This is a genomic window from Microbulbifer sp. ABM4_008, assembly GCF_056311705.1.
Genome location: NZ_CM149970.1, coordinates 1,098,129 through 1,155,799, shown reverse-complemented (window position 1 = coordinate 1,155,799; position 57,671 = coordinate 1,098,129). Strand labels below are relative to the sequence as shown.

At 47.6% G+C, this 57,671-nt stretch carries 56 protein-coding genes (2 of these 56 cut by a window edge); 16 read left to right on the top strand and 40 right to left on the bottom strand.

All coding sequences use genetic code 11. The annotated features are described in order from the left end of the window. From ACYX4J_RS05040 to ACYX4J_RS04945, 20 genes are all read right to left on the bottom strand, one after another. Positions 1 to 491 carry the 5' portion of an IS3 family transposase gene (locus ACYX4J_RS05040; protein ID WP_282933833.1) on the bottom strand. The gene continues 355 nt to the left of window position 1, outside the view, so the window shows 491 of its 846 coding nt (coding positions 1–491); the start codon lies at positions 489 to 491; the stop codon falls past the left edge of the window. An 8-nt stretch (positions 492 to 499) separates the two neighbouring features. Beyond that, on the bottom strand, positions 500 to 808 hold the full coding sequence (locus ACYX4J_RS05035; protein WP_282933834.1) for a transposase: 309 nt from the start codon (positions 806 to 808) through the stop codon (positions 500 to 502). A gap of 534 nt (positions 809 to 1,342) precedes the next feature. Continuing rightward, on the bottom strand, positions 1,343 to 2,707 hold the full coding sequence (locus ACYX4J_RS05030; RefSeq protein ID WP_476178008.1) for an IS4 family transposase: 1,365 nt from the start codon (positions 2,705 to 2,707) through the stop codon (positions 1,343 to 1,345). A 171-nt stretch (positions 2,708 to 2,878) separates the two neighbouring features. Beyond that, a complete protein-coding gene (locus ACYX4J_RS05025; RefSeq protein WP_476178007.1) occupies positions 2,879 to 3,403 on the bottom strand; it encodes a hypothetical protein in 525 nt (174 codons plus the stop codon). Between the two features lie 94 nt (positions 3,404 to 3,497). Next, positions 3,498 to 3,905 carry a hypothetical protein gene (locus tag ACYX4J_RS05020; RefSeq protein WP_444931495.1) on the bottom strand — a complete coding sequence of 136 codons (408 nt, stop codon included), beginning with the start codon at positions 3,903 to 3,905 and terminating at the stop codon, positions 3,498 to 3,500. A 117-nt stretch (positions 3,906 to 4,022) separates the two neighbouring features. Beyond that, entirely contained in the window at positions 4,023 to 4,496 is a 474-nt protein-coding gene (locus ACYX4J_RS05015; RefSeq protein ID WP_476178006.1) for a hypothetical protein, read from the bottom strand. Between the two features lie 94 nt (positions 4,497 to 4,590). Continuing rightward, the gene (locus tag ACYX4J_RS05010) at positions 4,591 to 4,866 is read right to left on the bottom strand and encodes a hypothetical protein (RefSeq protein ID WP_444895879.1); all 276 of its coding nucleotides are present in this window, start codon (positions 4,864 to 4,866) and stop codon (positions 4,591 to 4,593) included. A 158-nt stretch (positions 4,867 to 5,024) separates the two neighbouring features. Then, positions 5,025 to 6,581, bottom strand: coding sequence for an IS1182 family transposase (locus tag ACYX4J_RS05005; protein WP_476176705.1), 1,557 nt, complete (start codon positions 6,579 to 6,581; stop codon positions 5,025 to 5,027). A 172-nt stretch (positions 6,582 to 6,753) separates the two neighbouring features. Beyond that, positions 6,754 to 7,041 carry a hypothetical protein gene (locus tag ACYX4J_RS05000; protein WP_444941024.1) on the bottom strand — a complete coding sequence of 96 codons (288 nt, stop codon included), beginning with the start codon at positions 7,039 to 7,041 and terminating at the stop codon, positions 6,754 to 6,756. Between the two features lie 114 nt (positions 7,042 to 7,155). Further along, positions 7,156 to 7,662, bottom strand: a complete 507-nt coding sequence (locus ACYX4J_RS04995) for a hypothetical protein (protein WP_476178005.1) — start codon at positions 7,660 to 7,662, stop codon at positions 7,156 to 7,158. A 117-nt stretch (positions 7,663 to 7,779) separates the two neighbouring features. Then, positions 7,780 to 8,175, bottom strand: coding sequence for a hypothetical protein (locus tag ACYX4J_RS04990; RefSeq protein WP_445356217.1), 396 nt, complete (start codon positions 8,173 to 8,175; stop codon positions 7,780 to 7,782). 491 nt (positions 8,176 to 8,666) lie between these two features. Then, positions 8,667 to 9,173: a hypothetical protein gene (locus ACYX4J_RS04985; RefSeq protein ID WP_476178004.1), complete on the bottom strand. Its 507-nt coding sequence runs from the start codon at positions 9,171 to 9,173 to the stop codon at positions 8,667 to 8,669. A gap of 74 nt (positions 9,174 to 9,247) precedes the next feature. Further along, complete coding sequence (locus ACYX4J_RS04980) at positions 9,248 to 10,081, bottom strand: alpha/beta hydrolase family protein (protein ID WP_476178003.1); 834 nt, start codon at positions 10,079 to 10,081, stop codon at positions 9,248 to 9,250. A gap of 136 nt (positions 10,082 to 10,217) precedes the next feature. Further along, the gene (locus ACYX4J_RS04975; protein WP_413662297.1) at positions 10,218 to 10,700 is read right to left on the bottom strand and encodes a hypothetical protein; all 483 of its coding nucleotides are present in this window, start codon (positions 10,698 to 10,700) and stop codon (positions 10,218 to 10,220) included. Positions 10,701 to 10,762: 62 nt separating this feature from the next. Beyond that, positions 10,763 to 10,888, bottom strand: a complete 126-nt coding sequence (locus ACYX4J_RS04970) for a hypothetical protein (RefSeq protein WP_476176979.1) — start codon at positions 10,886 to 10,888, stop codon at positions 10,763 to 10,765. Positions 10,889 to 11,161: 273 nt separating this feature from the next. Next, entirely contained in the window at positions 11,162 to 11,569 is a 408-nt protein-coding gene (locus ACYX4J_RS04965; protein ID WP_476178002.1) for a hypothetical protein, read from the bottom strand. Positions 11,570 to 11,721: 152 nt separating this feature from the next. After that, positions 11,722 to 12,162, bottom strand: a complete 441-nt coding sequence (locus tag ACYX4J_RS04960) for a hypothetical protein (RefSeq protein WP_476178001.1) — start codon at positions 12,160 to 12,162, stop codon at positions 11,722 to 11,724. A 508-nt stretch (positions 12,163 to 12,670) separates the two neighbouring features. Then, positions 12,671 to 12,964 (bottom strand): hypothetical protein, encoded by a 294-nt coding sequence (locus ACYX4J_RS04955; RefSeq protein WP_476178000.1) that lies wholly within the window; start codon positions 12,962 to 12,964, stop codon positions 12,671 to 12,673. A gap of 51 nt (positions 12,965 to 13,015) precedes the next feature. Continuing rightward, positions 13,016 to 14,380 carry an IS4 family transposase gene (locus ACYX4J_RS04950; RefSeq protein WP_475708210.1) on the bottom strand — a complete coding sequence of 455 codons (1,365 nt, stop codon included), beginning with the start codon at positions 14,378 to 14,380 and terminating at the stop codon, positions 13,016 to 13,018. A 226-nt stretch (positions 14,381 to 14,606) separates the two neighbouring features. Next, the gene (locus ACYX4J_RS04945) at positions 14,607 to 14,987 is read right to left on the bottom strand and encodes a DUF2314 domain-containing protein (RefSeq protein WP_445363642.1); all 381 of its coding nucleotides are present in this window, start codon (positions 14,985 to 14,987) and stop codon (positions 14,607 to 14,609) included. A 1,504-nt stretch (positions 14,988 to 16,491) separates the two neighbouring features. Here ACYX4J_RS04945 and ACYX4J_RS04940 point away from each other — a divergent pair. Further along, positions 16,492 to 17,571, top strand: a complete 1,080-nt coding sequence (locus ACYX4J_RS04940) for an integron integrase (RefSeq protein WP_476177999.1) — start codon at positions 16,492 to 16,494, stop codon at positions 17,569 to 17,571. Between the two features lie 58 nt (positions 17,572 to 17,629). Here the strand turns inward: ACYX4J_RS04940 and aroC are convergent, their stop codons facing one another. Both aroC and prmB read right to left on the bottom strand, forming a co-directional pair. Then, entirely contained in the window at positions 17,630 to 18,706 is a 1,077-nt protein-coding gene (gene aroC / locus ACYX4J_RS04935) for a chorismate synthase (RefSeq protein WP_476177998.1), read from the bottom strand. A 173-nt stretch (positions 18,707 to 18,879) separates the two neighbouring features. Beyond that, positions 18,880 to 19,803: a 50S ribosomal protein L3 N(5)-glutamine methyltransferase gene (prmB, locus tag ACYX4J_RS04930; RefSeq protein ID WP_476177997.1), complete on the bottom strand. Its 924-nt coding sequence runs from the start codon at positions 19,801 to 19,803 to the stop codon at positions 18,880 to 18,882. A 341-nt stretch (positions 19,804 to 20,144) separates the two neighbouring features. Between prmB and folE the strand changes: the two genes are divergently transcribed. Next, the gene (gene folE, locus ACYX4J_RS04925) at positions 20,145 to 20,687 is read left to right on the top strand and encodes a GTP cyclohydrolase I FolE (RefSeq protein WP_282933775.1); all 543 of its coding nucleotides are present in this window, start codon (positions 20,145 to 20,147) and stop codon (positions 20,685 to 20,687) included. 54 nt (positions 20,688 to 20,741) lie between these two features. Further along, positions 20,742 to 21,086, top strand: coding sequence for a 5-carboxymethyl-2-hydroxymuconate Delta-isomerase (locus ACYX4J_RS04920; RefSeq protein WP_282933776.1), 345 nt, complete (start codon positions 20,742 to 20,744; stop codon positions 21,084 to 21,086). Here the strand turns inward: ACYX4J_RS04920 and ACYX4J_RS04915 are convergent. The 7 genes from ACYX4J_RS04915 to ACYX4J_RS04885 form a co-directional block, all read right to left on the bottom strand. Next, positions 21,083 to 22,015 carry an alpha/beta fold hydrolase gene (locus ACYX4J_RS04915; RefSeq protein ID WP_476177996.1) on the bottom strand — a complete coding sequence of 311 codons (933 nt, stop codon included), beginning with the start codon at positions 22,013 to 22,015 and terminating at the stop codon, positions 21,083 to 21,085. The two genes, ACYX4J_RS04920 and ACYX4J_RS04915, sit on opposite strands and share 4 nt — an antisense overlap. Before the next feature lie 68 nt (positions 22,016 to 22,083). Then, the gene (gene sixA / locus ACYX4J_RS04910; protein WP_444896453.1) at positions 22,084 to 22,536 is read right to left on the bottom strand and encodes a phosphohistidine phosphatase SixA; all 453 of its coding nucleotides are present in this window, start codon (positions 22,534 to 22,536) and stop codon (positions 22,084 to 22,086) included. Positions 22,537 to 22,661: 125 nt separating this feature from the next. Then, on the bottom strand, positions 22,662 to 23,144 hold the full coding sequence (locus ACYX4J_RS04905; RefSeq protein ID WP_282933779.1) for a DUF4389 domain-containing protein: 483 nt from the start codon (positions 23,142 to 23,144) through the stop codon (positions 22,662 to 22,664). 13 nt (positions 23,145 to 23,157) lie between these two features. Next, complete coding sequence (locus ACYX4J_RS04900) at positions 23,158 to 24,189, bottom strand: NAD(P)H-dependent glycerol-3-phosphate dehydrogenase (RefSeq protein WP_413662953.1); 1,032 nt, start codon at positions 24,187 to 24,189, stop codon at positions 23,158 to 23,160. A gap of 246 nt (positions 24,190 to 24,435) precedes the next feature. After that, entirely contained in the window at positions 24,436 to 26,355 is a 1,920-nt protein-coding gene (gene htpG, locus ACYX4J_RS04895) for a molecular chaperone HtpG (protein WP_444914444.1), read from the bottom strand. Positions 26,356 to 26,455: 100 nt separating this feature from the next. Next, on the bottom strand, positions 26,456 to 27,658 hold the full coding sequence (locus ACYX4J_RS04890) for a serine hydrolase domain-containing protein (protein WP_413662955.1): 1,203 nt from the start codon (positions 27,656 to 27,658) through the stop codon (positions 26,456 to 26,458). A gap of 241 nt (positions 27,659 to 27,899) precedes the next feature. Further along, complete coding sequence (locus ACYX4J_RS04885; RefSeq protein ID WP_143730920.1) at positions 27,900 to 28,502, bottom strand: peroxiredoxin; 603 nt, start codon at positions 28,500 to 28,502, stop codon at positions 27,900 to 27,902. A 314-nt stretch (positions 28,503 to 28,816) separates the two neighbouring features. On the opposite strand from ACYX4J_RS04885, the gene ACYX4J_RS04880 reads away from it, so the two are divergent. The 3 genes from ACYX4J_RS04880 (at position 28,817) to bfr (ending at position 31,734) form a co-directional block, all read left to right on the top strand. Then, entirely contained in the window at positions 28,817 to 29,047 is a 231-nt protein-coding gene (locus ACYX4J_RS04880) for a bacterioferritin-associated ferredoxin (RefSeq protein ID WP_413662956.1), read from the top strand. A gap of 570 nt (positions 29,048 to 29,617) precedes the next feature. Beyond that, complete coding sequence (locus tag ACYX4J_RS04875) at positions 29,618 to 30,937, top strand: DUF2254 domain-containing protein (RefSeq protein WP_476177995.1); 1,320 nt, start codon at positions 29,618 to 29,620, stop codon at positions 30,935 to 30,937. 305 nt (positions 30,938 to 31,242) lie between these two features. Continuing rightward, complete coding sequence (bfr, locus tag ACYX4J_RS04870) at positions 31,243 to 31,734, top strand: bacterioferritin (protein ID WP_020412720.1); 492 nt, start codon at positions 31,243 to 31,245, stop codon at positions 31,732 to 31,734. A 117-nt stretch (positions 31,735 to 31,851) separates the two neighbouring features. On the opposite strand, the gene grxD is transcribed toward bfr, so the two are convergent. After that, positions 31,852 to 32,184 carry a Grx4 family monothiol glutaredoxin gene (gene grxD, locus ACYX4J_RS04865; RefSeq protein ID WP_282933784.1) on the bottom strand — a complete coding sequence of 111 codons (333 nt, stop codon included), beginning with the start codon at positions 32,182 to 32,184 and terminating at the stop codon, positions 31,852 to 31,854. Between the two features lie 316 nt (positions 32,185 to 32,500). Between grxD and ACYX4J_RS04860 the strand changes: the two genes are divergently transcribed. The 5 genes from ACYX4J_RS04860 (at position 32,501) to ACYX4J_RS04840 (ending at position 40,723) form a co-directional block, all read left to right on the top strand. Beyond that, the gene (locus ACYX4J_RS04860; protein ID WP_444896447.1) at positions 32,501 to 33,685 is read left to right on the top strand and encodes an acetylornithine transaminase; all 1,185 of its coding nucleotides are present in this window, start codon (positions 32,501 to 32,503) and stop codon (positions 33,683 to 33,685) included. A gap of 22 nt (positions 33,686 to 33,707) precedes the next feature. Next, the gene (gene argF / locus ACYX4J_RS04855) at positions 33,708 to 34,622 is read left to right on the top strand and encodes an ornithine carbamoyltransferase (protein WP_476177994.1); all 915 of its coding nucleotides are present in this window, start codon (positions 33,708 to 33,710) and stop codon (positions 34,620 to 34,622) included. An 807-nt stretch (positions 34,623 to 35,429) separates the two neighbouring features. Then, positions 35,430 to 38,369, top strand: coding sequence for a ribonucleoside-diphosphate reductase subunit alpha (locus tag ACYX4J_RS04850; RefSeq protein ID WP_444914448.1), 2,940 nt, complete (start codon positions 35,430 to 35,432; stop codon positions 38,367 to 38,369). A 410-nt stretch (positions 38,370 to 38,779) separates the two neighbouring features. Then, the gene (locus ACYX4J_RS04845; protein ID WP_108734126.1) at positions 38,780 to 40,024 is read left to right on the top strand and encodes a ribonucleotide-diphosphate reductase subunit beta; all 1,245 of its coding nucleotides are present in this window, start codon (positions 38,780 to 38,782) and stop codon (positions 40,022 to 40,024) included. Between the two features lie 312 nt (positions 40,025 to 40,336). Beyond that, entirely contained in the window at positions 40,337 to 40,723 is a 387-nt protein-coding gene (locus ACYX4J_RS04840; protein WP_444914449.1) for a DUF2750 domain-containing protein, read from the top strand. 152 nt (positions 40,724 to 40,875) lie between these two features. Here ACYX4J_RS04840 and ACYX4J_RS04835 read toward each other — a convergent pair whose 3' ends face one another. Together ACYX4J_RS04835 and ACYX4J_RS04830 are read right to left on the bottom strand one after the other, a co-directional pair. Next, complete coding sequence (locus ACYX4J_RS04835) at positions 40,876 to 41,319, bottom strand: hypothetical protein (RefSeq protein WP_476177993.1); 444 nt, start codon at positions 41,317 to 41,319, stop codon at positions 40,876 to 40,878. 93 nt (positions 41,320 to 41,412) lie between these two features. Beyond that, entirely contained in the window at positions 41,413 to 41,943 is a 531-nt protein-coding gene (locus ACYX4J_RS04830; protein WP_444907546.1) for a redoxin domain-containing protein, read from the bottom strand. A 72-nt stretch (positions 41,944 to 42,015) separates the two neighbouring features. Here ACYX4J_RS04830 and ACYX4J_RS04825 point away from each other — a divergent pair, with 72 nt between their 5' ends. Then, positions 42,016 to 42,930 carry an alpha/beta hydrolase gene (locus tag ACYX4J_RS04825; protein ID WP_445355882.1) on the top strand — a complete coding sequence of 305 codons (915 nt, stop codon included), beginning with the start codon at positions 42,016 to 42,018 and terminating at the stop codon, positions 42,928 to 42,930. An 86-nt stretch (positions 42,931 to 43,016) separates the two neighbouring features. Here ACYX4J_RS04825 and ACYX4J_RS04820 read toward each other — a convergent pair whose 3' ends face one another. Continuing rightward, positions 43,017 to 44,234 (bottom strand): hypothetical protein, encoded by a 1,218-nt coding sequence (locus tag ACYX4J_RS04820; RefSeq protein ID WP_476177992.1) that lies wholly within the window; start codon positions 44,232 to 44,234, stop codon positions 43,017 to 43,019. 638 nt (positions 44,235 to 44,872) lie between these two features. On the opposite strand from ACYX4J_RS04820, the gene ACYX4J_RS04815 reads away from it, so the two are divergent. Beyond that, a complete protein-coding gene (locus tag ACYX4J_RS04815) occupies positions 44,873 to 45,481 on the top strand; it encodes a class I SAM-dependent methyltransferase (RefSeq protein WP_475709589.1) in 609 nt (202 codons plus the stop codon). A 136-nt stretch (positions 45,482 to 45,617) separates the two neighbouring features. On the opposite strand, the gene ACYX4J_RS04810 is transcribed toward ACYX4J_RS04815, so the two are convergent. Beyond that, complete coding sequence (locus tag ACYX4J_RS04810; protein WP_476177991.1) at positions 45,618 to 47,828, bottom strand: hypothetical protein; 2,211 nt, start codon at positions 47,826 to 47,828, stop codon at positions 45,618 to 45,620. 373 nt (positions 47,829 to 48,201) lie between these two features. On the opposite strand from ACYX4J_RS04810, the gene ACYX4J_RS04805 reads away from it, so the two are divergent. Next, positions 48,202 to 48,990 (top strand): SIMPL domain-containing protein, encoded by a 789-nt coding sequence (locus ACYX4J_RS04805; RefSeq protein ID WP_444907541.1) that lies wholly within the window; start codon positions 48,202 to 48,204, stop codon positions 48,988 to 48,990. Between the two features lie 68 nt (positions 48,991 to 49,058). Here ACYX4J_RS04805 and ACYX4J_RS04800 read toward each other — a convergent pair whose 3' ends face one another. The 3 genes from ACYX4J_RS04800 to ACYX4J_RS04790 form a co-directional block, all read right to left on the bottom strand. Beyond that, positions 49,059 to 49,727, bottom strand: a complete 669-nt coding sequence (locus ACYX4J_RS04800; RefSeq protein WP_444907540.1) for a DNA-3-methyladenine glycosylase I — start codon at positions 49,725 to 49,727, stop codon at positions 49,059 to 49,061. Between the two features lie 305 nt (positions 49,728 to 50,032). Next, complete coding sequence (locus tag ACYX4J_RS04795) at positions 50,033 to 52,216, bottom strand: S9 family peptidase (RefSeq protein WP_445355878.1); 2,184 nt, start codon at positions 52,214 to 52,216, stop codon at positions 50,033 to 50,035. 84 nt (positions 52,217 to 52,300) lie between these two features. Then, complete coding sequence (locus ACYX4J_RS04790) at positions 52,301 to 53,680, bottom strand: SLC13 family permease (protein WP_413662969.1); 1,380 nt, start codon at positions 53,678 to 53,680, stop codon at positions 52,301 to 52,303. A gap of 397 nt (positions 53,681 to 54,077) precedes the next feature. Between ACYX4J_RS04790 and ACYX4J_RS04785 the strand changes: the two genes are divergently transcribed. Together ACYX4J_RS04785 and ACYX4J_RS04780 are read left to right on the top strand one after the other, a co-directional pair. Further along, the gene (locus ACYX4J_RS04785; protein ID WP_444907538.1) at positions 54,078 to 54,674 is read left to right on the top strand and encodes an SLATT domain-containing protein; all 597 of its coding nucleotides are present in this window, start codon (positions 54,078 to 54,080) and stop codon (positions 54,672 to 54,674) included. 74 nt (positions 54,675 to 54,748) lie between these two features. Continuing rightward, the gene (locus tag ACYX4J_RS04780; RefSeq protein ID WP_444907537.1) at positions 54,749 to 55,249 is read left to right on the top strand and encodes a TrmH family RNA methyltransferase; all 501 of its coding nucleotides are present in this window, start codon (positions 54,749 to 54,751) and stop codon (positions 55,247 to 55,249) included. Here the strand turns inward: ACYX4J_RS04780 and ACYX4J_RS04775 are convergent. The 3 genes from ACYX4J_RS04775 to purL form a co-directional block, all read right to left on the bottom strand. Then, on the bottom strand, positions 55,246 to 56,130 hold the full coding sequence (locus tag ACYX4J_RS04775; protein WP_444907536.1) for an aldo/keto reductase: 885 nt from the start codon (positions 56,128 to 56,130) through the stop codon (positions 55,246 to 55,248). The genes ACYX4J_RS04780 and ACYX4J_RS04775 overlap by 4 nt on opposite strands. Before the next feature lie 203 nt (positions 56,131 to 56,333). Further along, positions 56,334 to 56,657 carry a TfoX/Sxy family protein gene (locus ACYX4J_RS04770; RefSeq protein ID WP_282933807.1) on the bottom strand — a complete coding sequence of 108 codons (324 nt, stop codon included), beginning with the start codon at positions 56,655 to 56,657 and terminating at the stop codon, positions 56,334 to 56,336. A 394-nt stretch (positions 56,658 to 57,051) separates the two neighbouring features. Then, positions 57,052 to 57,671 carry the 3' portion of a phosphoribosylformylglycinamidine synthase gene (gene purL, locus ACYX4J_RS04765; RefSeq protein ID WP_476177990.1) on the bottom strand. 3,247 nt of this gene lie beyond the right edge of the window, so the window shows 620 of its 3,867 coding nt (coding positions 3,248–3,867); its start codon lies off the right edge, out of view; it ends in the stop codon at positions 57,052 to 57,054.

Sequence of the window (57,671 nt, the reverse complement as noted above, 5' to 3'; positions counted from 1 at the left end):
TCGGTCATCTGCGAGTCGAATGCCCAACCTACAATACGTCGAGAGTACAGATCCATAACTACCGCGAGGTATAGCCACCTATCCAGAACCCAGATATACGTAATGTCACTGGTCCAGCGGCAATTTGGTCGATCCACATCAAAGCAACGCTTAAGTAAGTTGGCGGAGACGTTAATGCTCCCCTCTACGGGCTGACTATATCGAAAGCCTTTGCCGTTTCTCGCTTTAATATGTTCCTGTTGCATAAGCTTAGCGACGTAGTTCCGCGAGCATGGCTCACCTAACTCTTGAAGCTCGCAAGCAATTCTAGGCGCGCCATAACGACCTTTAAACTCAACAAACGTCTCTCGGATTTTCTCGATTGTTCGTATCTCTCTAATCGTGCGAGCAGATGGCAATCGCCCCCGCCATCGATAATAACCCGATCTTGAGACTTCTAAACACCGACACATCAAACTAACCGGGAATGACCCTACATGCTCTTGTATCAATGCGTACTTTACTCTTGGTGGTTCGCAAAGTACGCAGCTGCCTTTTTTAGAAACTCAACCTCCTGACGAGCTTCATGCAGCTCCTTCTTGAGTTTGCGAACTTCAGCGCTTTCCTGTTTGGAATAGTCGACACCGTCTAAACTATTGAACTGCTTATCAGACAGTCGATTAAATTGACGACGCCAGTTGTAGATCTGCTGTGCGCTGACGCCTAGCTCTCGCGCCACAGAAGCCGTTGTTGCTCCAGCCTTTTCCGCTCTCTTAACTGCTTCTCTGCGGAACTCCTCCGTATACGCCTGAGTTCTTTTCTTACCCATGATACACCTCCGTGTTAGGCCTAAACCTAACTATACAGGGTGTCTACTAAACGTGGGTAAGTCTTAGCTCTAACGCCCAGCGCAGACGCAGCCAGTGCGGAGCACGTTTTGTGTTAATGTTTGAGCGCCAGCGAGTAACACAAAAGGTGAGTAGCGTTGGCTGTCGCTCTGCCGCTGCTTGTTAGGTGTGGTCATTGGCACGATGTCACCGACCAGCTTGGGTGACTTTGCATTTGAATTGCACCAATAGGATAACTGAAAAATGATGCCCGCTTACCCGTCTTAAGCACAAAGTAACCATTTTGATCCGTTGTGGCCGTACCTAAATTTTCAGGTAAGTAAAATGGAATGTATACATTTTTCCAGGCTCCGACTTCAGCGCTCGCGATTGGATTCCCACTACAATTCAGAACACGTCCTTGATACAACTGCGGGGAGCTACAGCCCGCTAATATAAAGAACACTAAGGCTATAATTGGGAACTTAATTCCACTATTCATGATCACCTAACGCCGGCCCTGTGTTTTATACACATTATTTAAGTCCATTTAGAGCTTCTGCTGCCTCTATATAATGAAGTAGCTTGGTGTATCCCTGCCAAACGGTTTTAACCCCTGGCTCGCCATCCCCTTTACGCCCCAAAAAACCTCCTAAACCTGCCAACATACGGGTTATCTCCCTCATGCTTGGGGGTTCATTTGGTGGAGTAGTTTTATCTCGCATCATCCATATCATACGCCATTCTTTTTCAGAGTAGGCACTTGTACACGGTGCGTCAGGAACTCTTCGTGCATGCGTAGTTATCGAATGTAGCCGCCATCCAATAATCATATAGATCGCAATGCAGTTCAACATGCGCTGCTCTGTTCTAAAACGGTTACTTTCTATCTGGCATCCGCCTTTCACCACCCGAAAATAGGTTTCAATTTCCCACCGGCTTCGATACCACTCAATGATGACCCTTGCCTGCTTAAAGTCTTCAACTGGAAGATCAGTTAACAGCATCCACTCAATGCCTTTTTCACTCTCTGGTGGGTTTAATTCTTTAGCCAATACAGCATAGAGAGAAAGTGGTCGTTTAGATTTTCCTTTCCCAAGTAGCCGTATCTCAGTAGTGGATACGTTGACCTTGGCTTTTCTTCCAGGCTCTCCATTCCGTTTGGGAATATCTACCGTGTATAGACCGACAGATTTCTGCTCATTCATATGATCCCAAAGCAAAACCGTTTCTTCTCCATCGAGCTCTAAAGTGCGATTGGCCTTAGCTCGAACGATATAGCTCGCCCGCCGCTGTTCACTTTGATCTTCAGCCAGTTGAAACCACTCATGAATATCACCCTCTCTATCAGCAATACTCACAATTGTACTTTCAGGGCAGCGCTCCTGTATCTGACAAGCCGTTTCGTAATGGTCTAGCCAGCGTCGACTCTCCTTATCCTTTATCGACTTGGTATAACGGGAATTAGAGCTTGATTCCTTGTCTCTCTGCCACATACTACCCTCAACAACACCCAAGTTAATTCTTGATGGCGTTATAGCGATGGAGGTGTGCAAGAGTTGCTGATTGGTCTCTTTCCGCCTAAGTGTTCCCATCTCTTTACTTTCTAAGTCAGTGGCAAAATTTAGAAAGGTGGTATCTTGAGGGATAAGAACAACGGGCTGCGCCTTGATTCTCTCAAGAGTTGCCGATTTATGGCCGCTCATAATAGAGTCAAAATTGACTTTATCATTTTCGATAAAGCGATAAGCTGCAAACGTTTCTGCCCAAGTTTTGTTTGCACAGGGAATGCTATTCTTTGGATCTGAACTTAAACTACTAAGAATATTGGACAAGCGCTTATTCAAGCGTGTATCACCCATAACCTGATTTTTTACTTCGTCCATGACCCAGTCCTGCATAATAATCCAATCAAATCTGTAATTCATGCCAGGTCAAACTGTAACTTATTGATTTACATAATAAAACCGGAAAAACTTGTGTATAAAACTTAGCGCCGGCCACACAGGCGAGCGCTTTTAGCGAGTCCAGCCAAATGCGCTTTTTGCATTTGGCGGTTGTGCTGGCCCTTGTTAAGTGGCGACTGGCTGTTCATTAAAAAAGTACACCAAATTCTCGACCACATTAGCTTTACCATAATATGGGTTATTTTCTGCATGGTCTAACGTTCTTCCTGTACGTTGTGCGATTTCTTCTACTATGTCCAATTCGAAGTCTTCATCATCTATCAGAAGATCTTTGAATATATTATCAGTGGGCTTAATTGGAAAAGCGATGCTGTCTGAGCTGATATAGTTTTGGAGCTGCTCATAGACAGCACGTATTACCCACGTATCAATCGATTTACAGTCAAAATAACGAGAAAATGTACAAATTGAATCTTTATTACGTTTCTCTCGTAGTTTTGAAAAGTGAGACTTTCTATCTTTGGAGTTTTTAATTTCGACTGCAACTAATACTGGCACAATCGCGAGAATTACTGAGGCTTTGTAGATAAACCAGCCTAGCATCAAAAAAAATGCGGAAGCAATCAGCCAACCTGAAATACCAGTTGATTTCTCGACATACTTTGGCATAAATCTCGAAGGTTTGCGCATACTCTCTAAAGCCACTTAACGCCCGGCTTATCGGCGAGCCGAAGGCGAGTCCGGTGGAGGCGCTGAAAGTGCCGGAACGTAATACAGCCGCTTGTTAGGTTTCATTTAGACACCTTACCAGACAGGTTACCATTGTTTGATTGGACTTTTTTCCGTAAGCATCAATTTCTCGAATTACCTTAAGCCAATCTACTACTAGGGATTTGTCCTTCTTTACCTTTTCTTTGTCAGAATTCCACAGCGCTTGATATTGACGCTCTTTATCTAAGAGTTTATCTAGTTTTTCCTGGCACTTTGAACACCTAGAAGGAATCCACCATACAAACCTTTTCTGTATTTCATATGCTTCTTTTTGATCCTGGGCTGAGAAAACACATGAACAAGAGCATGTACGGCAGCTGTAAGAGATATTTTCGTAGTGAGTCGCTCTACTATCATAATGACCACCAGAAGACTTCTGGCTTGAATCTGACCACTTAGATTTGTCGATTTCAAATTCCATTTTATAACTAGAGCCCGATGCTTGTGGGAAACCTAACGTCTCAATAACCCGCAGCTGGAACGCAGCGAAGCGAAGTGTAAGCTGTCGGGCGCCGAAGGCGCGTAGTTCATTGACTTGTTATGCATTTGTTGGACTAAGTGCTGAGATTGCCTTTGATATAGCGTGACCATGCTCTTCGGATAGATACTCCAGGGTACTTTCTAGGCATTGGCGCTGAACAGCAGACAACCACGAATACCGTGACCTTGCTTGCTTCTCTCCTTCAGCGGCAAGCTCAAGATCGTAGATTATTGTATCCGTAATCGTATCAAAACGATTGGTGCAAATTACGGCCTTTCTTAGCAAGTTGGGCAAAAGCCAATTCATACCACGAGCAGACAGATTTGGTAATTCGGAGTGGAGATATCGAATACCATCCATAGGAATTTCAGCTTCAGAGTAGCGCTCCATATACTCAACAATATACCTACAGATACAATCTTCTGCTCCTTGATTCGTTAGTCTATTGCCCTCGGGTTTACTCTGGAATGGAAACGAATCTTTCACCATTTCATAAACTTCTTCCCGAGATTTGTATCCTTGGTATGTCATGTCTTCCTATGCATAACGTTGCCAACAGGGGCGGCCGAAGCAAAGCGTAGGCCGTCCAGCCCAGCTGTCAGCTGGGCAATCCTGCTTGGCCTGGTTAAGAGGCATTTTTATTGCGATGCCACAACAAAAATAACAATATTAGAATTAGTGTATAAGATAACCCCATAACAACTACACTTCCCTCCAACTTACTTTGTGAACGACCTAAATAATCATACAAAGTGAATGGCACTGCAATGGGGCTAAAAAATAAGGCCATACTTTCAAAGTGGCTTTCTGAATGCTGGAAAAGACTAATAGCAACACCAGATAAATACCAACCAAATGCTCCAATTAAGTACCAGGTTGCACTATATTTAATCAGTCTCAAATTTGCCTCTTAACGAGGCTGTAGAAAAACAGTTTTAGAAAAAGCTGTCATTCTTCAGGTTCCTCCAAACAAAAATTTCGGTCTACATTTAGCGATACCACTAAATTTCTTTCATTGTATTAAATTTAGGGGCCTTGATGCCCTTAACTTATACTCAATCAGTGGATACTGCCATATCTCATCAACTTTTCTATATTATGTACCAAGCAGAACATCTGCCATTGTCCCTGAACCTTAATTTTTCCTCGTAGCGAGAAGCGATTCAATCGCTTGTTGGTACCAATGTTCCCGAACACTGGCTCGACAACAGACATTCGATGTCCATAAATGGTCTTGCCTTCGATACTATCAACCCGCTTTTTCATCCAGTCAGTGGCTGTCCGTCCGTTTGTCCAAGTTAGGGATACTTGCCTTCCGTGTCCTTTTCGAGAGTTGGCAGAATCCGGGTTTCGCATACACTGATTTTTAAGGCTGCATCCCCTGCAGTCAGTGAGGCGCCCTTCGAACAATAGCTTTTTCTTACCTTCACTAACATGCTCTTCCTTTAATAAAAGCATAGATTTTCCTGCCGGACAGATACAGGTTTTCTTTTTCTTATTGAATGTAAATTCACTAGCAGGGAAAGTCTGCTGGACATTAGCCCTACCTTTTTGTTTACGCTTGCCATACTTGGCTTTTTGCTTAGCAAAAGCTTTATCACGTGAACGGAATTTATTGTCAGGTATGTAGGCATTGATGCCGCTCTCTCGCAGGTAGCTGTAGTTAGCGTCGTTGGAGAACCCAGTATCAGCAGTAATGATGACCTGTTTGGCCAAGATGTCTTCATCTATTCCTATATGCTGATAATGGCAACTGATGCCATCGAGAATAGGCTTCAATGTATGATGTTCTTGCCCCTCACCAAAGGCCTGTGCTTCAACAACTATCTGATGCTTCCTATCAACTGCGGCAACGCCGTTATAGCCCTGGATGGTTCCCTTGCTGGTAGTCATCTTGGCTGACTCATTGTCTGTGATATTACTTTTTACTTCTTTAGGGTTTTTACCTTGTCCCATCCTGGGGGAGTGATTCTTTAAGAACTGATCAATTTTATCAAAGTGTTTCTGAAGAGTATCAGCCGCTTTAGCTACCGCTTGTTTTCGCTCTTTTTCTTTAGGCTTCCTGCCATCAAGCCTCTTGTGCTCTTTGAGGCAATATTTGATCTTCTTGCGAATTTTTTCCTGCTTCTGTTCTAGTTCTTTAAAAGTTCCCGAATGTTCTTTGCTGGCATTGGATGGCATCTTGCATCCATCTATTGCAAAAAGTTCGTTGCCAAGCAGCCCCTGCTGATCGCAGACCAATAACACTTGCTCAAACACCGACTCAATCGCATCAGGATAACTGCTTACGAAACTCGCAATACTAGTAAAATGTGGAACGGTATCGCATGACAGTGCTTTGAAGAGGATATTGTTCTCACATTGCCATTGAATTTCACGGCTTGAGGTAATACCTTTTGAGTAAGCAAACAATATGATTTTCAGGAGGATGGCTGGATCATAAGCGGTTCGCCCGCCGCTATCATTTTGATATTTTTTATGGAAGACAGAGAGGTCGATATGGTCATCAATCAAATGATGAAGTGTAAACTCAAAGGTTTCAGGTTGTAGTTGTTCTTCGAAATTGATGATTACCATTGCATCTTGGTTGTAATCGTAACGTTTGAAATTGGGCATATGGATAATCTCGACATCAAGACCTCCATTTTAACAAAAAAGCTACCTTTTAAGAGTTTTTCTACAGCCTGAACGTTGCCAACAGGGGCAGCCGGAGCGTTTGCGTGCGAAGCGCGCCGCGTAGGCTGTCCAGCCTAGCCCCACAGGGGCTGGGCGAGCCTGCTTGGCCTAGTTATGGGGCCCCATTGTATAATAAGTAACCCTGAATTATCCCATAAAATAGCACGCCCACAACAACACTACTTGGGACATAGTAACGAGCATTATTTACCGGTAAAGCCGCAGTCAATAATGCTGAACAAACCGCTGAAACCACAGCAACACCAAACCAACTTCCCTTTAACCCTGGTAAAACAGCCCAAAGTACATATGCCATGGGAATCAAGCTTGAAGCAAAAAGACAAACCATGAATTTCCACAGATATACACTTAATTTTTGGTCTTTGTGAATTTGGCTCAATTTCTAGCCCTATAACGACTGCATCACCAGCCGGAGGTAATTGGAGGCTTTTTTGCAGCTCTACCGCAAAAAAGGTGCAAATTGCCGGAGGTCGGGTGCATGCCCTGGTTATGTTTATTTCTCATTCCACGCTAACCCCAATTGGGTTACCACTACAAAATCACTAAATTCTACAAAGAATAAAATGTACTCATCACCGTCATCATCAAGAAATCTTAAAGTCGTATGTTCTTGACTAATAAATCTATTCCAAGGGCCATCTTCTTGGTCTGATGTTGAGATAAGACCATAATACTCAATTAGATTCCAATCTAAATTATCCAAAGCCCTAGTTTTGGTATCCGATATTTTCTTATAAATATGATCGATGAATAATTGATAAGTAGTTTTGTAATCAGATTGTCTTTGTTCTATGAGTTTTCCAAACTCACCAATACTTTTTATTGTGCCTTCGACAATAGAGTTTAAACCAGCATCCTTTTCGACAAGTGTTGCACTAAACATCCTTTTCGGACAGTCGATCACACACCTTAATGCATTGAGGAAGCCATTCAACTCAATTACTGCAGGCTCTGCTCTATGAACTTCAAGATTATTTGTTTTAATGGAATGACCTCTCAAAAAACATAACGCCCAGCGCAGGCGCAGACAGCGCGGAGCAGCTTTTGTGTTAATGTTTGAGCGCCAGCGAGTAACACAAAAGGTGCGTAGCGTTGGCTGTCGCTCTGTCGCTGTTTGTTAGGCACTACGACGCACGAAGGTGATTTCGAAGTTATCACCGTCCCAATTTGTTAGTGTGCCGAACCAATCTTCACGAACGAAGAATTCATTTTTGAGTGTGCTAGCATCTATACCGGCTTCTACCGCATTTACATCGCTCGTTCTTGCAATAACAGGACGAATAACTTGTTCATTTGCATGTGCCTCTTGTAACTTAGCTTTTAACTCGTTACTTCCTGGCCCTTTCCATCTTGTGACAAAGTCAATGTACTTGATGGTATTGCCTTCTGGCTTTGTAAATCTATGCTTCCAAAGGCTAATAACTAGCTCGCCGTCCGAGTTCTCTGCGGACACGGACCAATTCACATTTTTCAACTTTGCTTTGTATCTAGCAAATGCTTCTGTATACAACATGTAATTACACTCGATTTTTCTTGTATGCCTAACGAAAATAGATATGCGGAACCGTTAAGAAAGTTGGCAGTGCCTTTGTGCAAGCAAAGGGAATGACAACTTTTAGGTTTCCGCATAATCGGGTTGTTATTTGTTGCTCGTGGACTGTGTACAAATCCACTACAAATATCTTTCTTTTATTGTCTACCACTATTCGGAGAGAGAAACTAGCAGCACTAGGTTCGTGGCCTTGCTTCGAAGCGGCTGCGCCGTCCGCATTAACTTCGTTATGCGAGCGTCGCTGAAGCTTCGAAGCTTACATGAAGGTCGAACCGTTGGCTATGGGCTTTCCCGCCAACACTGTTTTTTTATACAGCAACCTAATAATTACCTGCTATTCTTTATTGAACCCCCGCAAAACTGGAGCGAGCGACCAATAACGCCCGCAGTTGCGGACGACTTGTAGCGACGAAGGAGCGGAAAGGCGTTCCGACAACCTGCGCTTGTTATGTTTAATCGATGGTATATACAAGACCGCACCCTTTTGATTTTGCGTAATCTCTCGCTGACGTTAACAATTGTAAAAAATCGCTCGCACCAGATATTTTTAAGTCACTTAATTCAGAATTTGATAAATACCCTATTTTTGTCGATTTATTTCCCGCATCAAAATCAGCACCATAACCAGCAAATATGCGCCTGCCTGTTATGGAAAAAATATGCTCTACCTCTGATTCAGTGCACCACACATTTCCCAAACTTTCTGGGAACTCATGATGCTCACCATAAAAGTCAAATACATACTCAATAAACTTATCGATATATCTAGCTTGCGTTACATCCATAGGTTCTAATTCTGAACCAAAGTTTAAAGAGTCTACATAGTTCAACACTTCTTCAGACAGGCCATACCATAAGCTATCCCTGTAAAATTGGAGTAACTTACTGAGATTACCTTGTATCAGGCATTTCAAACCATCTGGAGAGCCAAGGTATATTTCAAGATATCTATTGACCATTCACTACCCAAGTAACATAACGCCTAAATCAGGTGCGCCGTAGGCGTCACCTGGATTTACTTGTTAGCACTACACTACAATGTGCTCACAAAGTGATTAATTATAGATTTTTTAATTTCTGGAGCTGTTTCTTTACTGAAACCATGACCGGTTTTATAAGAATTATGTACTACTTTGTATTTAAAATTTTTATTCTGTAAATACAACTCTATGTCTTTGGACATTTGATAGGAAGGCCAAACTTGATCATTTTCTGCTGAAACCATTAATATAGGAGCGTTTATATTCTCAAATTTAAATAATGACTTCTTCACATTATTTAAATTTTCTAAAGCAACGTTAAACCTGTCTATTAATTTTGCATTTGAATCTAATCCTAAGCCTAAAGCTGGAATATCTTTATCTTTAAACGTCCAAGCAGATTTTGGTATTGTTAGTCCATACCATGCAACTTTGCTTGGTGTAGTAACAGCTATTGACTTAATTCTAGAGTCCATTGTAGCAAGTAAAAAAGCAGCTTCAGAGCCACGAGAACCACCGACTATACCGATCCTAGAAGAATCTATTGACGGATGTGATTCTAAATAATCAATTGCATCAACAAAATACTCCATTGGAATTTGGTCTAATGTTTTAGGAAGCCCTTTTTCTTTAAAGTATGCTAGCGCAAGAACGGCAACACCGTGAGGGGCGATCATTTCACCATTAGCATTACCTGTGCTCAATCCACCTTCAGAGCCACCAAAAGCAATTACTACGGGTAACTTATGTTCAATTTTAGGTAAATATAGATTAGCAACTAAATTTTTATGTTTTACCTTACTTGTTTCGTATTGATAATTTTCAGCTTTTAATGAAAAAGAAAATAATGAAAAGGTTAAAAGAAAGAACGGTATAAATTTTTGCACGCCATCTCCTTGTAGTGCTAACGCCCAGGGCAGGCGCAGCCAGCGCGGAGCGCATTTTGTGTTAATGTTTGAGCGCCAGCGAGTAACACAAAAGGTGCGTAGCGTTGGCTGTCGCTCTGCCGCTGCTTGTTATGAGCTACCACCGGTTTTGCCACTTACTTTCTACCAAATTGAATTCATGGTTACTGTCGTGCGGTGCAATATTAGCCTTCAAATTAAAGCCCTGACCGCCCACAGCTTGCCAACATTTTGAGAACCACTCAATTAGCTCATTTGTAGCGATATCCCATGGGTCAAGCGACTCATCTTTGCTTGCATACTCTTCTTCTAGCTCATACGGGTATACGTGTTCGATTTTCAACAAACCTGGATCTACGGGTGAGGGGTATTCTGCTTTTCCATCTACGTAGATAAAGTGCTCTGAATTATCTTTATCCATAAAGAATGCCCGAACTGGGAATCCTGACGAGAACCCATCAACGAAAATCTCAAATGCGAGCGTATCAACCTCTTTGGGATAATCGAACTCTATTAATTTTTTGAGAATAGGCCTCAAATCCTCACTCAGGTTTTCTAAGTGCTCTGCGACCTTACCTTTAAATTCTTGCTCGATGTTCATTTCTCTCGCTACTCATAACGTTGCCAGCAAGGGCAGCCGAAGCGGAGCGTAGGCTGTCCAGCCTAGCCACCGGCTGGGCGATCTTGCCTGGCCTGGTTATAGCTGGCGCGCACTGAACGACCTACTTGCTCTCTGCCAGCCAACTTTGGCTGGCCACTGCCCGATAAATTTACAGGGGAAAATACCATACTTTCCCCACCGGATAACTATCTAATTGGCACTCCACGATGGCCTAGCTGGCTTGCAGGGCTTGCTGACTGAAAACGAAGGCACTGGAACGGAACTGCGGTACCAGCTTGCAGGAAAACTCTCAGAAAAAATGTGCTCAGATAGAGATTGATGCTTGCAGCAGCTACAAAACATCTAAAAATTGACCGCCACAATAACGCCCGGCTTATCGGCGAGCCGAAGGCGAGTCCGGTGGAGGCGCTGAAAGTGCCGGAACGTAATACAGCCGCTTGTTAGGTTTCATTTAGACACCTTACCAGACAGGTTACCATTGTTTGATTGGACTTTTTTCCGTAAGCATCAATTTCTCGAATTACCTTAATCCAATCTACTACTAGGGATTTGTCCTTCTTTACCTTTTCTTTGTCAGAATTCCACAGCGCTTGATATTGACGCTCTTTATCTAAGAGTTTATCTAGTTTTTCCTGGCACTTTGAACACCTAGAAGGAATCCACCATACAAACCTTTTCTGTATTTCATATGCTTCTTTTTGATCCTGGGCTGAGAAAACACATGAACAAGAGCATGTACGGCAGCTGTAAGAGATATTTTCGTAGTGAGTCGCTCTACTATCATAATGACCACCAGAAGACTTCTGGCTTGAATCTGACCACTTAGATTTGTCGATTTCAAATTCCATTTTATAACTAGAGCCCGATGCTTGTGGGAAACCTAACGCCCAGCGCAGGCGCAGCCAGCGCGGAGCACGTTTTGTGTTAATGTTTGAGCGCCAGCGAGTAACATAAAAGGTGCGTAGCGTTGGCTGTCGCTCTGCCGCTGCTTGTTAGGGCATTACCCTTTTGGTACGCACTGAATTTCATTATTACACTGCCCTAACCATGACCTAAACTTGATTATATTTGCGTAAGGATATTCCCCATTTGAGCTTGGTAGTTCTTTCACTGACCATATAGTGGACCCACACCATTGCTCATTGCGCCAGTAGCTTACAACAGCGTAGTCGCTAGAAATAAGCTCCTTAATGAATGAAACTGCATCGTCATCTTCCGGATCGATGAAGTCATAGAAATGTGCATGGTATGCATCAAAAGCTACCGTCACCTCGCCTCGAAACGTGTCAACACTCAACGGACACTCCTCACCGCCTGAAGGACTTGGAACTTTGACTGATAGTACCTCTTCCCCTTCATCCATTGCAGTGAAGCAAAATTTTTCCCAGTCGGGAAATTCCTGGATAAATTGAGCTTTAACTTTTCTTGAGAATTCATCCATAGCTTTGACGTGCCGTAGCCCTAACGCCGCCAACACGGGCCGAAATGGAGCAGCGAAGCTGCGGAATGTAGGTCCAGCCAGCTTTGCTGGCGATCGTGCTTGACTTTGTTAAGAGTTCTCATTTCCGAAGTGCCCAATAGAAGCAATACTAATTACAAGGAATACAAAAATTACTACGAGCCAAACATATGATCTGAACCAAAACCAATAGTCCATGCGATTTCCAGTCAAATGAAGATACTTAAAGCCAAAAATATAAACAAGAGTGACGGCTGTTGCTAAGATTAAACTGGCCGGCAGAAGCAGTACAACAGTGTCACTCCCACCTTTTGAGTTAAAGAAACCCAGAATAAATAGCCCAAAATTCAGATAACCTAAGACCTTTACTACATGTAAAAATAACTCTTTATTAGTACTCATTGAATATCTATGTTTTGACTCTTAACGCTTTTAGCAGCGGCGCGCGTTAGCGCGTCCAGCCCCGAAGGGGCGATGCTGCCTAAACTTGTTATGTGGGTGTAACTGGCGCATTGCTAAAACCAGTGAAAAAGATACCAACTGCTGCACAACTTATTACCAATACAACAATAAAAACACGAAACCACCTTTGAATTTTTAGACCTCGCTCGGTAAGAACTTGAGACGGCGGAAAGCTTGTTTTCCATAAAGTGCTTAAGTCTTGAACTTGGTTGAGCCTTTCTCTTGATACCTCTTTTGAAAGAAGCCGCATTACTATAGGGAAAGCAATGATACTTACGACCATCATAATGAGGATGGGAAGTACTGCAATATTAAAGCTCATATAACTCCTTTTGCTTAGTGCACATAACGCCCACGCTGTGTTTTATACACATCATTTAAGTCCATTTAAAGCCTCCGCTGCCTCCATATAATGGAGAAGCTTTGTGTACCCCTGCCAAACGGTTTTAACTCCAGGCTCACCATCGCCGCTCCGCCCCAGAAAGCCTCCAAGTCCTGCCAACATACGAGTTATATCTCTCATACTTGGAGCTTCATTGGGTGGGGAGGTTTTAGCTTGCATTATCCATATCATACGCCACTCTTTTTCAGAGTAGAATTTCGTACACGACGTATCAGGAAGCGTTCGTGCCCGTGTTGTCATGGAGTGTAGACGCCACCCAATAATCATATAGATTGCAATACAGTTCAACATGCGCTGCTCAGTTCTAAAGCGATTACTTTCTATCTGGCATCCGCCTTTCACCACTCGAAAATAGGTTTCAATTTCCCATCGACTTCGATACCACTCAATAATGATCCTCGCTTGCTTAAAGTCCTCAACTGCAAGATCGGTCAGCAGCATCCATTCAATACCTTTTTCCCCTTCTGGTGGGCTTAATTCCTTAGCAAAGACTGCGTAGAGAGAAAGAGGTCGTTTTGATTTTCCTTTTCCCTGCAATCTTACTTCTGCAATGGATACACTGACCTTAGCTTCCCTTTCTGGCCGTCCACTCCTTTTGGGGATACCTACTGAGTATTTCCCGATGGACTTCTGCTTGGTCATATAGTCCCAAAGTAAAGTCGTATCTTCTCCTTCGATCTCTAAACTACGGTTAGCCTTGGCTCGAACAATATAGCTTGCACGCCGCTGTTCATTTTGATCTTCAGCTAATTGAAACCACTCATGAATATCCCCCTCTCTATCCGCGATGCTCACAATCGTGGTTTCAGGGCAGCGCTCTTGTATCTCACAAGCTGATTCATAATGGTCTAGCCAGCGTCGACTCTCTTTATCTTGTATCGACTTGGTATAGCGAGAATTAGCACTAGATTCTTTATCTCGCTGCCACATACTACCTTCAACAACACCCAAATTAATTCTGGATGGTGTTATCGCGATGGAGGTGTGCAAGAGTTGTTGGTTGGTCTCTTTACGCCTAAGTGTTCCCATCTCTTTACTTTCTAGGTCAGTGGCAAAATTTAGAAAAGTAGTATCTTGTGGGATAAGAACAACAGGCTGCGCCTTGATTCTCTCAAGAGTTGCCGATTTATGGCCGCTCATAATAGAGTCAAAATTGACTTTATCATTTTCGATAAAGCGATAAGCCGCAAACGTTTCTGCCCAAGTTTTGTTTGCACAAGGAATGCTATTCTTTGGGTCGGAGCTTAAATTACTAAGAATATTAGACAAGCGTTTATTCAAGCGTGTATCACCCATAACCTGATTTTTTACTTCGTCCATGACCCAGTCCTGCATAATTATCCAGCCAAATCTGTAGTTCTTACTGGGCTAAACTGTAACTTATTGATTTATATAATAAAACTGAAAAAACTTGTGTATAAAACTTAGCGCCCACGGCAGGGGCGGCTTACCTCATGGGCGATTTGCGCGAAAATGGGAGCGTAGCGACCAGCGCAAAACGTGCATGAGGTACGCCGTCCCGCGAAGGCCCGAAGGGCCGTAGCTTCACTGCCCGTGATTGTTAGGCATTTTCGGAGTGTCGAGGGTCGCCTCTCCTGATGTAAATTTGAGCAACATGACTCCAATTGAACTGTATTACATCCCCTGGTGTTAATGACTCAATTGCAATAGGTTCGTTTGTTAAATGTCCGTAGAAGCAATTTTCCTGAATTATACAGACTTCTACCCACATTCTTTCTGCTCGAGGAACGCCCTTTTCAACAGCGCCTGTGAGTGTGAAATGCAAACGAAGTAAATCGCCAATTTTAACCAGTGATGCTTCTTCACTACTTGGGATTTCAAAGCTTTCCGGGTTAGCCTCATGAGTCAGCTTGCAATTCTCAAGCTCCCAACCATCTCCCTTAAATCCTTCTTTTACCGGATAGCCATCAAAAAAATCCATGGTATTCCTTCATCATTGCCTAACGCCCACCACAACCGCATTTATGGAGGTGCATGTTTTGTGTTATGAGCGTAGCGAACAAAAAACATGCACCGGAATAAATGTCGGATTGCTGGTGCTTGTTAAGTGTTGTGGAAAGCACTTGCTAGCTCCCCCAGTACTTTATAAACTTTGACGCCCCACAATTTTTGCACTTCCAAGTTTCTTCGTACTTTCTTGGTCCCACATAAAATGACAGAGTAATTTTTGGCTTTATATTAATGCCAGCTGGATCTCTAATCTCTACAAGACTCATTTTCCCACCACACTGTTCACATGGTTTGCTGGTCTTTTTGTGAGCATATATTGCGACACATAAAAAACAAACTAGAGCAACCAGTAAAAAAACTATCTCTTGTTCTGACATGACTAACACTTAACGAAAATAGATATGCGGAACCGTTAAGAAAGTTGGCAGTGCCTTTGTGCAAGCAAAGGGAATGACAACTTTTAGGTTTCCGCATAATCGGGTTGTTATTTGTTGCTCGTGGCACTGTGTACAAATCCACTACAAATATCTTTCTTTTATTGTCTACCACGATTCGGAGAGAGAAACTAGCAGCACTAGGTTCGCGGCCTTGCTTCGAAGCGGCTGCGCCGTCCGCATTAACTTCGTTATGCGAGCGTCGCTGAAGCTTCGAAGCTTACATGAAGGTCGAACCGTTGGTTATGGGCTTTCCCGCCAATACTGTTTTTTTATACAGCAACCTAATAATTACCTGCTATTCTTTATTGAACCCCCGCAAAACTGGAGCGAGCGACCAATAACGAAAATAGATATGCGGAACCGTTAAGAAAGTTGGCAGTGCCTTTGTGCAAGCAAAGGGAATGACAACTTTTAGGTTTCCGCATAATCGGGTTGTTATTTGTTGCTCGTGGCACTGTGTACAAATCCACTACAAATATCTTTCTTTTATTGTCTACCACGATTCGGAGAGAGAAACTAGCAGCACTAGGTTCGCGGCCTTGCTTCGAAGCGGCTGCGCCGTCCGCATTAACTTCGTTATGCGAGCGTCGCTGAAGCTTCGAAGCTTACATGAAGGTCGAACCGTTGGCTATGGGCTTTCCCGCCAATACTGTTTTTTTATACAGCAATCTAATAATTACCTGCTATTCTTTATTGAACCCCCGCAAAACTGGAGCGAGCGACCAATAACAGTTAATTCAAAAGAAGCGTCTTTATATCACCCTTCTATATAATTCTACTCACTTCTTTCAAGATAACCTAAAAAACCCAATAATATCAAAAAGTTAAGAACTTTGGCATATTTCTCAACAGGTAGATATATAGCAGGCGCTATATATCTACCTGCTTTTTCTGCTCTTTATAACATTACCAACCCTATAAAAATCAAAGAGATAGATCGTCATCTCCAGAAATAGGAGAAGCTTCTCTTGAATTCTGATATTGACAGCAGGACAAAAGAGCAAATACTGTATATAAAAACAGTCTAAGGGCAATATCATGGACGACATTCGCCACAAAATCCCAGGTAAGCCTGAACGATTTATGGACAATCTGCGATTTCATATTCGAAAGCAGGGACTATCGTACCGAACAGAGCAAACTTACACCCATTGGATTAAACGCTTCATTCATTTCAATAAAAAGAAGCACCCTAACGATATGGGAGCTGTTGAGATTGAGACGTTTCTCTCTCACCTTGCAGTTCAGGGCCTTTGCTCAGCAAATACACAGCGAATAGCTCTGAACGCTTTGATATATCTGTACAAGAGATTCTTAGGTAGGGATATTCAGGCTCTGGACTTTAAACTGGCAAAACAACAAAAGTACTTGCCCGTGGTTTATAGCCGTAGAGAAATATCAGCAATTTTGGGTTGTTTGGAAGGCACCTACAGATTACAGGTTGAACTAATGTACGGTAGTGGTTTTCGCAGCGCCGAACTGCTTTCTTTGCGTATAAAGGATATAGACTTCGACAGCAATAATATTTTTGTTCGAGGTGGTAAGGGGGATAAGGATCGCACTACGATATTACCTAACGGGTTAATTGTGCAGTTACATAGGCAGGTGGAGTCTGTTTCCCTATTACATCAACAAGATCTTTTGGCTGGTTTTGGTTCGGTTTATTTACCTAACGCTTTGGAAAGAAAGTACCCAGGTGCAAGCCGACAACTCGCCTGGCAATACCTTTTCCCTTCCAGCACCATCGGTCAATGTCCTCGCTCCGGTGAAAACAGAAGGCACCATATGCACGCAACAACTTTAGCGCGCCAGGTTCGTATAGCTGTCAAGCTAGCGGGAATCAACAAACCGGCTCGCTGCCACGCATTTCGCCATAGCTTTGCGACTCACTTGCTCGAAGCGGGTTATGACCTGCGTACGATTCAGGAGCTGCTAGGGCATTCAGATGTTAGTACTACTGAAATTTATACCCATGTCGTAAATCGGGGAAATAAAGGCGTTTTAAGCCCCTCAGATCGACTGCGCAACATTAATAAAATTGAGGAGGATGGAGCTAACTATTTTGTTGGGAGTAAGGTTGGGGAGGTACAGGGGCTTGGCTTATTGGCTGCATCTTAGTAGCGAAGAGATTGGATACCGGCTTTCGCCGGTATCCAATAGAAAAAAGCCGATCGAATTATCCCGGTGTTATATCGCCATTCTGCGCGCGGTGGCGCAGTGCGTGATCGATCAGAACCAGGGCCATCATGGCTTCGGCGATAGGCGTTGCTCGAATACCAACACAGGGGTCGTGGCGGCCTTTGGTAACGACTTCAATGGGATTGCCAGAGCGGTCAACGCTGCGGCCGGGAATACGCAGACTGGAAGTCGGCTTCAGGGCGATATGGGCAATGATATCCTGGCCACTGGAAATACCACCCAACACACCACCGGCATTATTCGACAGGAACCCTTCTTCCGGAGTGATTTCATCTCGGTGCTCAGTGCCCTTCTGCTCCACGCTGTCAAAGCCAGCTCCAATTTCCACGCCTTTTACCGCGTTAATACTCATTAAGCCGTGGGCCAGATCTGCATCCAGGCGATCAAAAATAGGTTCACCCAGTCCAGCAGGAACGCCGCTGGCGTGTACTGAGATACGCGCACCGATGGAGTTCCCCTCTTTGATCAGCTCCTGCATATAGGTCTCCATTTCGGGGACCCGATCAGCATCCGGGCAAAAGAAGGGGTTTTGCTCTACCTGGTCCCAATCCAGCTTTTGTACTTTGATCGGGCCCAGTTGTGAGAGATAACCGCGCACTTCAATGCCGTATTTTTGTTTCAGCCATTTTTTGGCGATGGCCCCGGCGGCAACCCGCATGGCAGTTTCACGGGCGGAGGATCGGCCACCCCCACGGTAGTCGCGGATGCCGTATTTTTGCCAATAGGTGAAATCGGCGTGGGCTGGCCTTACCTGTTCAGCGATATTGCTGTAGTCCTTGGAGCGCTGGTCGGTATTTTCAATCAACAGACCAATAGGCGTGCCGGTGGTTTTTCCCTCGAAAACACCGGAAAGGATTTTTACCTGGTCGGGCTCGCGGCGCTGGGTGGTATAACGGGAAGTGCCGGGCTTGCGGCGGTCCAGCTCTCGCTGAATTTCTTCTTCACTTATCTCCAGACCCGGAGGGCATCCATCGACGATACAGCCGAGCGCGGGGCCGTGACTTTCGCCAAAGGTGGTGACACAAAACAGCTTGCCAAAGGTATTGCCCGACATAGACGACTTTTCCAGCTAGTAGGTGGTAAAACAGGATGGCCCATAATAGGGGCGCGCATTATAAATGATCTGCCCGCCCCAGTGCGCAGACTGGGGCAAAAAGCACAAGTGTCCGCAGAACCGGGCTTGTGCCCATAACCCGGCAACCGAGATTGCCGGGGAGGCAAAAGGAATTATTCCTTTTCGAAGTAGGGTTGGTAGGCGAGCAGTTCTTCCCGGCTGATGGCAAAAACACCGTGCCCACCACCCTCAAACTCGGGCCACATAAACGGCACCTCCGGGAAGGCTTTTTCCAGGGCTTCCCAGCTATTGCCCACTTCGCAGATCAACAGGCCGTCGGGCTGTAAGTGGTTGGCAGCCTCGCGCAGCAGTCGGCGGGTAAAATCGAGACCGTCATCGCCAGAGCCCAGGGCTATATCCGGCTCAGCGTGGTATTCCTCAGGCATTTCGGCCAGATCGCGGGCATCGACATAGGGCGGGTTGCACACGATCAACTCGTAACTCATACCGTGCAGGCCGGAAAATAGGTCCGACTGCACTGCGCGCACACGTTCGTTCAACTCGTGACGATTGATATTGATCTGTGCAACTTCGATCGCGTCCTCGGAAATATCGCTCACATCGACACGCGCTTCCGGGAAGGCCTCGGCACAGGCGATACCGATACAACCGCTACCACAACAGAGGTCCAGAATCGCCAGGGGCTCAACATTGAGCCAGGGCTGGAAGTTGTGGCGAATCATCTCGCCAATCGGTGAACGGGGTACCAGTACCCGCTCATCCACATAAAATGTCATATCGCAGAAATGCGCTTCCTTGGTCAGGTACGCCGCCGGTATCCGCTCGCTAAAGCGCCGCTCCAGGATAGTGAGTACGTCGCGGCGCTCCTCCATGGTCAAACGGGCCTGGAGTATCTCCGGCTTACTATAAGGGGGGAGATGCAGGGCGTGGGTTACCAGTAAAACGGCCTCGTCCCAGGCGTTGTCGGTGCCATGGCCGTAGTAGAGGTCGGCCTCATTGAATCGGCTGGTCCCCCAGCGGATATAGTCCAAAACCGTGGTCAGTTCGTGGAGGCTTGTTTCACGCCTTTCTATCATCAATCTATCCTTAAGTGCTTTGTATCTCGTCGGGGCCCACTGTCACTAGCGGGTGTCCTCTGTTGTTGCTGCAGAGGGGCCAATCAATGCCCGGGGAGTGTAGTTTGCTCACACCAAATAAGCGACGAGTAAGGTTAAGTGGCCATTTTACAGCTGCTACCTAAAGGCCCTAAGCCATTTTTCCGCCCAACTTCCTCTGCCCTGCTAACAAAACAGCCTTCGCCAGTGGTCGTCAAATAACAGCTAACAGGCTCCTGGGGCCGCGTGGATCTTTACTCTCGGGTTACAAACGCTTAGGGTAGCGCACCCGCCCTTCGGGCTGAGATGTTGGAAAGAGCAGCATGAACGAACATTACGCGCGAATTATTGAAGCAATCGGCGAAGATCCGCAACGCCCTGGGCTCAAAGACACCCCGGAGCGCGCCGCCAAAGCCATGGAATACCTGACCCGCGGCTATAAACAGACCGTGGAAGATGTAGTCAACGACGCGCTCTTCCCGTCCGACTGCAGCGAAATGGTGTTGGTTAAGGATATCGAACTCTACTCCCTGTGTGAGCACCACCTGCTGCCGTTTATCGGCCGCGCCCACGTAGCCTATATTCCCAATGGCAAGGTCGTTGGCCTGTCCAAGGTAGCACGCATTGTGGATATGTTTGCGCGCCGCCTGCAGATCCAGGAGCAGCTGACCGTAGAGATCGCCGAGACCCTGCAAAACGTTACCGGTGCTGCCGGTGTCGGCGTGATCATCGAAGCCAAGCATATGTGCATGATGATGCGCGGTGTGGAAAAACAGAACTCTGTGATGAAGACTTCGGCTATGCTCGGTACTTTCCGCAGCAACCAGGCCACCCGCAACGAGTTCCTCTCCCTGCTGCGCCAGTAAACGCCACAGGTACCCAGCGGCCGCCAGGGCCGCTTTGACCGAGGAGTGACCGCTATGCCTCACCTGATCATAGAGTATGCGAAAAATCTGGAAGAGAAGATTTCTGTCGCTGCACTGGTCAGCTCGGCTCAGGAGGCGATGCACCGTTCCGGTTTGTTCGCCTCCCACAATATCAAGACTCGCGCCAAGTCCTACGATCAGTTTATTGCTGGGGACAATGGCAACAGCTTTATCCACGCAGAGATCCGCTTGCTTGAAGGGCGCTCTACGCGGGAAAGGGAGGCATTGAGCTCGGCTGTTTTTAACAGCCTGTGCCAATTTGCCGAAGGAGTTCCCGCAGTCTCGGTAGAGGTGCGGGAGATGGATGCCAGCTGCTATTCCAAACGGGTTCCCTTCTAAGCGGTTTCACCGTGCAAGAAAGGCCCAAACCACTCTGCAATCGCCCGGGCACCGCTCTCCTCCAGGTGTAAGTGGTGGCTTCCGGGAATCTCACGTGCCTCAATACCCGGAAACTCTTGCAGTACAGGGCGCAGGCGCTTGAGCATATCTGCGATACCATCTTCAGCGAGAACCAGCTGCACCGGCATCTTCAATCGGGATAAGTAAGCTTTAATCTGTGGCTCATTGAGCTTGGCTGTGGAAGCCGCCATCAGCCGGGGGTCATTACTCCACATATAACCTCCCTCCACTTCCCGGGTGCCTCGCTCGGTCAATACCTGCGCAGCCCACTCAGTTAGCGGAAACATACCATTCTTGCGCGCTTCGACAGCCTCTTCGAAGGTACCGTAAACCCGCAGCTTGCGCGTGCCGTAACGGGCTCTCTGGGCAATAGCTTTGGCCAGGTTCTCCGGAGCCTTTTCATCTTCGGTGGAGGGAGGTACCAGGCCATCGATCAGTGCCAAGCGCTTTACCCGATCGGGAAAAGCACCAGCGGTTATCACCCCTGCGATAGCACCTCGGGAGTGCGCCACAATGGAGAACTTGCGCCAGCCCAGCGCGTGTACCGCCCCCAAAATATCTTCCGCCTCTTCCCAGATGTTGTAGTTGGCATCGAGTGAGCGGTGATAGCTGCGTCCGTGGCCCGGCATATCTATCGCTACCAGATTAATTCCGCTGAGCAGGGGAGCCAGCCGACTGAAGGTGGCACAGTTATCCAACCAGCCGTGAAGAGCAATTACCGGCTCTCCCTCTGGATCGCCCCACTGGCGTGCAGCAATCGACTTGTGATCAAACTCAAGGGTGATTTCACGGGGAGTGATTTGATTTATCGCCAAAGTGATATCCACCGGATAGTGACTAAAAACAGGTGGTGAAATGGTGCGGCCCACCAACAACATCCGCAATGACAGTTGTGATCAGCGCAATAGGGATTTACTGGCAGACACAACTGGAAAAATTACTCTGCGTGCTGCAACCACTCCAGGTCAGCGCAGCCATTAGCCCATACATCCGCACTAACGCAGGCGAGGCTGGAAGTGCCCATCGGGTGCTCGTTACCGCTGCCACAGAGGCCATTGAGCAGGCTGCCGACCAGAGGCTGGTGACTAACCAGCAGAAGCGGAAAGGTATCCTGGGTTTGCAAATGATCGAGCAGTTGCTGTGGGTAAGTATTGCCGATGAGCAGCGGTTCGGTAATAACGGGCAACCCCAACTGGGCGGCAGCAATCTCAGCGGTTTCCTGGGTGCGTACAAATGGGCTGGCCCAAATTGCCTTTACCGCCGCCAGTTCCTCGGCGCGCTTTTTACAAACCTGTGCAACCTGCCTGCGCCCGCGCTCTGTCAGGGCTCTTTCTGCATCATTGGCGAGCATGGGCTCGGCTTTACCGTGACGCAAAATAAACAGCTGCATGGGGCTTCCTCAAGGGTAGGTTGTGACTTTGTTGATATCTGCGGGAATATTCACAGGGAGGGCAGCAGATATTTATCCGGTGCCCACGGATAAGGCACCGGATAAATTAGCGATAGGAAAAGCGATCAGTTCTTGTCGACAGGTTTGTCGGCGTCGTCGGCACTTTCCTCAACCAGCTCGGGCTTTTCGCTGCTCTCAGGCTCGGAGCTACCCAGGATAATGGCATCCTCGGCTTCGTCTTCAGCCTTGTCCTTTTCACGCTTTACTTCTGTAGAAACCACTTCTGCAGAAACATCTTCGGCGCCCTCGTAACCGGACAAATCCTCTACTTCAGATTCAGGCCACTCGGCAAACGGAAAAGGTTTTTCGTCGGAGTTGTAGATCAGGAACTGGATCGCCTGGTACACATAGGAGGCGAGCTGATCGCCAAAGCGACGCAGATTATCGTTGGATTTCCCGCTGATAATCGAAAACAGGAATTGCAGTATCACTACCGCCATCAGTAACCACGCGGCAACCTGAAGGCACACTGCAAACAGCACCATATAGATAAGGCGCACCCACTGGTTGCCGGAAGTAAGATTGCGCTTTAGATCGTCATTTTTCATATGAGGCTTCCATTTAAGGCTTGGCCGAGTAGGCCACATCAAAAGTTTGTGCGCCCGACATCAAATTGCGAATCACCTCAGGAATCGGCCGCTGTTCAAATAATATGGCGTGAATCGCGGAAACCAAGGGCATGTAGACACCCATTTCGTCGGCTTTCTGTTTAATCAGACGAACCGTATTCACACCTTCGGCCACCTGACCGATTTCTGCGACAGCCTGATCGAGCGGCTTGCCTTTACCGACCATATACCCCACCCGATAATTTCGACTGAGATCTGAGGAACAGGTCAGAATCAAGTCGCCGACACCGGCGAGGCCGATAAACGTCATAGGATCGGCACCCATCGCTTCGGCAAAGCGCATCATTTCTGCCAGGGAACGGGTGATCAATAAACTGATGGTATTTTGCCCGCGCTCCAGTGCCGCAGCCATACCAGTGATGATCGCGTAGATATTTTTTAGCGCACCGGCAAGCTCTACTCCAAACACATCGCTACTGGAATAAACCCGGAAAGTCTCCGAGTGCAGTGCCGATTGAATCGCTTTACAAAGTGCCTCGTCTTCACTGGCCACCACCGTTGCAGTGTAGTGCCCCGCAACAATTTCTTTTGCAAAATTTGGTCCGCTCAAGACCCCGACACGCATGTCGGTGGTTTCCTCGCGCAGGATATCGCTCATTAAGTGGAAGTTGTCGTGCTCGATTCCCTTAGTGGTGGAGATCAGCATGGTGCCCGGCGCCAACAAAGGGGCTACTTTTTTTACCACCTCGCGAAAGGATTTACTGGGTATCGCGACAAAAACGATACTGCAACCATCGACCGCTTGCTCCAGGTCGCTGGTAAGCTGTAATTCCGGATGCAGGGGCACGCCGGGCAGGTATTTATGGTTTTCTCGAGTATCGCGACACTCAGCCGCCGTCTCCGCGTTGCGCATCCACTGGCGGGTGTCGTGGCCGTTACCCGCCACAATGTTAGCAATCGCGGTTCCGAAACTGCCGCCGCCCAATACGGCAATAGCGAGGGGGTTGGAAGTTTCTTTTTGCATTGTCACACCGATAAAGCTTCTTATAAGACTTGCGGATTATAGAGGCATGACCCGCTGAGCCCAATGGGGTCAATTTGTTTTAAACTTCTGCCAATTGTGCGAAACGGCACAGTAAATAGCAAAAACGGCCCTCTGCCTTGACCAACCGATAAAACACCGTTCGATCCGGCAGGGGCCGCTTCTGGGACCAGCAAAGTCTAAAACAACTCCACTGGCCGTCGCTTAGCACCAATCAATAGCGCTGACTTAGCCGTGCATTTCCAGCAACAGCGTGTTCAGGCGGCGCACATAATCCGCCGGGTCCGCCAACTGGTTACCGGCAGCCAGATTAGCCTGGTCCATCAGGATATTGGTGAGATCCGCAAAGCGATCTTCATCCGCTTCCTGGTCCAGACGCTGTACCAGTGGGTGGGACGGATTGATTTCAAAGATCGGCTTGGCATCTGGCAGGGCCTGGCCGGCCTGTTCCAGGATGCGGCGCATTTGCGGGCCCATATCCTGTTCGCTCACCACCAGACACGCTGGGGAGTCCACCAGGCGAGTGGTTGCGCGTACGGATTCAACGCGACCTTCCAGAACTTCCTGTACCCGCTCAACCAGGGCACCGGACTCCTGCTCAACTTTTTCGCGCTCAGCCTTGTCCTCATCGCTCTCGGCTTCACCCAGATCCAGCGCACCTTTGGCCACGTCTTGGAACTGCTTGCCGTCGAACTCGTTCATATGGCCCACGAACCACTCGTCCACCTGATCGGTGAGCAGCAGCACTTCGATACCCTTCTTGCGGAATACTTCCAGGTAGGGGCTGGACTTGGCCGTAGCGAAGTTGTCGGCACACACGTAGTAGATCGCCTTTTGGCCATCCTTCATGCGACCCACATAGTCTTCCAGGGATTGATCCTGCTTCTCGGTATCGGTATGGGTGCTGGCGAAGCGCAGCAGCTTGGCAATTTTCTCTTTGTTGGAGAAATCTTCAGCCGGACCTTCTTTCAATACATTGCCGAACAGATCCCAGAACTTCTGGTATTCATCGCCATCTTTCTTCGCCAATTTATCCAGCATATCCAGAACACGCTTGGTCAGTGCGCTCTTGATCGCATCAGTATTGCGATCTTTTTGCAGGATTTCACGGGATACGTTCAGCGGCAGATCGTTGGAGTCCAGAACACCTTTCACGAAACGCAAGTACAGCGGCAGGAACTGCTCCGCATCGTCCATGATAAAAGTGCGCTGCACATACAGCTTGAGGCCGCGAGCGGCATCGCGCTGGTACAGATCAAACGGTGCGCGCGCAGGGATGTAAAGCAGGCTGGTGTAATCCTGTTTGCCCTCTACGCGGTTGTGGCTCCAGGTTAAGGGATCGTCGAAATCGTGGGAGATATGCTTGTAGAACTCCTTGTACTCCTCAGATTTCACATCGGAGCGGGGACGAGTCCACAGGGCCTGGGCAGCGTTTACTGCTTCAAACTCAGGCGCCTTCTCTTCTTTCGGCTCTTCGCCCTCTTCCGCCGCCGGCATTTCCTCTTTCAACATCTCCACCGGAATGGCGATGTGATCGGAGTACTTTTTAATGATGGAGCGCAGGCGCCAGTTATCGGCAAACTCTTTCGCTTCTTCTTTCAGGTGCAGAACCACCCGGGTGCCACGCTGGGGCCATTCAACAGTCTCTACGGAGTATTCCGCTTCACCGTGACACTCCCAGTGCACACCCTGGTCGGAATTCAAACCGGCGCGACGAGTGAATACGTCCACTTTGTCAGCGACGATAAAGGCGGAGTAAAAGCCCACACCGAACTGGCCGATCAGGTGCGCATCTTTTTTCTGGTCTCCGGTCAGCTGCTGCATAAATGCAGAGGTGCCGGAGCGGGCGATAGTACCGAGGTTTTCGATAACTTCATCGCGGCTCATACCAATACCATTATCGGTAATGGTGAGCGTTCCCTCTTCCTTGTCAAACTCGATGCGAATACGCAGGTCTGCATCTTCGCCCAGTAATTCGGGCTTGGACAGCGATTCAAAACGCAGCTTATCGGCGGCATCAGAAGCGTTGGATACCAGCTCGCGCAGGAAAATCTCCTTATTGGAGTAGAGCGAGTGGATCATCAGGTGCAGTAGCTGCTTGGCTTCCGTCTGGAATCCATGGCTCTCTTTTTGGGCCTCAACGGTCATCTATTCGGTCTCCCCGTAAACGTCAATCGGAACAGGGAGCAAATATTGGGATCAGCCAACAGGTTTCAAGGGGGGAAGGACAATCACTTACCAGTGGAGATCAGCGATCTCCACTGGTTTGAGCGGTAGCGAGATTACCTTTGCCGGTAATATCGATCACGAAATTGGCAGTGAGATCTGAGATCACACGGGACTCCGCATTCATCAGGATGGCAATACCCACTTTCAACTTTTCCGAATAGGCCACCGCCGCACGGAAGCCCGCAACCCAACCGCCGTGATAAATAATGCGGTCATCACCGATGGTGTAGAGGCGCCAGCCCAAGCCGTAGCCTGCATGAGACAGGTAGTCTCTCCAGATACGATGGCGCATATGGCGCTGGGTAGCGACTCGCTCTGTAGTCATATCGGCGATCACTTCCGGTGACAGTACCTTCGGGTAGTAGCCCATCTGGGCTTTCAGCCACTGGGCCATATCAGAGATACTGGCATTCACTCCCGCCGCCGGTGCAGCAAAGTAGTATTCCTTCTCCACTTTCACTGGGCGCCAACCACTACCAGTCTGGATATGGGGTGCCGCACGGTTGTCGGAGGCCATAAAGCTCTCCCAGCCAACCGATGCATTCTGCATTTTCAGCGGGACAAAAATTCTCTTCTTAAGCTGGCTGGCAAAGGAAACCCCGGTCGCCTCAAAAATCACATCCTCAATAAGGCTGAACAACACATTCTGGTAGCCGTAGCATTTTCCCGGCGTGCAGCGCGGATCGATATTGGCAAACTTGGGCAATATCTTGCTGAGAGGCTTGTTGTCCTCAAGGTAGTTGTCGTAGGCGTTGGGGGTCAGGCCCGAGGAATGGCTGAGCAGGTGCTCCACCTGAAGCTGGCGAGACAGCGAGGGCGTCTTAAAGCTCAGGTCCGGCACATAGTTGACCACCTTGTCATCCCATTTGAAGCGATCTTCATGCTCCAACATAGTGGCCATACTGGCAGCGAAGGTCTTGGATACCGAGGCCAGACGGAACACCGTGTCCTGATCCACCTTGCCGGATTTACCCCTGACCCTGACGCCATAGGTATCCATCGCGACCACCCGGTTGCCATCCACGATGACATAGGCGCCGCCGGGTATAGATTTACCCGCCATCATCTGTTTGAAGTATCGGCCAAACTGTTTGGCCCTGTCGTCTATATCAGCCGCTTGCGCAGGCAGGGACAGACTCCCCAGAATCACCAGGAAGAGAAAAAAACGTGCCATAGAGGCGCGCATGACGTAGACGATATTTGAAAGAATTGCAGGTCTCATAAGCAAATCGAGCCGCCAAAGCAATCCGGTAGTTGCAGATAAGACTAGCAGCCAGCGGGCAAAAACTCTATTTAGGCGCCACGCAGGACTGACTGCTGAATTCTAGTCTGCACTTTTCTCCGGCGCGGGGACGGCCATGCCAATCAGCGCAGGTCAGCGCAACAAGGCTTGTACAAACAAAAAAACCGCCTTGCGGCGGTTCTTCTTTTTGGGGTCCGGAGACCCCAGCGCAAAAAGCGTCTTACAGCTTCTCAGCGTTCTCGCTCAGGTAAGCCGCTACACCTTCCGGAGAAGCGTTCATACCTTTGTCGCCTTCCTGCCAGCCGGCGGGGCAAACTTCACCGTGCTCCTGGTGGAACGCCAGAGCGTCAACCATGCGCAGCATTTCGTCAACGTTACGGCCCAGCGGCAGATCGTTAACTACCTGGTGACGTACATTGCCTTCTTCGTCGATCAGGAAGGAACCGCGGAAAGCAACACCAGCGTCAGCTTCTACGTCGTACGCCTGGCAGATTTCGTGCTTAACGTCTGCAACCAGGGTGTACTTAACCGGGCCGATACCACCGTCGTTGACGGAGGTGTTACGCCATGCGTTGTGAGAGAACTGGGAATCGATGGATACACCGATTACCTCAACACCGCGCTTTTCAAACTCAGCGAAACGGTGGTCGAAAGCGATCAGCTCAGAAGGACATACGAAGGTGAAGTCCAGCGGGTAGAAGAAAACTACAGCCTTCTTACCTTTGATTGCTTCTTTCAGGTTAAAAGTATCGACGATCTCGCCGTTACCCAATACCGCTGCAGCGGTGAAATCCGGAGCCGGCTTGCCTACCAGAACTGCCATGAAAACCTCCTCAATCCAATGATGGGTTGTTGATGATACGTAGAGTGTTCAATTTATGAGCAACAGCTATAAATCGAATGGGAATTAATAGTGGGCCGCTATGATACACACCCACTTATTTCAGGCCCATAAATTTTTTAAATCAGGCTGATAGCAGAACGGCTATGCGTGAACTAACACCCAAAATAGGATGACCTACCCGCAAAAATGTACAAATAGCAAACAAAGAGGGTAAAATGCGACCATTCCGGAATCTTATTGACACTCATTCTCAATTGCAATAGGATTCCTACCTGACTACTATTGAGTAAGAGTTGAACAGAGCCACCGCCATGTATGTATGTATTTGTAAGGGCATAACTGACCGCCAGATTAAAGAGGCGATCTATGATGGCTCCACTTCGGTGAAGGCGTTGAGACGCCAGCTGGGCGTTTCTTCTCAATGTGGACGCTGTGCCGAGCAGACCAAGGAGATCATCGATGAGACCATGAGCGGTGGGATGGTATCCTCTGCCAACAACGGCCTCTTCTACTCCGCCAGCTGATTTTGGCTTTTGACCTGCGATCGTGTCCCTGGCGATCGCCTCCCCTCTTCTTATATCTCAGCTTCCACTCAACACCTGCTAGTTGAGTCAGGCTCTTCCCTTTAACGGCTTAGCGCGGTTCAACTGAAATTCAAAAATGGTGCCTCAGTTTTCCCTGCTACACACAAAAACGATTGTATTTAGATATAGCAATATTCCTGATCCATACATTTTTGTACCGCCCACTGACAACAACAAGTGCAGTGAACTGAACCAGAAATATGTATTTGTAAGTTCTTAGCAGACCGCCAGACCAAAGAGATAATCTATGGTGGTGCTATCTCAGTAAGGGCCTTGGGGCACCAGTTGGCGGTCTCATCCCTGTGCGGGAGGCCGAATAAACGAATGAGCTTATCGAATAGACCATGAGCGGGAGTATGGTCTACTCAGCTAACTACCGCCGATTCTACTTCACAAGCTGACCCCGAATCCCGGCTACCACAATCTATAACCACTAAGTTACCTTCCCGAATGCTCCCTCTAAAGCTCATAGACTAAGCTGATAGCACGCTGGCGTGCCTTTCTCCATCTATGAAGCAGTATCTTATACACCTCTATGAACGCCTCCACTCCAGTTTCTGGAGCGTCCCGCTGATTATGATCCTAGCGGCGCTAGCGCTCTGCGCCCTTACCGTTCACCTGGACACAGCACTTCCTGCTCCTCCCTTTTTATTCCGGGGCAGTTTGCAGTGGTTTAATTTGGGTAATATCGAAAATGCTCGAGCCCTTTTGTCAGTCATTGCTGGCTCCACTATCACGGTAGCCGGAACGGTATTCTCAATAACAATGGTTGCCCTCTCCCTCGCCTCTAATCAATTCGGCCCCCATTTGATCAGAAATTTTATCCGGGACCGAGCGACCCAGATATCCCTCGGGATTTTCCTGGCGACCTATGTCTATGCCATTGTCACTATGCGTTCGATTGGCACAGCGGAAAACGAAATAGCTAACTATGGCATTAGCGTGCTCACGGCTTTGGTGCTGACTTTAATCAGTGTTATCTACCTTATTTACTTTATTCACAATGTCGCACAGTCAATTCAGGTCGATAACATTACCCACCGTATTAATCTCGAGTTTCAGCAGGCGATAGAGCGTGAATATCCAGATTGCCATGAATCTACGAACAAAAAAGTATTCGATACTAAACGCCTGGACCTCGGCTCAAGTTGGATCGACATCCCCACCCCAAAGGGCGGTTATGTCCAATTTATCGATAAGCAAAGAATTACTCGCACAACCCAGAATTTCCAATGCTGCCTAAAGCTGAACTGCCACCCGGGAAGCTACCTGCATCACTGGGAGATGATCGGCCAGGTTTATCCGGCAAATAACCCAGAAAGAGTAATTCCTGCAATTCAGTCTGCAATACAGATCGGCACCCAGCCAACGGCAGAACAAGATGTGGTCTTTTCTATCCAGCAGCTTTCACAAATTGCTGTGCGAGCTTTATCTCCAGGCATTAATGACCCATTTACTGCTTATTCCTGCGTTGATCGCCTGATTGAGGGGCTTGGTACTGTATTATATCGACCTGAGCCCGCAAATTGTTTTACTGACTCATCGGGGGAATTGCGAATAATTTGCAGTAAGCTTGAGTTTTCTCAACTGCTCCAAGCTTCTCTCGACGAAATTGTCGAACACGGCAGATCAAGTAGTGTATTTATGTGCCATTTACTCAACGCACTAGAAACACTTGTTGAGGTTTGCCATAGGAAAACAGATAAACAGGCATTAAAGGACTATTTAAAGCGCCTGAATGACGATAACTCAGTTTTTATAAAAAGCAAAATCGATCAACAAATCATTAATGACAAATTAGTTTTTATTAGAGAAAAACTAAAAAGCTGAAATATAGTCCTGCAACCTAAATGAGAATTATTTTCGTTGCTATTTTCGGCTAAATTTGCGTTAAAACCCTTGTTTTTTCTGCATTCTACAAGAAAAATTTTTCCTTGACTTGCCGCAAATCGCAACGCAAACTCGGCCCCGATTGCAGCTGAAACCCTAAAATAAAATTAGGTAAATCAGGCAGCCGCAGACTTTAGTGACTAATAAACTTTAGTAGCTAAAAATATCAACTAATCTCTAGCGACTAACAAATAGGAACTCTCTGCAAACCTAATTGAGTTGGCAGGGCTTCAGGAGCACAGGCTATGAAAGGCGACCCCAAGGTAATTGAGCATTTAAACAAAGTACTGGGTAATGAACTGGTAGCTATTAACCAGTATTTCCTACACGCCCGCATGTATGACAACTGGGGTTTAAAAGAGCTGGGCAAACAGGAATATCACGAATCCATTGATGAAATGAAGCACGCCGATTGGCTGATCGAGCGCATTCTTTTCCTCGAAGGTATTCCCAACCTGCAGCACCTGGGCAAACTTCTGATCGGCGAAAATACCGAAGAGATGCTCAAGTGCGACCTGAAAATTGAATCCAAGGCCATTCCCGACTTGCGTGAAGCCATCGCCTATTGCGAGTCCGTTCGGGATTACGGCAGTCGTGAATTGCTGGAGAAAATCCTCGAGTCTGAGGAAGAGCATGTAGATTGGCTGGAAACCCAGCTGGAGCTGATCGACAAAGTTGGCATTCAAAACTACCTGCAAACTCAAATGGAAACTGCAGCCGGCCACTCTGGCAAGTAGCTTAAGTCCTCTCACAGGCATAAAAAAACCGCAGCTTCCGCTGCGGTTTTTTTGTTTCTACAGTATGCAGTATGCCTACCATCTATAGCAGCAGACATATTGGAGCAAAAGCGGAAATTAATCCTCGCCTTCGCTCTCCGCTGATGCCTCATCAATCAAGGTTTTCAGCTCACCGTTCTCATGCATTTCCATAATGATGTCACAGCCACCGATCAGCTCGCCCTTAACCCACAGCTGGGGGAAGGTCGGCCAGTTCGCATACTTAGGCAGCTCAGCGCGAATATCTGGGTTAGCCAGAATATCAACGTAGGCAAAGCGCTTACCGCAAGCCATCATCGCCTGGGAGGCCCGCATGGAAAAGCCGCACTGGGGGGCATTAGGGCTACCTTTCATATAAAGCAGAATGGTGTTATCAGCGATCTGCTGCTTGATGTTCTCCAGTGTATCCATAAGCGTGAAAAACCTCAGGTGGTCGAAGCAAAAAGTAAGTGTACAGGCACCATACCATCATCTGATATAGCGCGCCGGCATCCATTGTACCCCAGTGGGGCCGGCAATAAGTACACCATCCCCTCGATGAAAGCAAAAACCGCAGATCTACAACACCGGATACCATGTTGAAAATTCAGCCAGCCAGATAGCACACAGCTTATAAAGGCTGTGTTACCATTGCCCAATCAATATAAAGTGCAGATTAAAAAGCTTAAACAGAATTTTCTGCGGAAAATAAATAGTCCAAATAGTCAATATTTAAGGAGATGCCCCGGTGGCCACCCCGACACTCATGCAAAACTATGGCGATCGAACCCTCACACTGGTTCGGGGTGAAGGCAATTATGTATGGGATGATCAGGGCCGACGATACCTGGATGCAATCTCTGGAATCGCCGTCTGCGGCCTTGGCCACTGCCACCCCAAAGTGACCCTGGCCCTGCACGAGCAGATTCGGACCCTGTTACATGTATCCAATCTCTACAATATCCCTGCGCAGGAGAAACTGGCAGACAAGCTGGTACAGCTATCCGGCATGGACAATGTGTTTTTCTCCAATTCTGGAGCTGAGGCCAATGAAGCAGCGATTAAATTAGCGCGGCGGCTAGGCAATAGCCGCAACATTGAGACCCCTCAAATATTGGTAATGGAAAGCGCTTTCCACGGCCGCACCCTGGCTACCCTGACAGCAACCGGCAATGAAAAAATCCAAGAGGGCTTCGGTCCTCTGCCCGAGGGTTTTTTGCGTGTGCCGTTTAACGATACCGCAGCCATCGAAAAGCTCGCAGGTGAGCGCAACGATATTGTCGCAGTGCTGGTTGAGCCGGTTCAGGGAGAGGGCGGTGTACGCGTGCCCACTTCCAACTACCTGGGGCAATTGCGCGAAATCTGCGATCAACATAACTGGCTCCTGATGCTGGATGAAGTGCAAACCGGAAACGGCCGCAGCGGCAAAATGTTTGCCTACCAGCATGCGGACATATTGCCCGACGTGGTGACCACTGCCAAAGGACTGGGTAACGGTGTCCCCATCGGAGCCTGCCTGGCCAGGGGAGTTGCCGCACAATTATTTTCTGCGGGCACCCACGGCTCCACTTTCGGCGGCAACCCTCTAGCCTGCAGTGCCGCACTGGCTGTAATCGATACGCTGGAAAGTGAATGGCTGTTAGAGCGCGCCGAGGCATTGGGGCAACGCCTGCAGCACCAACTCAAACAGCAGTTATCCGATTGCGACCAGGTCAAAGAGGTGCGGGGCTTGGGGCTGATGATCGGAATAGAATTGCAGCAGCCCTGTGCCAAACTGGTGGACATAGCCCGCGAGCGCGGATTGCTGATCAATGTTACCGCCGGCAATGTAGTGCGCCTGCTCCCCCCACTCACACTCAGCGACGACGAGTGCCATCAATTGGCAAACGATGTCAGCTCACTGATTCACCAGTTTGCACTGCAAGCAGTCTGATGCAAAAAAAGGAGAACAGCTTATGGCGATCAGACATTTTCTCACCCTGACAGACTTGTCTTCGGAAGAGCTCAAGCAAATTATTGAGCGCGCGATCGAACTCAAAACACTGCGCACTCAAGGAATAAATACTGACCTTTTTCGCGGCAAAGTGCTGGGGATGATTTTTGAAAAATCCTCTACTCGTACCCGCGTTTCATTTGAGGCCGGTATGGCACAGATGGGAGGCAGCGCCCTCTTCCTATCTCCCCGCGATACTCAGTTAGGCCGCGGGGAGCCCGTTGAAGACAGCGCCCGAGTAATTTCCAGCATGGTGGATATGGTGATGATTCGCACCTTTGGCCACCAGGTACTGGAGCGCTTCTCAGAATATTCAAAGGTACCGGTGATTAATGCCCTCTCCGACAGCTACCACCCCTGCCAGCTGCTCGCAGATATCCAAACCTTTGTGGAGCACCGCGGCAGCCCTGAGGGCAAGGTGGTCGCCTGGGTCGGCGATGGCAACAATATGTGCCACTCCTATATTAATGCTGCCCGCCTGTGCAATTTTGAGCTGCGTATAGCCTGCCCGCCCGGCTACGAGCCCAACGCCAATATCCTCGCTTCGGCAAGTGATCGGGTCACCGTAGTACACGATCCGGTGGAGGCTGTTAAAGGGGCCGATTGGGTGGCCACCGATGTGTGGGCTTCCATGGGACAGGAAACTGAACAACAGATCCGCCTGAAAGCCTTCGAGAACTTCCTGGTGGACCACGAGCTGATGGGCCACGCCAATAGCGATGCCATCTTTATGCACTGCTTGCCCGCCCACCGTGGAGAGGAGGTGAGTGCCGAACTTTTAGAGGATGGCAACATCTCGGTGGTATGGGATGAGGCTGAAAACCGCCTTCACGCGCAAAAAGCCCTGATGGAATTCCTCCAAGACCACAGTCGCTAACCCCTGAAAGGGTACAGCCACTCCTACGGTTGTACCCTGCTACCTGTACCCACTCTCCCGCGCCTTTCCTCCCGACAACGTATAAAAGATGCGATTGGCGACAAAAAATCCAAGAGATCGCTAAATTTAGCAATCGGCGCCAACGACTAATTTACAGACAGCCAAGATGTCAGGATTAAATAAGCGTCAGTAAATTGAGCAATTGAGTACCACTTTGCTCAAAGAGCAGCCATTTGCAAATGGTTATTGCCGTTGTTAATTTACAGCGCTCTAGCTATTAAAAAAAATTGTAAGACACTGTACCCAGCGTTCTTTCCCGGCACCCACTCCTTTGCAGCCCAGGGCTGGCGGGCTCTGCCGCGAAAGTGGCTACTGACTCAGCACCTCTACCCACAATTTATCCACAAACAACTACATAGTTATTCGCCTTGAACTGACCCGCCTACCGCATTATCTTGTAGCGCACTCGAGGCCGACCCCCTATATATTGGGGTAGAGGCTCAAGAGCACCCCCATTATGTGGGGCAAATTCCGGCGCACCACCACACTTTTTGGCGGTGGGCGTCAGGCGCTGCTTTTTTCAAAGCAGAATCAGAGGTAAGCGGGCGGAATGGAATTTCCGCCACAGGCAGCAGCTGGCAAACCTTTTCAGATAGCCGGTGACAAGCCGCCTGTTTCCAGTGTCCACAGCTGTGGATAAACACTGGCAAAGCGAAGGACACGCTCCGCCATGCCACACAGTCATGTGGCCACCGTTCTTTTGAACGCACGCGGACAGACAACAGAACAAACCTTTCGGAGATTTACATGCACACAGAGACAGGGCGCTCTCAAGCCGTGCCTGCGGAAAAATCAGGCACCTCCAGCGACCAGGCGACTGGCGGCACGACTCTGGCCGCTACTGCACCGGGCCAGATCCGCGTAATCAAGCGCAATGGCACCGTTGTACCCTACGACGACAGCAAAATCGCCGTCGCCGTCACTAAAGCCTTCCTCGCTGTTGAAGGCGGCACCGCCGCTGCTTCCAGCCGTGTCCACGAGCAAGTTGAAGAACTGGTCAGCCAGATCAGTGCCACTTTCAAACGCCGCATGCCCTCTGGCGGCACTATCCACATTGAAGAGATCCAGGACCAGGTAGAACTGGCCCTGATGCGCGCCGGTGAACAAAAGGTTGCCCGCGACTACGTACTCTACCGCGAAGAACACGCCCGCCTGCGCGCAGAGAAAGAAAAAACTGCTCAAATTGCCGAGCAAGCCGTCGATGCCCACCCCAGCATCCGTGTAAAGCAGGACGATGGCAGCCTTGCACCTCTGGATATGGAGCGCCTGCGCACCGTTGTCAAAGAAGCCTGTGAAGGCCTCAAAGATGTCGACAGCGCGGCAATTCTTAACGAAGCCCTGAAAAACCTGTACGACGGTGTTTCCGAAAACGATATCAACACCGCGCTGGTAATCACTGCGCGCACCTTGGTTGAGCAGGAGCCCAATTACACCTTCGCTACCGCCAGCCTGCTGCTGGACAAGCTGCGCTCCGAAGCTCTGCGCTTCCTCGGTGTTGCCGAGCGCGCCACTCAGCACGAGATGGAAAAGCTGTACGCCTCTACCCTGCCCACTTACGTGAAAAAGGGTATCGAGCTGGACCTGCTGGACCCTGCACTGGCCACCTTCGACCTGGAAAAACTCGGCGAAGCTCTGAAAGGCGAGCGCGATCACCAGTTCACTTATCTGGGCCTGCAAACTCTGTACGACCGCTACTTCCTGCACAGCGACGATATTCGTTTCGAGCTGCCGCAGATCTTCTTTATGCGTGTCGCCATGGGCCTCAGCATTAATGAAGAGAACAAAAACGAGCGCGCGGTAGAGTTCTACAACCTGTTGAGCTCTTTCGACTACATGAGTTCCACCCCGACCCTGTTCAACGCCGGCACCCTGCGCCCGCAGCTGTCCTCCTGCTACCTGACCACGGTACCGGACGACCTGCACGGCATTTACGGCGCGATCCGCGATAACGCCATGCTGTCCAAGTGGGCAGGCGGTCTCGGCAATGACTGGACGCCGGTGCGCTCCCTGGGTTCCTATATCAAAGGCACCAACGGCAAGTCCCAAGGTGTTGTGCCCTTCCTGAAAGTGGCCAATGACACCGCAGTAGCCGTCAACCAGGGCGGTAAGCGCAAAGGCGCTGTCTGTGCCTACCTGGAAACCTGGCACCTGGATATCGAGGAATTCCTAGAGCTGCGCAAAAACACTGGTGACGACCGCCGCCGCACCCACGATATGAACACCGCCAACTGGGTCCCCGACCTGTTTATGAAGCGCGTGTTCGAAGATAAAGAGTGGACCCTGTTCTCCCCGGCCGATTGCCCGGACCTGCACGATCTGTTCGGCACCGCATTCGAAGAGCGCTACAACCACTACGAGCAACTGGCTGCCGAAGGCAAGCTGCGTCTGTTCAAGAAGATCCGCGCACTAGACCTTTGGCGCAAGATGCTGGGCATGCTGTTCGAAACCGGCCACCCCTGGATCACCTTTAAAGACAGCTGCAACCTGCGCAGCCCGCAGCAACACGCCGGTGTGGTTCACAGCTCCAACCTGTGCACCGAGATCACTCTCAACACCAAGGCCGACGACGAAATCGCCGTGTGTAACCTGGGCTCCGTCAACCTGGCTCAACACATTGGTGAGAACGGTGAACTCGACCGCACCAAGCTGGCCAATACCGTAAAAACTGCGGTGCGTATGCTCGATAACGTTATCGACATCAACTACTACGCAGTTGAAAGTGCACGTCAGTCCAACATGCGTCACCGCCCTGTGGGCATGGGCCTGATGGGCTTCCAGGACGCACTGTACAAAGCCGGCATCGCCTACGCCAGCGATGAAGCCGTCGCCTTTGCCGACAACACCATGGAAGCGATCAGCTTCGAAGCCATCTCCGCTTCCAGCGACCTGGCTGCCGAGCGCGGCAAGTACCAGACCTACGAAGGCTCCCTGTGGAGCAAAGGTGTTCTGCCGCTGGATTCCATCCAGATCCTGGCTGAACAGCGCGGCCAGCAGTTTATCGAACAGGACACCAGCTCCACGCTGGACTGGGACGGCCTGCGCGAGAAAGTCAAAGCCCAAGGTATGCGCAACTCCAACGTGATGGCGATCGCTCCTACTGCGACCATTGCCAATATCACCGGGGTTTCCCAGTCGATCGAACCGACCTACCAAAACCTGTATGTGAAGTCGAACCTGTCCGGCGAATTCACCGTAGTAAACCCCTACCTGGTACACGATCTGAAAGATCGCGGCCTATGGGATCAGGTCATGGTTAACGACCTGAAATACTATGAAGGTTCTGTACAGAAAATCGATCGCGTACCGGAAGACCTGAAAGCAAAATACCGCACCGCGTTTGAAGTGGAGCCGCGCTGGATCGTGGACGCTGCCAGCCGTCGCCAGAAGTGGATCGACCAGGCCCAGTCCCTGAACCTGTATATTGCCGGCGCCGACGGCAAGAAGCTGGACCTGACCTATCGCATGGCTTGGTTCCGCGGCCTGAAAACCACTTACTACCTGCGCGCACTGGCTGCCACTACCACAGAGAAATCTACGGTAAATAGCGGCACCCTGAACGCGGTAAGTGCACACGGCGGTAGCAATGGAATGGCTGCGGCAGCACCTGCTGAACAAGCTGCACCCGCACCGGCCGCAGTGCCTCAGGCCTGCTCACTGGACGACCCGGATTGCGAGGCCTGCCAGTAAAATTTAAGCCCCTTTTTTATAGGGGCTGCACTGACTCTCGGGGGAGAGCGTCGTAACCGCAAGTGCGGGCATGACCATGCGCAGCGACCCCGGTCCACCCATTATTTTAATAGTGGGTAATACCATAGGGACCGGGGATCGGCTGCGGCTTATTTCCCGAGAAAACCCAGTGCAATTGCCAGCGAAAATTCAGTGCAAATAAATGCACAAAAGCGCAGCAAAAATTGATCTGGCACAGGATTTTCTGTGCCCAGGCGAGTTAAAAATACGAGCCTGTAATGAATTATTGCCGGTAAAAAAATCACCGGTATGTCATCCCTGGTTACACACAATTAGTGAGTAATACACCAGGAAGATTTAAGAATTTTTTATCGAACTTTCGATAGTGAGACCGATCAAAAGGGCCAACTATGCTGAGCTGGGACGACATCGACACCAAGCCCCAACAACCTGAAAAAGCAACCGAACCGCGACCGACGCCGGAGGCCCAGGCAAAATCCGTGCAGGAGCCCAGCGCTTCCTACACAGCCGCTCCGGCGTCGCCTGCGGCCCAAAGCGGCTCCACTGCCGTTGATGCCGCCCGTGCCGCAGTTGCTAATATGGACCCGGCTCCCGGCCTGGAAGAACTGGAAATGGGTGCGGCCCGTATCCAGGTAGATGAAAAACGCATTATTAATTGCCGCGCTGACCTCAACCAGTTGGTTCCCTTTAAATACGACTGGGCCTGGCAAAAATACCTGGACGGCTGCGCCAACCACTGGATGCCCCAGGAAATCAACATGAACAAAGACGTGTCCATGTGGAAAGACCCCAACGGTCTGACCGAGGACGAGCGTCGCATCGTGGAATACTCCCTGGGCTATTTCTCCACCGCAGACTCCCTGGTTGCTAACAACCTGGTATTGGCGATCTACCGCCATATCACCAACCCTGAGTGCCGCCAGTACCTGCTGCGCCAGTCTTTTGAAGAAGCCATTCACACCCACGCCTACCAGTACTGTGTAGAATCCCTGGGTATGGACGAAGGTGAAGTCTTCAATATGTACCGCGAAGTGCCTGCGGTTGCCAAAAAAGCGGCCTGGAGCCTATCCCACACCCAGGCCATCGGTGATCCCAACTTCAAAACCGGCACCGTTGAATCCGACCAGGAGCTGCTGCGCAACCTGATCGCCTTCTACGCTGTCACTGAAGGTATCTTCTTCTACTGTGGCTTCAGCCAGATCCTGTCCATGGGTCGCCGCAACAAAATGACCGGTGTTGCCGAGCAGTTCCAGTACATACTGCGCGACGAGTCTATGCACCTGAACTTCGGCATTGACGTCATCAACCAGATTAAGCTGGAAAATCCACACTTGTGGACAGCGGAATTCCAGCAGGAAGTCACCCAGATGATTCTCGAGGGTATGGAGCTTGAAGTAGCCTATGCCCGCGACACTATGCCCCGCGGCGTACTCGGCATGAATGCGAATATGATGGAGGAGTACCTCCAGTTTATCGCCAACCGCCGCCTTAGCCAGCTGGGCCTGAAAGAGCAGTTCCCTGGCGCTCAGAACCCATTCCCGTGGATGTCTGAAATTATGGACCTGCGCAAAGAGAAAAACTTCTTTGAAACCCGCGTTATCGAATACCAAACCGGCGGCGCACTGCAGTGGTAAGCGCTTCCTGGTTAGCGAATTACTAAAAAGGAGAAAGTAGTCGCTCACAGGAAGAGAAGTATTGAAAACGGGCTTAATGCCCGTTTTTTTTATTTTGAGCATTCCAGTTTCCTCTTCACTCTAACCATAGACTTAAGTTCTATAGAAACTCTTTCTCTCCCCCTGCCGCTGACCATCTCGGCAAAGCATTTGGATAGCGGCTTGTATTCGCGCATAATGCCCCGCATTAATTGGTATAACAGCTATGCCTCTAGATGAGCAGGCCTTCAGTTATCCCTACTCGCCTATTACCTAGCTACAATGAATTGATATATGAGCACCCCAGATTTAAGTGAAATAACTAATCTCAGCTGTGAAGATCGCTACGAGTATTTTCTGAGCATAGCCGGAGAAGAGCGGGAGATCTGGATACTGATCGATAGCCAAAATTGCTTTCTTAAAATACACACCGATGAAGATGGTGGCTTTGAATATCTGCCAGTATGGCCAAGCGCTGAATTTGCCCAAGCCTATGCTGAGAATGAAACGGGCCTCACCCCTAAAAGCATTCCCTTACCACAGTTTTTAAAGAAGTGGCTTTCTGGCTTAAAAGGTGACGACATTGAAATAGGTGTGTTTCCTGCGCCGGATAAAAGCGTATGGATTACTAGCTCAGAGGAACTAGAGATCGATCTACGGGAAGAGCTGAACAACTTCTAAATAGGCTATTCACGTTGAAGCTATCGCTTCAAAAATCCGACAAAGAAAGTTCAGCTCTATTGAATAAAAGTAAGATAACAGGGTAAACACCTGTTATCTTACTTGGGTAATATACAATTACAGATTCGCCGCCTGATATTTATATATACTATTCACTTGAGGCGCTGCAATGAAAACCAGGAATAAAATAAGTTTCGACGCCACCAAAAACTATAAGGAAGAGAAAGATATAAAGCCGGCCTTGCCCGCTTATAGCAGCGCAGTCGCCAGTGCAAAGCATTCGGAAAAGAAAAGCAAATAGTATCCGGTTGGATAACTTTCACGTCATCTAAATCTCCCCATAAGTCGATATCCGAACTCAAAGCAAAATCCAAAACTCTTCCTCTAGAGAGTAGGTAGATATTAACTCCCTGATCCAGAGACCACCAATCATGTAGGATAACTAACACTTTATCGAGAAATTGGTATTGAGCAACAATCTCTCTACCATAAACGGGTATAGCTCTTTGGTTGGGGCCATCAATTAATACGACTTTACTATTATCAATTGGATTAAGCTTGAAGTGATTCATCTCAGAGAGAAAAGCGTTCGTCACTACCCTACCCCCTTAAATTCCAGACCTCTAACTTTACTACAAACTTTTAATCCAAAATATAGCTCCCTGAATTAGCAGGGTATTTAAAAAATCTTAATATGTTCCCCTAATTGGGTAATGGTTATCAGGATTTCGGATAAACTCGATACCCACCAATAGCGTTTGCAAGTCAGGCCTCGCAAAAGGTGCATTGGAAATGTCGACTATTTGCAGCCTTCCAGATTCGTTGATGACAAAAACACCCGGTTCAGCAAAGGGCCTGTCTGTTTCTTCAGGGGAGCGGGGTTTTGAAATATAGAGCCCAAGCTGCTGCATTTGGGGTATTGATAAACCGTAACCGACAGTAAATCCCGGCTGAATTGCTTCCATATGCTGAGAAGCTTTTTCCTCCGTATCGGCAGAGACAACAGCCACGTCAATACCCTCCGCATGATAGCGGGGTAGTAGTACACTCAAGACACGCAAATACTTGGTACATAGTGGGCAGTGCTTACCTCGGTAAACGACTACCATTTGCCAAGGGAAACTACCTTCAAGCTTCCCCAGTACCAACTCACCTCCACCAAGTCGCTTTACTTCTATTGCAGGAAAATCGATACCAGCAGCAAGCTTTATATTGCTCATTAGCACCCCACTTGAGAATATAAGAAGAGACTTAGTCAACCAATGAATCCCACCGTTAGTATAGGAGACTCGATGAAAAAGCCCCTTATTCGTTTTCTATCAACGCTATTAGCAGCCGGACTGCTAGGTGGCTGCCCTGCTAACCACCAAAGTAACTCTTCTCCTGAAAGTCATTCCCAGCCTCTTGAGTTCTTACCTGCCCTGAAAGGGGACTACTTTAAGCTGGATTCAGCGATTATTGGGCGCCCCTACCATATCTATACTCGCCTGCCTGAGGGCTATAATCCAAACGAGGATACAACCTACCCGGTCATTTATCTCCTCGATGGGGATTCACTGTTCCCAATTTTGGCTACTAATCACCTGTTTATGCATTACGATGATTACGCCCCCGAGGCGATTATCGTAGGTATTGCTTACGGCTCATTTAAACCCGAGATCAATCATCGCAGTTTTGACTTTTCACTACCCGATGACAGTGACACACTTACGTATGGCGGTGCAGCACAGTTTCTCAACTTTCTAGAGCGGGAGCTCTTGCCAACAGTTGAAAGCCGCTACTCGGTAGACCCTCATCAACGAGTTCTCTTCGGTCAAAGTCGAGGGGGATATTTTGTGCTTTACACAGCATTTTCTAAGCCCGACTTGTTTAAAGGATTGATAGCCAGCAATGCCACCTTCCTACCACAACAGGAATTTTTCTACAGGGAACCTGTACAAGCGACAAGAGAGGATCTGACTCTGGTAGTAACAAGTGGCTCCAAAGACATGCCAAACCTGCGCAAAGATGCACTCTCCTGGCATAAGCACTGGAAAGAACAAGAGACCACTCCCTGGCGCATTGCATTTACAACGATTCCAGGCGGTACCCATGCGGCAAATAGTACTGACAGTTACCGTTTCGGCATCCACGAGATTTTTGCAGAAGAGATCGAAATATCTCGTATGAAAGCAGAGAACAATTTGCAAGTGGTAGAGGATCACTAGAGCTAAAAACTAATAGAAGTAAATATGTGATTCCCGCAAACTAAAAAGCCCGCTTTTAAGCGGGCTTTTTTAAAACGATGAGCCAATTACTCTGTACAGGCAGCAATACGACCAGCCGTATTTTTACCGGCACCACAGTTCAGGCCATCGGGGATACCCGTGTAGTCTGGGGCCATAATACCGCCGTTACGCTGAGCGTCATGATCGGTATAAATACTCGCCAGGTTATAGGAACGCGCTGTCCCCTTATTGTCATTATCGCAGGAGAAGATAGCGCTTCCGTAAGCGATACCCAGGAAGGTCTTGTATTCCTTCAGATTTGACCACAAGTTGCGCTTAGCAGAACCAGAGCAGTTCATCTGGGAAGCCAGATTGATGTAACCATCGTCCTCACCGCCCAACAGCAAAGAGCTAGCACTCTCAATACCAGGGAAACCGGCGTAGCCTCCAATGGTATAAACCGGTGCAGCCAGGTTGGTGCCGACATAGTTGCGCACAGCATAGACATCATTAGTCTGCAGGTAACGTACTGCTGCGCACTCGCGACCGATAAACCAATCGTTGATCAAATCTTCGATCCAGCTACCGTTACACAGTCGATCAACCCCCTCAGTACCGGTGATTGCACCACCAGTAGTAAAGATTGCCGCGATACCGCTAATGGCAGTGTCAAAGTCCACTTCAACCGCGTAACTATCATTCAGGCCTGCGACATTAACGGTTTTGGTTTTCGTCTTACAGCTTTTCCAGAACCAGGAGCCAGTACAAACCTTCGAGGTTTCGGTCACAGTATTGGAATCCAGCTGGTTGTAAGCACGGTTATAGTAAGGGGACCCCGGTACGGCATTGCCTGCGAGGTACATCATTTGGGTGGCACCCTGACTGTGGGCAATCACGTAGAAAGTGTCATCGGCAGCACACTGGTTTTCATGCTCATAATCATCGCCTTCGCCATTGCGAATAGCGATTATCTGCCGAGCGATTTCACCCGCTGTGCCGTCATGCCAGTAGGGCATCTCGCCCTCATCGGTGGAGTTGTAACCAACCACACCGTAATTGCCGCCATTTACACGCAACTGTTCAATAAAGTCACTACCCGCGTATTCATCGAAGTAAGCCTCACTCCAATAATCTAAAGCCGGCTGCTCAAGATTACCCTGGGAGTTAGTACGCTGCTTAATATGGCCCTCAGTACCATGGCCATGAACCAGGATGTAGCAGTTATCCGCACTAGCAGAGGCTGATCCCAAAAGCCCCGCTAATAGTAAAGAGAAGCTCGCACCCAATCGTTGATAAAGTGTCATTGTGATGTCCTTTTATTTTTGCTCGGGCTTGATCCCAATTTTTTAAATTGTCTTTTTATGTTGCCGAGACTGTTTTATGGCTTGCGAAAGGTATCTGGTTAATTAGTGCCAAGAATATGACTAATAGCGCCAAACAGAATCTTAGGGCGACAAGCAATATGACTATTTAGTCACAAAGAGAAGGAGGCTTAGATGAATGTGACATAGTTCGCAAAAACTAAGAACCGCGACTTCGCTCTAGGTCACAGTATTGATGAAGCTAAAGGTGAGTGAGCACTTCTAAAAAACTTTTGGAGCAAGCTATCTTTTCGAAGAAATAACTTACGTAAAGAAAAGGTTGAAATCGTTTAAATTTTGATCAACCCCTATCGTAGCACACAAGTATCGTAGCCACTTTTCTATCGATATACCTATGACACGTTATGCACCCTTTCCATAAAAAATTGTGGCACTAAATTAAAACATGCAGCAAGAATTACAAGGTATAAATATATGAGCACCTCTACGGAGATAATTTTTAGAGTCTAACGATTCGGGAAATATACTACATATACTTAAAATCAAAAGGTAATCATCTAGTAGTAGATTATCCGCCGACCGAATGCATACTCATTGAACATCTACGGTAGGAAGGAAAAATGATAGAGCCAAAAAAGTTTTGGGATAAAACTGCAGCGCGCTATGCCAAAAGCCCTATAAAAGATTTAAAAAGTTACAAGAGAAAACTGGCTATAACACAAGAATATTTGCAGGCAGACTGGTCTGTACTGGAATTTGGATGCGGCACCGGCAGCACCGCTATTCAGCACTCTCCATATGTGAACAGTATAACTGCTACTGATATTTCCGAGAAGATGCTGGATATTGCCAAGCAAAAAGTAAAAATCGCTTCCATAAAAAACATAAATTTTAAACAAGGCACCTTAGGTTCACTAAAATTCGAACCAGATAGTTTTAACGCCATCTTAGGGCTAAATATATTACATCTTCTGGAGGATATAGATGGTGCTATCGCGCGGGTTTACAATTTATTAAAGCCGGGGGGCATATTTGTATCAAGTACTGCATTAATTAAGAAAAGCAATTGGCGATTCCTGATCCCAGTGATGCAACGCATAAATCTGGCCCCTTATGTCCACAAAATTGACAGACAGGAGCTTTTAGACAAGCTTACACGAGTTGGTTTTCTTATTGATCAGGAGTGGCAGCCTAGTAAGGAATCAATTTTTTTGATAGCAAAAAAGTAAGTTCTTCATTCCCCATATACGCGGCCACATTTCAGAAATCAGGATGAATTCCAGTAAAAAAGCAGGAGAGCGGTAAGGGGGAGCCCCCTTACCAAATTTATCTCCCAGTATCATTACAACAGTTCAGGAGAAAAAATTAATTAACGCTATTTGAGTGGTAAATCATCGCCTGCCAAATATTTTTCTGACCACTCACATAGTTATCGTAGGTGGGGTTTTTAATATAAGTCCAAGCTACTTTTCCATCACCTAAGTACATAGGCTCATCCAAACCACCCCATCCATAATTAGGTAACTCGATTGGCCCTTCAAGTACGTTTAGATCTGCATCGACTTCCATTACATAATAAGCTTTTGGTACTAATAACCGTTTAGAGCCGCTGTCGGCATAAATACGGTTATAGGACAAGTTATCAGAAATACACTGGAATTTTGCATACCCAAACAAGTAGCGTCCATTTTTTAAATCAATAAGTTGTGGATCACTAATTTGGCAATCATCATCCTCAACCAACCAATTAAAACCCTGGCCTTCCATACTACCGGTAGAGCTGACCTTGGCGATGCCAATACGGGTTAAAGAGCTGGAGTCTAATGCATCACCAGAATAAAGTCCCTGTCTTGTTATTGTGGCGAAACTATCATCATCTTCCCAATAGTTATAACTCATATAGGACAGGAAACAGTTTGTGGTGTCGTAATCTGCACAATCTTCATCAAACGGACCTTCCCCAGACGGATCAATACCGACTTCATCCTGGAGAAAGCGATCCATATCCGCATCTTCAATATATTTAGGCGAGACGATCAAAGAAAGGTTCGTATTGGCATCCACTGGTACAACAGTATGACCGCCACCATTAGATACCATCGCAGACGTTGATGGTACGAAGTGATTAAAGCGCCCTTCTGTAGACGAACTGGAAGTTTCCATTTTCACTGCAATGGTACCCAGTTGCCCATGAGTGCTACCTATCCAGTCGTTCCAATCACTGGTGCAAATTGCACCAAACATCTCATTGTCTGGATTATAGAATGAGCGAATGTTTACTACGTGACCATCGCCGCAGGCCCAATACCAACCGCGATTATCTGAGCTGCTCATATCCAGGGACCAATTATTACGGTCAATAACCGTTAAGCCTGCCGAATAGTGAGAACTCCCATTTCCATCAAATACCCGTGCAGAAACTGAGAAACCATAGCTACTACGACCCTGGCTGTCATCCTCAACATAAATCAGCTCTTGTGCGCCAAGATGAGTTCCACCGTGCATTTTATTTACTACGTAAGCATCAGGAACTTCACTTAAAGGCTGATTTTCCCACTCTAGCAGCCAAATTTGCTCGTTATAGCTGTAACTGGCATCTCGAATGTGCTGCAGTAAATCGTCATAGTCGCCAGAGGAAAGACTGGAAATAATATACTCCATCTCCTCTTGCATATCGGACCCTTTAATAGTGGTAAAGGATGGCGAATCCCCAAAATCAGTATCCGGGAAGTTTGCCTCCAAACCGGCAAGGAAATCGTCAAACGTCAGCGTAGGGTGTTCAGTAAAAAAGTCGATATATTTACCGTGATTGGTCGCAACCAGAAGACCAATTTCATTCGCAATACGGGATTCAATGGTGTCAATGTTATCTTCCATTTTCATCCACGTTGAACCGTATTGCTCAACAAGGTCAGCTTCAACCTCATAACGCTCATTGGCTTGATAATCTGTATTGCATAGAACTGCTACTGTGGAGCAATCAGAGCTTACAGCCACACCGTGGGATTCATAACACTGATTTAACAGCGTTGCATTACCTGTTGCCTCAAAACTGGAAGTATCCGGATCATACTGTAGCTCATAAATAGAACCGTGAGTTGTATCCGCAGCAGTGTCCCCCTCTGACAAAGTAGTGGAAACAAACATTCTCGGAGTATCGGTATCTGTTGCACAGGTCGCAGTATAACTACGAATCGGGATATCAATATCCTCTTCATCCTGCTCCCCGTCAGTTCGTGCTATATAGTGTGCCATCTGGTAAACCTCACGGGCATTGTTCATACCTTCTGGCAAAGTTACGTCAATGGCAGTCAATGAGGCGAAGCCTAAATCTGTATGCTCTACGTCTCCCACCACAACTGTAGTGCCCACATTATCCGAGATCGGATTATCATCGCTGCCGGACGAACCCTGATCGCTACCACTACCGCTACTGCCACTATTATTACCACTACCGCTACTATCTGAAGAGGGGTTGTCCGAATCCGAAGAGGAGCTCCCTCCACCACCTCCACACGCGGCCAGCAATGCCGTCAAAGAAAGCGCTATTAACTTCTTATTTATCAGTAAACCCATCAGCTCTGCCCAACTCGTATGTCACTAAGATAATTTGTTATTGCTTGCCGTCATCCATTGAATTTTTATCCTCAATTGATGACCAAGTGCGCACTTTAAAGTGATGCAATCGATTGTCTGTGAACTGGTTTTAGAACCTGGCTGAGACCGATAAGTGGTAATTTTGCAGCGATAAACGGTACTAAAATACCAAAGCAGAAATAGTCGCATCATGAATGGTAATTGGGCGATACTTTGCGAATATACAACTACAACGAACGGTTTCAGCTGCAACAATTGGATAGAAACTAGGAAAGCCGATATAGTGCTATTGATCGGCAATAAGCTAGTTTCCTGATAGATTGTCATTTATTCACAGTTTGGAAGTGTCAATATGAAAAGACTTGCTCTTTTAGCTTCGCTACTCATTCCCAGCCTTTCAATGGCAACCCCAGAGATTAAAGGCTCCCCCCAGGACTTACGCGACCTAATTTACCCAATATCAAGAGTTGTGACTCTCCACGGCAGTGCAAAAGAAACGGCTTATTCAGACCAGGCTATAGTCAATATTATTGTCACCACTGAAGAGCCCCTCCTATCAGACGCCATTGCTAACAATAGTTCTTTGCGTGAACAATTAACCGAGAGCTTAATAAAGGCTGGCATAGACCGAGCTAAGATTAAAAATTCAAAATTTTCATCTTCCCCACAATTTGGTTGGCTAGGCAAAAATCCTTCCAGCTATAAAGTTATTAATAGGGTCGCAATAACTATTAACAAGGAGGGACATTTACAGTCTATCGCAAGGCTAACCGATGAAAATAAAGAAATAGAAATAGTGAGTACTTCTTTTGAGCATTCAGAAGTATCTGAATATACAAAAAAGGTCCGATCTAAGGCACTAGCCAAAATCATGGAACAAAAAGCTGACTATGAGAGAACCCTGAGCATTCAGTTAACACCAGTTAATGTCCGTACAAATAATATCGGCTATCATGGGACAGCGGGAGCTGGAGCAATAGAAGAGGTTATCGTTACTGCTTCCAGAACTCGAAAAAGCAAATTTGAAGATAGCTTTTCAGAAGCATATATAGAAACAGAGGTTAGTTCCTTCGACGAAGTTCAGTATGAGGCTTCATTGTCCGTGGATTTTCAGGTTGTGCCGTCAGCTACAACCGATTAACTTTTGATTAAGCATTCAGGTTGGTAGGAGTGAAATAGATACTTCTACCAACTAAATACCCCAGTTGTTTAACCTACCGAAAGTGATAATATCTGGCTAATCTCATTCAAACTACGATTTGACTGAGACTGCCAAGTTTCGATGGCTGCTTTTAGTGCAGCCCAGTCTTTCTTGGAGGAGGGAGACTTGTCGACAACCCCTTCTCGGATTAAGGCTCGAATGGTATCACTTGCAAAAACCAAAGTATCAACTCCCATTCGTCTTAGAAATACCTGGGCAGTCTTACCGCCGAGTCGATCACCACCTTTACGCAAGTACAAAAGATTCTCAATATAGTTGTCTGTATTCCAGCTAGAGAAATACGCTCCCAAACTTCCATGCTCATTAGATAAATGCCAAAAGAAGTCTGCATTTCTCTGAATGGAGCGAGTTTTAGTCCAGTGCTTGATCATTCCTTCCTGCCGCATTAGGTCATCTAATGCCTCCTCCGGTAAGTAACGACAGAATGAAACATCAAAGCCATAAAAGATCTTCTCTATATCCGGCCACTTTTTTTCAACAACCTTCCAACTAAAACCGGCTTGAAAAACAGCCCGGGATGCCGATGACAACCACTGACTGTCATGTATCTCTCTCAAGAGCTGCGCAGGCTTTGGCTTAACCAGCTTCGACTGAAGTCCGTCTAACCCTCCAAATCGATCAATCACAGGTGCCTCAATGGCGGCGAACTCACGCATAATTCAGACCTTCCAGTAAATCTATCTCCATTCTACGCCTATAAATAGAAATTCAAAGCATTTGGAGTTTTAGCGGAATACTAAAAAGGTGGTGCGTGTTTATCCTGCCCAAACAACACGAAAAGCCAATTGACTCTAGAAGTTAATATTTCAGAAAGCTGAAAAAGAAAAGGACATTTCAACTTCCCCAACAAATAAAGGGGAGCTAGCTCCCCTTTATTTACATGATACTTAAGTAGAGATATAAAGAATAATTAGCTACCCATAATCAGACCTATATCTCTAAAATAAGCATAACATATTTATTACTTAACCTTCTTATCAGTCTCTCCATTTTTATACCCAAGTAAATCGAGGTAAAATGCATACTGTAAAGCGGTCTCCTTATAGCGACGGAAACGACCCGAAGAGCCACCGTGACCTGCTTCCATATTGGTATTGAATAACAACTGATTTTCATCGGTCTTCAATTCGCGTAACTTTGCCACCCATTTCATTGGCTCAAAGTATTGCACCTGGGAATCATGTAGCCCAGTGGTTACCAACATATTGGGGTAATCCTGAGCTTTCACCTGGTCATAGGGAGAATAGGAAAGCATATATTCATAACTATCCTTATTATTAGGATTGCCCCACTCGTCATACTCATTAACAGTCAGGGGAATTGACTCATCCAGCATGGTAGTTACCACATCAACAAATGGCACCGCCGCAGTAACACCCCGGTACAAACCCGGTTCCATATTGACTACCGCGCCCATCAACAGCCCCCCAGCACTACCACCTGAAGCAAAGATCTTATCAGGGGCCCCATATTTTAATTTCCCCAACGCCTTGGTAACGTCGATAAAATCAGTGAAAGTATTCTTTTTATTGAACATCTTTCCATCTTCGTACCAGGCACGTCCCAGTTTTTGGCCGCCACGAATATGGGCAATAGCAAATACAAAACCTCGGTCAAGCAAGGACACCACTGAAGAGCGGAACCAGGGGTCTACGGTACTACCGTATGAGCCATAGGCATATTGCAGTAATGGATTAGAGCCATCTTTCTTAAATTTATCTTTACGATAAACCAAAGATACCGGCACCTTAACGCCATCTCGTGCCGCTACCAGGATACCCTCGCTCTGATAGTGCTCTGGGTCAAAACCACCCAGAACTTTGTCTTGCTTAAGCAATTCCAAATCGCCACTATCCAACTTGGCTTCATAAACACTATTTGGTGTCGTTAAACTCGAATAAGATACTCGAACACTCTCTGAGTCCAAGTTTGGGTTTGAACTCAAGCCCAGCCTGTATACTGGATCATTAAACCCGACTTGAAGGTCCTTATTATTCTCTAAATTAATAATTCGGAGACCCGTTTGCCCCGCTTTTCGTTCTATTACTGCCAGATGATGATCAAATAAAGTGAAATCTTCCAACAAAACTTTACTACTATGAGGTATGACTTCCTGCCAATTAGACTTATCTGTTGCGTCGTCCATGGCAACCTTCATAAGGCGGAAGTTTTCAGCTTGCCAGTTGGTCATGATATAAAAATCATTCCCTAACTTTAGCGCTGAATACTCGTGATCCTCTTCCCGGGGATATAAGGGAGCAAAATCGGCAAGAGGGGTGTTTGCGTCCAGGATTGACTGGCCACTGCTAGTTGTAGAACTGTGGTGAATGCGTATCAGTTCTCCATCCCGGGATTTGGAAATCCACGTATAGAAAGCCTTATCCATTTCTTCATAAACAACAACATCTTCACTCTGCGGTGTGCCCAATTTATGGCGCATCACTTGATAGCCGAGCAGAGTTTGATGGTCTTTATTGATATAGAAGACAGTCTGGTTATCGTTTGCCCAAACCGCAACTGGTGAAGCATTCTCCAATTTATCTGGCAGCATCTCACCAGTCTTTAAGTCCTTGAAGCGAATCGTGTAAACACGGCGCCCAACGCTATCTTCAGGATATGCTACCAATTGATTACTGGGAGAAACAGCCAGGCGCCCTACACTAAAGTAGCCGTGGCCTTCGGCCAGCACATTCACATCCAGCATAACCTCTTCAGGTGCTTCCTGGGTGCCTTTACGTCGCGCGTGGATCGCGTATTCTTTCTCGGGAAGATAGCGGCTGTAATACCAATAACCATTATAATAAACGGGGACCGTTGATTTATCTTTCTCCAGACGGCCAGTCATTTCTTCAAAGAGTAATTCCTGTAACTCTTCGGTGTGGTGCATTACCAAATCGGTATAAGCATTTTCTGCTTCCAGATGAGCAATAACATCTGGCGCCTTACGTTCATCGTCACGCATCCAGTAGTAATTATCGATGCGCTCATGGCCATGCATAACCATTTTGTGTGGTACTTTCTTCGCTACAGGAGCAGAGGTTTGTTCACTAAACAAGGCTTTTTCCTCTACAGCTTGGTTGCTCTTCTCTTCGCCACACCCTGTTAAACCAAGGGTGAGCAACAGTGTTGCTGTGGTTTTATTCATCGAACTCTATCTCTCCTATCTATTTTTCTTTTATCCATTCGCCTGCTTATGCACATCTCACACTGGCTATGATGGAGACAAACACTATCCAGCCAGGATCAACCAACTCATCCCCGCTATTATCAGCGATGCCGTCACACTGAGTATCGCGCCCTCTCGAACCATATCCTGTATACGTACTTTACCGGTTCCATACGCAATCGCATTAGGCGCTGTAGCTACAGGCAACATAAATGCACAACTGGCACTCATCGCCGCAGGTATCATCAGCACCATGGGCTCAAAACCCGCTGAAGTGGCGGCTACAGCTAAAATTGGCATAAGTAGGGTTGCCGTAGCTGTATTGCTGGTTATCTCTGTCAAGAAGGTCACACTAAGGCATAGAATTACCAACAACAACCACAGTGGCATCGCCGTCAGGAAAGAAAGACCGTTGCCGAGCATATCGCTCAGTCCGGAACTGGAGAAACCTTTTGCTAGCGCTATACCACCAGCAAACAGTAATAGCATTCCCCAGGGGATCGTCTCTGCCGTCTGCCAATCCAGCAAGCGCCCTCCCTTACCGTTGGGCACTAGAAACATAGCGACAACGGCTGCTAGAGCCACGGTTCCATCACCGGCAGCATCAATACCTATCAATTCGCTCCAACCACCAAACGGTGCATTGCGAGTAACCCATAGGAGAATTGCCACACCGAAAACCATTAAGGTTCGCTTTTCCTCTTGCCTCCACTCTCCCACTTGAGGGGGCTCAATATCATTTTTCAGATGCACATGACGGGTCAGCCAGAGGGCCATTATAGGCAGCGTCACCAAAGCAACTGGGACTCCTATTTTCATCCAGCCCAGGAAGCTAAACTCTCGTCCGGTTACTTCCTCGTATATTCCCATAAAAATAACATTGGGCGGCGTGCCCAGAGGAGTACCTACCCCACCCAGACTTGCGGCATAGGCAATACCCAGGATCAGGGCAATACTTAAGCGCTCGTTGTCGATCTTACTGAGAATTGCCAGGGCTATAGGCAGCATCATCAATGTGGTAGCAGTGTTGGAAATCCACATGCTCAGGAAGCCTGCTGCCAGCATAAATCCGAGCACCAGCCTGCGGCCGCTGGAGACGCCCACAATACGCAACATATACAGGGCAAGGCGCTCGTGGGCCCCACTTTTCTCCAGGGCCTTGGACAAAATAAAGGCCCCCATCAGCAACAGAATGACATGACTTCCCAAGGAAGCTGCCACCTCCCGATGATCCGCTACTCCAAATAGAGGCAAGAGGACAAAAGGCACCAGTGACGTTGCGGGGATTGGAAGTGCTTCCGTTATCCACCAGATCACAGTTAACAAGGTAATTGCAGCAGTTACTGCCGGTAGATACTGCATCCCCAACGCTGATAAAAAGAAATAGAAGGCCACAGCAAAAAGAGGCCCCAAAACTATAAAGCGCTGCCGCGCGATTGACATACCTGCCCCCAACTACTCAAGGGTTTAATTTTTATAAGTTTGAATCTTGGGAGGGGGATAAACTCCTCGGTCAAGATGGCCGATAAAAATACAAGAAACTGGTCCTTTTGCGCAGCTCTTTTTATTCCTAGAGTAAAATTCCCTCATGGAATTGGGTGTTACACCGTTGAATCCCTTAAATAGCTGATGTTCAGTGATCAAATAGCAATCTATGTAACTGAAGGCATTTCGAGCAGCAAGGGTATGCAATCACTTACGCGAACCCCAAAATATGGACATACCTGACTATCAAGACTGAAAAACTAGCCCTTTGTACCATCACTTTTGTACATCTCGCTGGCATCCGTCAAACTATCGCCCACAATAGCTAGTAGTAGAATGAGGGCGGAAAGGAATCATGAGCAATATACCCAACACTGTGGAAGTCCTGGAGAAGCTCCGCTGGAATGCCCACCTGTGCAAACACAGCCACTTCCGAGCCTCCATGAAGGGGCGCAATTTGCATGTGCTTTGCGGGGTGCCCATCGTTGTCGTCAACCTGTTCCTCGGTTCGCTTTTCTTCTCCCTGATCAATGCAGAGCTGCCTGATTGGACCAAGTGGAGTGGTGCGGCGCTGGCCCTGCTGGCCGCGCTATTGGGCGGCGTGCAAACTTTCTTCAATTTTAAGAAAAACTATGAGGGACATCGGCAGGTAGGCAACGAGTACCTGGCAATCGCCAGGGAGTGCGAGCGGCTGATCGCCCTTTACTTCGACGATATCCTGGATCTTGAGCATCTATCCAAGAAGATCTCAGAACTGAATACACGCTACAGTGAAATCAACCAGCGAGCGGAAGAGTTTATTGTCTCAGATAAGGTATACAGGCAAGCGGTGCATATCCAGAATCAAAAGGCCAACCGGGAGCCCTCTCTGGTAGAGCAGATGCGTAATCGCCAGGCCACTGCGCAAAGAGTCGCCGAGGAGGCTCTCGAAATCGCAGAGAGCAGTCACTAACTCCCCCATCAATACCGCAACATTATCCTGGGGAAGTGGTAACTTCCCTACTTCCTATAGTAACAAATCGAAAAATGCAGACAGATCACAGTAGTCATCAACCCAGTAAAAACACTTACCCATTATGCTATTTAGCCACCGATATCGGCACACCGAGCAATGTCGGCGGCCTATTTCGTATCGCCGATGCACTCGGCGTAGAGAAAATTTATTTAACCGGTGAAAGCCTGGTTCCACCTAATTCCAAAATTCGAAAAGTTTCCCGGTCTACAGAAAAGTACGTTCCCTACGAATATCACTCATCTGCAGTCAATATCGCGCAAACCTTAAAAAATAAGGGCTATCGATTAATTTGTCTGGAGATTGCCTCAAACAGCGTCGAACTCAAAGATACCCCCGTTTCCAAAGGGGATAAAATATGTTTGGTATTGGGCTCTGAAAAGGATGGAGTTACCCCTGAACTCCTTGAACTGGCAGATGCTGTGGTACACATACCTATGCAGGGTATCAATTCCTCAATGAATGTTACTTCCGCCTGCGCTATAGCGACCTATGCTTTGTTGGAAAAAATTTAATCGGGCACTTTGACCATTATATTTTTCTGATTAACATAATCGGGATCACCGCCCAACCTTTTATTGCAGTTCAATCCATTAATTGCCTGGATCTCCGCATTGCTCAAATTAAAATCAGATATTAAGAAGTTATTGCGTATGTGATCCAGGCTTTCCGCCTTGGGAATAACTATGCGATGCTGCTGGATATTCCACTTAAGGATAACCTGCCCTGAAGTCACCCCATGATTATTCGCAATGTCCACAATTACTGGATCTATGAGAGGTTTTTCATGAGCCTCGACACCGCTCCATGTAGATCCCGACCCCAAAGGAGACCAGCTGCAAATCGCAATTTTATGGAACTGGCAATAATCTACTAAAGGCTGCTGAGTAAAATAGGGATGCAGTTCAATTTGATTACAAACAGGGCGCACTTCCGAGAAAGTCGCCAGTTGTTCAATATCAGATTTACGAAAGTTTGACACCCCCAGGGCCCGCACTTTTTTCTGCTGGTAAAGCGCCTCCATTGCACCCCAGGTCTCCCGGGTATAGGCCGGCATGGGCCAATGGATCAGATATAGATCCAGGTATTCCAGCTGCAAACGCTCTAGGCTACGGGCAAATGCATCGTGAGTTTTATTGGTTCCCTGCTCCGTATCCCAAACTTTACTGGTAATAAAAAGCTCTTCCCTCGCTAGGCCGGATTCTTTGATCGCTCTTCCCAGAGCTCGCTCATTTCCATAGACCGATCCTGTGTCAAAATGACGATATCCCACTGACATGGCTTTCAAGATAACTTCTGTTACATACTCATCATCCTGCTGCCAGCTGCCAATCGCAGCCATTCCCATGCCGAGCTGAGGTATCTCTACACCGTTATTCAATTCGAGAAAATACATAATCAATATCCTTTCAGACTACTGAGCGGTAAATCAGCAAGGACCAAGAGGGAATAGAACCGGGGTCACATTTATTTCGCTGAGTGTAGGCCGTACAGAAGTCAACGCGTAGAAAACAGCGAACTCACGCCAACTCCTGACTGCTAATCACTCACCATGCAATAAAAAGAAACTAATTTGCTAAGTTCAGTGAATATAAGCGATTATTTTGGAGGAAGTGAGCCCGCAAATACCGCTCCACGACTGACCCAGTTATCCAAATCCTCTGCGACAGCATCTTCTTCCACATACACCATGCCTTTTAAGGGGCGCCCGGTGTAATCCATAGGCCGGGTATAGCGTTCGGCCAACGCAGTTTGATACTCATCAGGCCCAACCCGGACCATCAACTCCTCTCCAACAACCCCACAGGCCATATTGCCATTCAACATAAAAGCGAGACCTCCAAACATCTGCTTTTCACTGAGGCCTTCATTTCCCTGAAGTAATTTGCGCACTTTTTCAGCCAGAGTTTCGCTGTACGCCATAGTTTTCTCCTTAATCACTTTTACCAGGCAGGAATACCCCCTCAGAAACTGCTTTTTTCTGAAAAGGTTAAAAACGATGAAATTTGAAAAGAATCGAGCGGAATTAAATGTGAACCCTAATCCCAGCAAGACATTGGATGGAGCAATGAGCAAGTAAACTGCAAATACAACAGATAACTGCACCATAGCAAAAACGTTATTTCGAATAATCGTTTAAGTATAGCAGTAGCTGAAGTTTCTACTTTAAGGAAGGGAAAAAATACGCCAGGAAATGAAAGGGCTGAAAAAAATTACAGAAATATTTCTATATTTGCTAAAGATTGTGGTGACCTGAAACGGCCACCACAATCTTTACGTGTACCTCGGCAGGCAAAAACCGAGGGAATGACTTGTCTTAGTCGACAAACACCCGCGCGTTACGGAACAAGCGCATCCAGCCGGAATCTTCTTTCCACTCATCTGGATGCCAGCTATTGCTGACAGCTCGAGCAACACGCTCAGGATGCGGCATCATAATAGTCACGCGGCCATCCTCAGAACTCAGAGAGGTAATACCATTTACCGAGCCGTTGGGGTTGGCCGGATAAGTTTGGGTAATTTCCCCTTTGTTATTCAGGTAGCGCATCGCGATAGTGCCGGAAGCTTCACACTTCTCGAGCGCCTGCTGGTCAGCAAACTCCACTCGCCCCTCACCATGAGCAACGGCAACCGGCATGTAAGTACCCGCCATACCTTTAAACAACACGGAAGGTGAGTCTTCAATGCCTACCAGTGCGAAGCGCGCTTCATACTGCTCAGAGAGGTTGCGCACAAAGCGCGGCCAGTGATCAGCACCTGGTATCAGCTCTTTAATCACTGAGAACATCTGGCAACCGTTACACACCCCCAAGCCGAAGGTATCGTTGCGATTGAAGAAGCCCTCAAACTGATCGCGGGCACGATCGTTAAACAGGATGGTTTTAGCCCACCCCTCACCAGCACCCAGTACATCACCGTAAGAGAAGCCACCACAGC

What these genes read in the sequence shown, in the direction of transcription:
- ACYX4J_RS05035 (WP_282933834.1), bottom strand. Translation starts at nt 808, where the DNA reads ATGGGTAAGAAAAGAACTCAGGCGTATACGGAGGAGTTCCGCAGAGAA.
- ACYX4J_RS05030 (WP_476178008.1), bottom strand. Translation starts at nt 2,707, where the DNA reads ATGCAGGACTGGGTCATGGACGAAGTAAAAAATCAGGTTATGGGTGAT.
- ACYX4J_RS05025 (WP_476178007.1), bottom strand. Translation starts at nt 3,403, where the DNA reads ATGCGCAAACCTTCGAGATTTATGCCAAAGTATGTCGAGAAATCAACT.
- ACYX4J_RS05020 (WP_444931495.1), bottom strand. Translation starts at nt 3,905, where the DNA reads ATGGAATTTGAAATCGACAAATCTAAGTGGTCAGATTCAAGCCAGAAG.
- ACYX4J_RS05015 (WP_476178006.1), bottom strand. Translation starts at nt 4,496, where the DNA reads ATGACATACCAAGGATACAAATCTCGGGAAGAAGTTTATGAAATGGTG.
- ACYX4J_RS05005 (WP_476176705.1), bottom strand. Translation starts at nt 6,581, where the DNA reads ATGCCCAATTTCAAACGTTACGATTACAACCAAGATGCAATGGTAATC.
- ACYX4J_RS04990 (WP_445356217.1), bottom strand. Translation starts at nt 8,175, where the DNA reads ATGTTGTATACAGAAGCATTTGCTAGATACAAAGCAAAGTTGAAAAAT.
- ACYX4J_RS04985 (WP_476178004.1), bottom strand. Translation starts at nt 9,173, where the DNA reads ATGGTCAATAGATATCTTGAAATATACCTTGGCTCTCCAGATGGTTTG.
- ACYX4J_RS04975 (WP_413662297.1), bottom strand. Translation starts at nt 10,700, where the DNA reads ATGAACATCGAGCAAGAATTTAAAGGTAAGGTCGCAGAGCACTTAGAA.
- ACYX4J_RS04970 (WP_476176979.1), bottom strand. Translation starts at nt 10,888, where the DNA reads ATGGTATTTTCCCCTGTAAATTTATCGGGCAGTGGCCAGCCAAAGTTG.
- ACYX4J_RS04965 (WP_476178002.1), bottom strand. Translation starts at nt 11,569, where the DNA reads ATGGAATTTGAAATCGACAAATCTAAGTGGTCAGATTCAAGCCAGAAG.
- ACYX4J_RS04960 (WP_476178001.1), bottom strand. Translation starts at nt 12,162, where the DNA reads ATGGATGAATTCTCAAGAAAAGTTAAAGCTCAATTTATCCAGGAATTT.
- ACYX4J_RS04955 (WP_476178000.1), bottom strand. Translation starts at nt 12,964, where the DNA reads ATGAGCTTTAATATTGCAGTACTTCCCATCCTCATTATGATGGTCGTA.
- ACYX4J_RS04950 (WP_475708210.1), bottom strand. Translation starts at nt 14,380, where the DNA reads ATGCAGGACTGGGTCATGGACGAAGTAAAAAATCAGGTTATGGGTGAT.
- ACYX4J_RS04945 (WP_445363642.1), bottom strand. Translation starts at nt 14,987, where the DNA reads ATGGATTTTTTTGATGGCTATCCGGTAAAAGAAGGATTTAAGGGAGAT.
- ACYX4J_RS04940 (WP_476177999.1), top strand. Translation starts at nt 16,492, where the DNA reads ATGGACGACATTCGCCACAAAATCCCAGGTAAGCCTGAACGATTTATG.
- aroC (WP_476177998.1), bottom strand. Translation starts at nt 18,706, where the DNA reads ATGTCGGGCAATACCTTTGGCAAGCTGTTTTGTGTCACCACCTTTGGC.
- prmB (WP_476177997.1), bottom strand. Translation starts at nt 19,803, where the DNA reads ATGATAGAAAGGCGTGAAACAAGCCTCCACGAACTGACCACGGTTTTG.
- folE (WP_282933775.1), top strand. Translation starts at nt 20,145, where the DNA reads ATGAACGAACATTACGCGCGAATTATTGAAGCAATCGGCGAAGATCCG.
- ACYX4J_RS04920 (WP_282933776.1), top strand. Translation starts at nt 20,742, where the DNA reads ATGCCTCACCTGATCATAGAGTATGCGAAAAATCTGGAAGAGAAGATT.
- sixA (WP_444896453.1), bottom strand. Translation starts at nt 22,536, where the DNA reads ATGCAGCTGTTTATTTTGCGTCACGGTAAAGCCGAGCCCATGCTCGCC.
- ACYX4J_RS04905 (WP_282933779.1), bottom strand. Translation starts at nt 23,144, where the DNA reads ATGAAAAATGACGATCTAAAGCGCAATCTTACTTCCGGCAACCAGTGG.
- ACYX4J_RS04900 (WP_413662953.1), bottom strand. Translation starts at nt 24,189, where the DNA reads ATGCAAAAAGAAACTTCCAACCCCCTCGCTATTGCCGTATTGGGCGGC.
- htpG (WP_444914444.1), bottom strand. Translation starts at nt 26,355, where the DNA reads ATGACCGTTGAGGCCCAAAAAGAGAGCCATGGATTCCAGACGGAAGCC.
- ACYX4J_RS04890 (WP_413662955.1), bottom strand. Translation starts at nt 27,658, where the DNA reads ATGAGACCTGCAATTCTTTCAAATATCGTCTACGTCATGCGCGCCTCT.
- ACYX4J_RS04885 (WP_143730920.1), bottom strand. Translation starts at nt 28,502, where the DNA reads ATGGCAGTTCTGGTAGGCAAGCCGGCTCCGGATTTCACCGCTGCAGCG.
- ACYX4J_RS04875 (WP_476177995.1), top strand. Translation starts at nt 29,618, where the DNA reads ATGAAGCAGTATCTTATACACCTCTATGAACGCCTCCACTCCAGTTTC.
- bfr (WP_020412720.1), top strand. Translation starts at nt 31,243, where the DNA reads ATGAAAGGCGACCCCAAGGTAATTGAGCATTTAAACAAAGTACTGGGT.
- grxD (WP_282933784.1), bottom strand. Translation starts at nt 32,184, where the DNA reads ATGGATACACTGGAGAACATCAAGCAGCAGATCGCTGATAACACCATT.
- argF (WP_476177994.1), top strand. Translation starts at nt 33,708, where the DNA reads ATGGCGATCAGACATTTTCTCACCCTGACAGACTTGTCTTCGGAAGAG.
- ACYX4J_RS04850 (WP_444914448.1), top strand. Translation starts at nt 35,430, where the DNA reads ATGCACACAGAGACAGGGCGCTCTCAAGCCGTGCCTGCGGAAAAATCA.
- ACYX4J_RS04845 (WP_108734126.1), top strand. Translation starts at nt 38,780, where the DNA reads ATGCTGAGCTGGGACGACATCGACACCAAGCCCCAACAACCTGAAAAA.
- ACYX4J_RS04840 (WP_444914449.1), top strand. Translation starts at nt 40,337, where the DNA reads ATGAGCACCCCAGATTTAAGTGAAATAACTAATCTCAGCTGTGAAGAT.
- ACYX4J_RS04830 (WP_444907546.1), bottom strand. Translation starts at nt 41,943, where the DNA reads ATGAGCAATATAAAGCTTGCTGCTGGTATCGATTTTCCTGCAATAGAA.
- ACYX4J_RS04825 (WP_445355882.1), top strand. Translation starts at nt 42,016, where the DNA reads ATGAAAAAGCCCCTTATTCGTTTTCTATCAACGCTATTAGCAGCCGGA.
- ACYX4J_RS04820 (WP_476177992.1), bottom strand. Translation starts at nt 44,234, where the DNA reads ATGACACTTTATCAACGATTGGGTGCGAGCTTCTCTTTACTATTAGCG.
- ACYX4J_RS04815 (WP_475709589.1), top strand. Translation starts at nt 44,873, where the DNA reads ATGATAGAGCCAAAAAAGTTTTGGGATAAAACTGCAGCGCGCTATGCC.
- ACYX4J_RS04810 (WP_476177991.1), bottom strand. Translation starts at nt 47,828, where the DNA reads ATGGGTTTACTGATAAATAAGAAGTTAATAGCGCTTTCTTTGACGGCA.
- ACYX4J_RS04805 (WP_444907541.1), top strand. Translation starts at nt 48,202, where the DNA reads ATGAAAAGACTTGCTCTTTTAGCTTCGCTACTCATTCCCAGCCTTTCA.
- ACYX4J_RS04800 (WP_444907540.1), bottom strand. Translation starts at nt 49,727, where the DNA reads ATGCGTGAGTTCGCCGCCATTGAGGCACCTGTGATTGATCGATTTGGA.
- ACYX4J_RS04795 (WP_445355878.1), bottom strand. Translation starts at nt 52,216, where the DNA reads ATGAATAAAACCACAGCAACACTGTTGCTCACCCTTGGTTTAACAGGG.
- ACYX4J_RS04790 (WP_413662969.1), bottom strand. Translation starts at nt 53,680, where the DNA reads ATGTCAATCGCGCGGCAGCGCTTTATAGTTTTGGGGCCTCTTTTTGCT.
- ACYX4J_RS04785 (WP_444907538.1), top strand. Translation starts at nt 54,078, where the DNA reads ATGAGCAATATACCCAACACTGTGGAAGTCCTGGAGAAGCTCCGCTGG.
- ACYX4J_RS04780 (WP_444907537.1), top strand. Translation starts at nt 54,749, where the DNA reads ATGCAGACAGATCACAGTAGTCATCAACCCAGTAAAAACACTTACCCA.
- ACYX4J_RS04775 (WP_444907536.1), bottom strand. Translation starts at nt 56,130, where the DNA reads ATGTATTTTCTCGAATTGAATAACGGTGTAGAGATACCTCAGCTCGGC.
- ACYX4J_RS04770 (WP_282933807.1), bottom strand. Translation starts at nt 56,657, where the DNA reads ATGGCGTACAGCGAAACTCTGGCTGAAAAAGTGCGCAAATTACTTCAG.